This window comes from Antarctobacter aquimaris, assembly GCF_900184945.1.
Taxonomy (GTDB): domain Bacteria; phylum Pseudomonadota; class Alphaproteobacteria; order Rhodobacterales; family Rhodobacteraceae; genus Maliponia; species Maliponia aquimaris.
The window spans coordinates 223,829-280,318 of the sequence record NZ_FXYF01000002.1; the positions used below are offsets into that span (position 1 = coordinate 223,829).

Annotated in this window: 49 protein-coding genes, 2 tRNA genes and 1 pseudogene (2 of these 52 only partly in view); 18 read left to right on the top strand and 34 right to left on the bottom strand. The window is 67.9% G+C overall.

The annotated features are described in order from the left end of the window. Nucleotides 1-1,107, bottom strand: the 5' portion of a protein-coding gene (locus MAA8898_RS03830) for a hypothetical protein (RefSeq protein WP_094019662.1). Its footprint begins 135 nt before the window's first position; the window shows 1,107 of its 1,242 coding nt (coding positions 1-1,107); its start codon is at nucleotides 1,105-1,107; the stop codon falls past the left edge of the window. A 164-nt stretch (nucleotides 1,108-1,271) separates the two neighbouring features. After that, the gene (locus MAA8898_RS03835; protein ID WP_094019663.1) at nucleotides 1,272-2,015 is read right to left on the bottom strand and encodes a cytochrome c biogenesis CcdA family protein; all 744 of its coding nucleotides are present in this window, start codon (nucleotides 2,013-2,015) and stop codon (nucleotides 1,272-1,274) included. A 110-nt stretch (nucleotides 2,016-2,125) separates the two neighbouring features. Here MAA8898_RS03835 and MAA8898_RS03840 point away from each other — a divergent pair, with 110 nt between their 5' ends. Further along, nucleotides 2,126-2,347, top strand: coding sequence for a sulfurtransferase TusA family protein (locus tag MAA8898_RS03840; RefSeq protein ID WP_094019994.1), 222 nt, complete (start codon nucleotides 2,126-2,128; stop codon nucleotides 2,345-2,347). A gap of 602 nt (nucleotides 2,348-2,949) precedes the next feature. Here the strand turns inward: MAA8898_RS03840 and MAA8898_RS03845 are convergent. The 3 genes from MAA8898_RS03845 to MAA8898_RS03855 all read right to left on the bottom strand — a co-directional run bounded on the left by MAA8898_RS03845 (nucleotide 2,950) and on the right by MAA8898_RS03855 (nucleotide 9,090). After that, nucleotides 2,950-4,029 (bottom strand): hypothetical protein, encoded by a 1,080-nt coding sequence (locus MAA8898_RS03845; RefSeq protein ID WP_141194785.1) that lies wholly within the window; start codon nucleotides 4,027-4,029, stop codon nucleotides 2,950-2,952. Between the two features lie 528 nt (nucleotides 4,030-4,557). Beyond that, the gene (locus tag MAA8898_RS03850; protein ID WP_094019995.1) at nucleotides 4,558-7,578 is read right to left on the bottom strand and encodes an Rne/Rng family ribonuclease; all 3,021 of its coding nucleotides are present in this window, start codon (nucleotides 7,576-7,578) and stop codon (nucleotides 4,558-4,560) included. A 573-nt stretch (nucleotides 7,579-8,151) separates the two neighbouring features. After that, nucleotides 8,152-9,090, bottom strand: a complete 939-nt coding sequence (locus MAA8898_RS03855) for an NAD(P)-dependent oxidoreductase (RefSeq protein ID WP_281252846.1) — start codon at nucleotides 9,088-9,090, stop codon at nucleotides 8,152-8,154. A gap of 35 nt (nucleotides 9,091-9,125) precedes the next feature. Here MAA8898_RS03855 and MAA8898_RS03860 point away from each other — a divergent pair, with 35 nt between their 5' ends. Together MAA8898_RS03860 and MAA8898_RS03865 are read left to right on the top strand one after the other, a co-directional pair. Then, nucleotides 9,126-11,591: a penicillin acylase family protein gene (locus MAA8898_RS03860; RefSeq protein WP_094019666.1), complete on the top strand. Its 2,466-nt coding sequence runs from the start codon at nucleotides 9,126-9,128 to the stop codon at nucleotides 11,589-11,591. Then, complete coding sequence (locus MAA8898_RS03865; protein WP_094019667.1) at nucleotides 11,588-12,496, top strand: phosphotransferase family protein; 909 nt, start codon at nucleotides 11,588-11,590, stop codon at nucleotides 12,494-12,496. The genes MAA8898_RS03860 and MAA8898_RS03865 overlap by 4 nt, the downstream gene beginning before the upstream one ends. Nucleotides 12,497-12,630: 134 nt before the next feature. Here MAA8898_RS03865 and hflX read toward each other — a convergent pair whose 3' ends face one another. The 12 genes from hflX to dusB form a co-directional block, all read right to left on the bottom strand. Beyond that, entirely contained in the window at nucleotides 12,631-13,866 is a 1,236-nt protein-coding gene (gene hflX, locus MAA8898_RS03870) for a GTPase HflX (RefSeq protein WP_094019996.1), read from the bottom strand. Between the two features lie 47 nt (nucleotides 13,867-13,913). Beyond that, nucleotides 13,914-14,153, bottom strand: a complete 240-nt coding sequence (gene hfq, locus MAA8898_RS03875; protein WP_094019668.1) for an RNA chaperone Hfq — start codon at nucleotides 14,151-14,153, stop codon at nucleotides 13,914-13,916. Between the two features lie 137 nt (nucleotides 14,154-14,290). Further along, nucleotides 14,291-15,799: a TrkH family potassium uptake protein gene (locus MAA8898_RS03880; RefSeq protein WP_094019669.1), complete on the bottom strand. Its 1,509-nt coding sequence runs from the start codon at nucleotides 15,797-15,799 to the stop codon at nucleotides 14,291-14,293. 66 nt (nucleotides 15,800-15,865) lie between these two features. Further along, complete coding sequence (trkA, locus tag MAA8898_RS03885; RefSeq protein ID WP_094019670.1) at nucleotides 15,866-17,242, bottom strand: Trk system potassium transporter TrkA; 1,377 nt, start codon at nucleotides 17,240-17,242, stop codon at nucleotides 15,866-15,868. A 102-nt stretch (nucleotides 17,243-17,344) separates the two neighbouring features. Then, on the bottom strand, nucleotides 17,345-18,010 hold the full coding sequence (locus MAA8898_RS03890; protein WP_245853233.1) for a hypothetical protein: 666 nt from the start codon (nucleotides 18,008-18,010) through the stop codon (nucleotides 17,345-17,347). Then, entirely contained in the window at nucleotides 18,007-18,489 is a 483-nt protein-coding gene (locus MAA8898_RS03895) for a hypothetical protein (protein WP_094019672.1), read from the bottom strand. Before MAA8898_RS03895 ends, MAA8898_RS03890 begins: the two co-directional genes overlap by 4 nt. 122 nt (nucleotides 18,490-18,611) lie before the next feature. Beyond that, entirely contained in the window at nucleotides 18,612-19,232 is a 621-nt protein-coding gene (locus MAA8898_RS03900; RefSeq protein ID WP_094019673.1) for a hypothetical protein, read from the bottom strand. A gap of 9 nt (nucleotides 19,233-19,241) precedes the next feature. Then, nucleotides 19,242-20,657, bottom strand: a complete 1,416-nt coding sequence (ntrX, locus tag MAA8898_RS03905; protein WP_094019674.1) for a nitrogen assimilation response regulator NtrX — start codon at nucleotides 20,655-20,657, stop codon at nucleotides 19,242-19,244. A 30-nt stretch (nucleotides 20,658-20,687) separates the two neighbouring features. Then, nucleotides 20,688-22,955 carry a sensor histidine kinase NtrY-like gene (locus tag MAA8898_RS03910; protein WP_094019675.1) on the bottom strand — a complete coding sequence of 756 codons (2,268 nt, stop codon included), beginning with the start codon at nucleotides 22,953-22,955 and terminating at the stop codon, nucleotides 20,688-20,690. Between the two features lie 131 nt (nucleotides 22,956-23,086). Next, nucleotides 23,087-24,457 carry a response regulator gene (locus MAA8898_RS03915; RefSeq protein ID WP_094019676.1) on the bottom strand — a complete coding sequence of 457 codons (1,371 nt, stop codon included), beginning with the start codon at nucleotides 24,455-24,457 and terminating at the stop codon, nucleotides 23,087-23,089. Continuing rightward, complete coding sequence (locus MAA8898_RS03920; RefSeq protein ID WP_094019677.1) at nucleotides 24,458-25,546, bottom strand: two-component system sensor histidine kinase NtrB; 1,089 nt, start codon at nucleotides 25,544-25,546, stop codon at nucleotides 24,458-24,460. Continuing rightward, complete coding sequence (gene dusB, locus MAA8898_RS03925) at nucleotides 25,543-26,523, bottom strand: tRNA dihydrouridine synthase DusB (protein WP_094019678.1); 981 nt, start codon at nucleotides 26,521-26,523, stop codon at nucleotides 25,543-25,545. Before dusB ends, MAA8898_RS03920 begins: the two co-directional genes overlap by 4 nt. 197 nt (nucleotides 26,524-26,720) lie before the next feature. Between dusB and MAA8898_RS03930 the strand changes: the two genes are divergently transcribed. The 4 genes from MAA8898_RS03930 (at nucleotide 26,721) to MAA8898_RS03945 (ending at nucleotide 30,198) form a co-directional block, all read left to right on the top strand. Beyond that, entirely contained in the window at nucleotides 26,721-27,851 is a 1,131-nt protein-coding gene (locus tag MAA8898_RS03930; RefSeq protein ID WP_094019679.1) for a bifunctional 2-C-methyl-D-erythritol 4-phosphate cytidylyltransferase/2-C-methyl-D-erythritol 2,4-cyclodiphosphate synthase, read from the top strand. Then, nucleotides 27,848-28,333, top strand: coding sequence for a phosphatidylglycerophosphatase A family protein (locus MAA8898_RS03935; protein ID WP_094019680.1), 486 nt, complete (start codon nucleotides 27,848-27,850; stop codon nucleotides 28,331-28,333). The genes MAA8898_RS03930 and MAA8898_RS03935 overlap by 4 nt, the downstream gene beginning before the upstream one ends. After that, nucleotides 28,330-28,797 (top strand): CinA family protein, encoded by a 468-nt coding sequence (locus tag MAA8898_RS03940; protein ID WP_094019681.1) that lies wholly within the window; start codon nucleotides 28,330-28,332, stop codon nucleotides 28,795-28,797. Before MAA8898_RS03935 ends, MAA8898_RS03940 begins: the two co-directional genes overlap by 4 nt. A 222-nt stretch (nucleotides 28,798-29,019) precedes the next feature. Next, nucleotides 29,020-30,198, top strand: coding sequence for an ammonium transporter (locus MAA8898_RS03945; protein ID WP_094019682.1), 1,179 nt, complete (start codon nucleotides 29,020-29,022; stop codon nucleotides 30,196-30,198). Between the two features lie 220 nt (nucleotides 30,199-30,418). Here MAA8898_RS03945 and MAA8898_RS03950 read toward each other — a convergent pair whose 3' ends face one another. From MAA8898_RS03950 to MAA8898_RS03960, 3 genes are all read right to left on the bottom strand, one after another. Further along, the gene (locus tag MAA8898_RS03950) at nucleotides 30,419-31,669 is read right to left on the bottom strand and encodes an MmgE/PrpD family protein (protein ID WP_094019683.1); all 1,251 of its coding nucleotides are present in this window, start codon (nucleotides 31,667-31,669) and stop codon (nucleotides 30,419-30,421) included. 59 nt (nucleotides 31,670-31,728) lie between these two features. Beyond that, on the bottom strand, nucleotides 31,729-32,163 hold the full coding sequence (locus MAA8898_RS03955; protein WP_094019684.1) for a hypothetical protein: 435 nt from the start codon (nucleotides 32,161-32,163) through the stop codon (nucleotides 31,729-31,731). Nucleotides 32,164-32,265: 102 nt separating this feature from the next. Beyond that, nucleotides 32,266-32,664, bottom strand: coding sequence for a PaaI family thioesterase (locus MAA8898_RS03960; RefSeq protein WP_094019997.1), 399 nt, complete (start codon nucleotides 32,662-32,664; stop codon nucleotides 32,266-32,268). 72 nt (nucleotides 32,665-32,736) lie between these two features. On the opposite strand from MAA8898_RS03960, the pseudogene MAA8898_RS03965 reads away from it, so the two are divergent. After that, nucleotides 32,737-33,543, top strand: a pseudogene (locus tag MAA8898_RS03965) (enoyl-CoA hydratase); the annotation flags it as partial. 66 nt (nucleotides 33,544-33,609) lie between these two features. Here the strand turns inward: MAA8898_RS03965 and MAA8898_RS03970 are convergent. Next, the gene (locus MAA8898_RS03970) at nucleotides 33,610-34,050 is read right to left on the bottom strand and encodes a GFA family protein (RefSeq protein WP_094019686.1); all 441 of its coding nucleotides are present in this window, start codon (nucleotides 34,048-34,050) and stop codon (nucleotides 33,610-33,612) included. 248 nt (nucleotides 34,051-34,298) lie between these two features. Between MAA8898_RS03970 and trmFO the strand changes: the two genes are divergently transcribed. From trmFO to gluQRS, 3 genes are read left to right on the top strand one after another with little or no spacing between them, the layout of a single operon-like run. Beyond that, nucleotides 34,299-35,663, top strand: a complete 1,365-nt coding sequence (gene trmFO, locus MAA8898_RS03975) for a methylenetetrahydrofolate--tRNA-(uracil(54)-C(5))-methyltransferase (FADH(2)-oxidizing) TrmFO (protein WP_094019998.1) — start codon at nucleotides 34,299-34,301, stop codon at nucleotides 35,661-35,663. 12 nt (nucleotides 35,664-35,675) lie between these two features. Beyond that, nucleotides 35,676-36,281, top strand: a complete 606-nt coding sequence (locus MAA8898_RS03980; protein WP_094019687.1) for a class I SAM-dependent DNA methyltransferase — start codon at nucleotides 35,676-35,678, stop codon at nucleotides 36,279-36,281. Beyond that, the gene (gluQRS, locus tag MAA8898_RS03985) at nucleotides 36,278-37,156 is read left to right on the top strand and encodes a tRNA glutamyl-Q(34) synthetase GluQRS (RefSeq protein ID WP_094019688.1); all 879 of its coding nucleotides are present in this window, start codon (nucleotides 36,278-36,280) and stop codon (nucleotides 37,154-37,156) included. Before MAA8898_RS03980 ends, gluQRS begins: the two co-directional genes overlap by 4 nt. 26 nt (nucleotides 37,157-37,182) lie before the next feature. Here the strand turns inward: gluQRS and hisI are convergent, their stop codons facing one another. Beyond that, complete coding sequence (gene hisI, locus MAA8898_RS03990; RefSeq protein WP_094019999.1) at nucleotides 37,183-37,560, bottom strand: phosphoribosyl-AMP cyclohydrolase; 378 nt, start codon at nucleotides 37,558-37,560, stop codon at nucleotides 37,183-37,185. Nucleotides 37,561-37,608: 48 nt separating this feature from the next. Between hisI and MAA8898_RS03995 the strand changes: the two genes are divergently transcribed. Both MAA8898_RS03995 and MAA8898_RS04000 read left to right on the top strand, forming a co-directional pair. Next, entirely contained in the window at nucleotides 37,609-38,061 is a 453-nt protein-coding gene (locus tag MAA8898_RS03995) for an iron-sulfur cluster assembly scaffold protein (RefSeq protein WP_094020000.1), read from the top strand. Between the two features lie 189 nt (nucleotides 38,062-38,250). Further along, on the top strand, nucleotides 38,251-39,153 hold the full coding sequence (locus MAA8898_RS04000; protein WP_245853234.1) for a methyl-accepting chemotaxis protein: 903 nt from the start codon (nucleotides 38,251-38,253) through the stop codon (nucleotides 39,151-39,153). 186 nt (nucleotides 39,154-39,339) lie between these two features. Here the strand turns inward: MAA8898_RS04000 and MAA8898_RS27045 are convergent, their stop codons facing one another. From MAA8898_RS27045 to sciP, 5 genes are all read right to left on the bottom strand, one after another. Further along, nucleotides 39,340-39,462: a hypothetical protein gene (locus tag MAA8898_RS27045; RefSeq protein ID WP_281252830.1), complete on the bottom strand. Its 123-nt coding sequence runs from the start codon at nucleotides 39,460-39,462 to the stop codon at nucleotides 39,340-39,342. Between the two features lie 171 nt (nucleotides 39,463-39,633). Next, entirely contained in the window at nucleotides 39,634-41,724 is a 2,091-nt protein-coding gene (gene recG, locus MAA8898_RS04005) for an ATP-dependent DNA helicase RecG (protein WP_094019690.1), read from the bottom strand. After that, complete coding sequence (gene ligA / locus MAA8898_RS04010) at nucleotides 41,721-44,000, bottom strand: NAD-dependent DNA ligase LigA (RefSeq protein ID WP_094019691.1); 2,280 nt, start codon at nucleotides 43,998-44,000, stop codon at nucleotides 41,721-41,723. Before ligA ends, recG begins: the two co-directional genes overlap by 4 nt. A gap of 84 nt (nucleotides 44,001-44,084) precedes the next feature. After that, a complete protein-coding gene (gene ctrA / locus MAA8898_RS04015) occupies nucleotides 44,085-44,801 on the bottom strand; it encodes a response regulator transcription factor CtrA (protein WP_094019692.1) in 717 nt (238 codons plus the stop codon). Between the two features lie 93 nt (nucleotides 44,802-44,894). Then, nucleotides 44,895-45,173 (bottom strand): CtrA inhibitor SciP, encoded by a 279-nt coding sequence (sciP, locus tag MAA8898_RS04020; RefSeq protein WP_094019693.1) that lies wholly within the window; start codon nucleotides 45,171-45,173, stop codon nucleotides 44,895-44,897. A gap of 123 nt (nucleotides 45,174-45,296) precedes the next feature. Here sciP and mnmA point away from each other — a divergent pair, with 123 nt between their 5' ends. Further along, nucleotides 45,297-46,439: a tRNA 2-thiouridine(34) synthase MnmA gene (mnmA, locus tag MAA8898_RS04025; protein WP_094019694.1), complete on the top strand. Its 1,143-nt coding sequence runs from the start codon at nucleotides 45,297-45,299 to the stop codon at nucleotides 46,437-46,439. 164 nt (nucleotides 46,440-46,603) lie between these two features. Here mnmA and MAA8898_RS04030 read toward each other — a convergent pair whose 3' ends face one another. From MAA8898_RS04030 to MAA8898_RS04045, 4 genes are read right to left on the bottom strand one after another with little or no spacing between them, the layout of a single operon-like run. Further along, entirely contained in the window at nucleotides 46,604-47,812 is a 1,209-nt protein-coding gene (locus MAA8898_RS04030) for a beta-ketoacyl-[acyl-carrier-protein] synthase family protein (protein ID WP_094019695.1), read from the bottom strand. Continuing rightward, on the bottom strand, nucleotides 47,809-48,069 hold the full coding sequence (locus tag MAA8898_RS04035) for an acyl carrier protein (protein WP_094019696.1): 261 nt from the start codon (nucleotides 48,067-48,069) through the stop codon (nucleotides 47,809-47,811). Before MAA8898_RS04035 ends, MAA8898_RS04030 begins: the two co-directional genes overlap by 4 nt. A gap of 35 nt (nucleotides 48,070-48,104) precedes the next feature. Next, nucleotides 48,105-49,196 (bottom strand): UDP-3-O-(3-hydroxymyristoyl)glucosamine N-acyltransferase, encoded by a 1,092-nt coding sequence (lpxD, locus tag MAA8898_RS04040; RefSeq protein WP_094019697.1) that lies wholly within the window; start codon nucleotides 49,194-49,196, stop codon nucleotides 48,105-48,107. Between the two features lie 42 nt (nucleotides 49,197-49,238). Then, nucleotides 49,239-50,882: a L,D-transpeptidase family protein gene (locus MAA8898_RS04045; protein ID WP_245853235.1), complete on the bottom strand. Its 1,644-nt coding sequence runs from the start codon at nucleotides 50,880-50,882 to the stop codon at nucleotides 49,239-49,241. Between the two features lie 301 nt (nucleotides 50,883-51,183). On the opposite strand from MAA8898_RS04045, the gene mepK reads away from it, so the two are divergent. Next, nucleotides 51,184-51,753: a peptidoglycan L,D-endopeptidase MepK gene (gene mepK, locus MAA8898_RS04050; RefSeq protein WP_094019699.1), complete on the top strand. Its 570-nt coding sequence runs from the start codon at nucleotides 51,184-51,186 to the stop codon at nucleotides 51,751-51,753. A gap of 201 nt (nucleotides 51,754-51,954) precedes the next feature. Here the strand turns inward: mepK and MAA8898_RS04055 are convergent. Next, nucleotides 51,955-52,031: transfer RNA gene (locus MAA8898_RS04055), tRNA-Asp, on the bottom strand. A gap of 36 nt (nucleotides 52,032-52,067) precedes the next feature. After that, nucleotides 52,068-52,144 (bottom strand) — tRNA-Asp (locus tag MAA8898_RS04060). Nucleotides 52,145-52,485: 341 nt separating this feature from the next. Between MAA8898_RS04060 and MAA8898_RS04065 the strand changes: the two genes are divergently transcribed. Next, nucleotides 52,486-53,154: a polysaccharide deacetylase family protein gene (locus tag MAA8898_RS04065; protein ID WP_245853236.1), complete on the top strand. Its 669-nt coding sequence runs from the start codon at nucleotides 52,486-52,488 to the stop codon at nucleotides 53,152-53,154. 68 nt (nucleotides 53,155-53,222) lie between these two features. On the opposite strand, the gene MAA8898_RS04070 is transcribed toward MAA8898_RS04065, so the two are convergent. After that, entirely contained in the window at nucleotides 53,223-54,161 is a 939-nt protein-coding gene (locus MAA8898_RS04070) for a pirin family protein (RefSeq protein WP_094019701.1), read from the bottom strand. A gap of 229 nt (nucleotides 54,162-54,390) precedes the next feature. On the opposite strand from MAA8898_RS04070, the gene MAA8898_RS04075 reads away from it, so the two are divergent. After that, on the top strand, nucleotides 54,391-55,218 hold the full coding sequence (locus MAA8898_RS04075) for a LytTR family DNA-binding domain-containing protein (RefSeq protein WP_094019702.1): 828 nt from the start codon (nucleotides 54,391-54,393) through the stop codon (nucleotides 55,216-55,218). 103 nt (nucleotides 55,219-55,321) lie between these two features. Further along, nucleotides 55,322-56,490, top strand: partial view of a 30S ribosomal protein S6--L-glutamate ligase gene (rimK, locus tag MAA8898_RS04080; RefSeq protein WP_094020001.1) — the 5' portion only. 217 nt of this gene lie beyond the right edge of the window; the window shows 1,169 of its 1,386 coding nt (coding positions 1-1,169); it begins with the start codon at nucleotides 55,322-55,324; the stop codon falls past the right edge of the window.

Below are 56,490 nucleotides of genomic sequence, written 5' to 3' on the forward strand. Positions count from 1 at the left end.
GAAGGCGCAGAGGTACTGAAAATGCAGGCGGAAGAACTTCCACCGCAGTTCCTTCCAGCGCTCCGGCGACAGCGATTTCGTGAACTGCGCCGAAAACACCAGCGGCCAGCGCTTGTCCTTCGGGGCGACCCCCGACACCGCGACCGGATCACACAGCGCAAAGGCGCAGCCGTCCCCCGGCGCGGTCACGTCGACCCAGGTCAGCTCGGGCCGCGCGCTGAGATAGCGCAGGTCGGCCCGCAGCCGGTGCGCATCGCGCAGGAAAGAGACCATGGGCACCACCTGCCCAAGGCTGAGAAAGGCCAGTTTCGGCCCCCGCACCGGCGCCTCGCCCGCGCGGATCAGGTCGGCCAGGATCGACACCGCCAGGTGCGCGCCCGAGGAATGGCCAACCACCAGCACCTCGTCCACGTCCTCGCGCAGCGCCCTCGCGATGATCGCCCGGAACTGCGCCAGCCGCTTTTCCAGTTCGGGCGGGTTGGCGCCGCGGTAGCGCGCCGAATAGGCGTAGTCGTGCATCAGGTAGTAGGCGAAAAACTTGCCGTCCTTCTGTCGGAACCAGCGCAGCACGGCCCAGGCGATGCCGCCCCAGGCGATCAGGCCCAGACCCGTGGCCACGCCGCCCAGCCAGGGGGCCAACCGCCCGGCCAGGGCAAAGCCCGCCCAGCCCAGCAGCAGGGCGACCGCCAGCTGCACCAGCAGCATCCCGATGGGATAGAGCGCCGCGATCACCGGCCCCTTGCGCAGAAGCATCAGCCGGAACAGCGCCCCGGTGGCGATGTATTCCCAGGCGGTGCGGACCAGCTGGGCATAGGTCGCCGGGATGGTGTTGGACATGCTGTCGCGCACGATGTCGGACCAGACCAGCACCTCGACATCGGCCTGTGTCTGCTGCCCGGCGATGGTGCTTTCGACGTGCCAGCCATAGAGCCCGCCGGTGCGCTTGGGCTTCAACCCAAGGTCATAGCCGGAGATCGCCGCCTGCGCCGCGCCTTCCTTGCGGTAAAGCTCGCGGTAGCGGCGCGGATGAATCGGGTCATAGCCGGGAATGTAGAAGACCCGGCGCCTGCGGACGTCCTGCGATGCCTCGGCCTGATCAATCGCCATCTTGCGCGCCTCATCGTTTCGCCCAGCGTAACGCGGGTTTCCGGCAAGAGTAAGGCGGTTCGGGCGGTGGCGGCGTAGTCAGGGGGCGCTGCCCCCTCTGTCCCCGGACCTTGTCCGGGGCCATTCACCCCCGGGATATTTCCAGCCAGAAGAAACCTTGGGGTTCAGCCCAGGGTGGCCAGCGCCGGAAAGGTCTCGAGCAGCCAGAACGAGAAGTCGGCAAAGCCGCCCGTGAGCATCAACAGGCCGATGGTCCAGAGCAGCAGCCCCATGGCGCGCTCGATCTGTTCCATGTGGCGCTTCATCCAGGCCATGGTGCCGGTGAGGCGCGGCAGGAAGGCCGCGACCAGCAGGAAGGGAATGCCCAGCCCCATGGCATAGACCCCCAGCAGCAGCGTGCCGCGCGGCAGCGAGGCCTCGGCGGCCGCCAGCGACAGGATCGCGCCCAGCTGCGGGCCGATGCAGGGCGTCCAGCCGAAGGCAAAGGCGAGGCCCAGCACGTAGGCGCCAAAGGCGCTGCCGCCCCGGTCGCCCGCGTCCAGCCGCGCCTCGCGGTCGAGAAAGCCGATCCGGTAGAGGCCGACGAAATGCGCGCCGAAGATCATCACGATGAGGCCGGCGCCGGTGTTGAACCAGCCTTGCCAGGCCAGCAGCGCCCGCCCCGCCGCCGAGGCCGCCATGCCCAGCAGCAGGAACACCGTGGACAGCCCCAGCACGAAGAACAGCGCCGCCAGCACCGCCTTGCGGCTGGACTGGCCGAGGTCGGTCATCGACACACCGCTCATGTAGGCGAGATAGGGCGGCACCACCGGCAGCACGCAGGGGCTGAGAAAGGATATGAAACCGGCCAGCAGCGCCACGAACATGGCGGGCAGCAGCGACGCGTCGATGATCTCGATTCCGAACATGAGCTGGACATAGGCGAAAGCGCGGCCAAGGTCACGCGGCCTGACTGTCACATCCTCGTATGGCAGGTCCCTTTTCAAGCGCCCCGCGCGGCGCTAGATCAGGGCGCATGATGACCCATGAACTCGACGCCATCGGGCTCTTGTGCCCGCTTCCCGTCCTGAAGGCCCGCAAGCGGCTGCACGCGCTGGCGCCGGGCGAGGTGCTGACCCTGATGACCGACGATCCGGCGGCGGTGATCGACGTACCGCATTTCTGCGCCGAGGCGGGGCACGTGCTGGTGGGCCATAGCGCGGAGGGCAAGGTCATCACCTGGACGATCCGCAAGGGGTGAGCGGTGCGGTCATGCCCGCGCGGTCAGCGAGTTGAGGATGCGTCTTCAATGGCTTGCAGAGGCGAATTTTCCATTGGACAGGAAACGCCCCGCCAGCAGAGACCGGAAAAACCCGCATGGGTCCGGCCCGTCGTCGTCAATGAACGGCCCCGGATCGGCATCTTGGCAACGCCGGTGGTCACGTGACATGACGGCGCCGCGAAGACCTCTGCGGAGGTTTGGCGCCCGGACTGCCGACTGTGCAAGCCTTTGGTGCCCCTTTCGCGGCAATGGCCCCATCCGCGTCCGGTGAGACACCGGCATGGAGCATATCGGCCGGGCTGGTCACAGCAGACCTCCGCACAGCGTCAGTCGAGCGGCGGACATGCGGACGAAGATGACCGCCCCCGCAGCTTTCGATGAACACTGTCAGACCAGAGCCGACCTACATTTGCCGAGCCGCATGCCAAGGGTGCGCATGCAGGTCGGGCGGGAAGCGTGCCGATGCAAGTGCGGCACCTCCGCTGAGGCATGCGGCCGGAGCGACGCACTCCATGTGCCGATATTCGTCGCGCGCCGGCTTTCAAGGCAAGGCGCGCTTCCGGCAAGGTCAGTGTTTCAGTTCACGGGGAGCGTTTGGCTTTCCAGGTCTCAAGACTTTCGACCGGTCGATTGTCGATAAAGACATACTCGGAATGATGTGGCCGCGTTGGGGTCTGGTCCAGATCCATCTGCGGGAGCGCCCATGCGCATGCTCTTTCGGGCTCGAACAAGATCTCTGCAAATTGTCTGCCCAACGGCGGGATCGCCAACTGCATCGGGGCATAAAACCCATTCCTAAGACCATCGTGCGCGGCCTTCATCCAGACCCGGTTGCGCGCGCAGTCGTGCACCTCGTAGGATTCGGTGTCGATCGCATCGCCGACCGCTTGCGCCAACAGCACTAGAACCGACCCTCGGTCGACGTCGGGCCGGGCGATCAGCCATTCGACAAAGGGCACAAGCTCGGCTGCTGCACTCCCCGGCCAATCAATACTGATGCATAGCTCGTGCCACACGTCCGGGCTCTGCGCGCATAACCAGTCGGTCAGATTCTGGCCCAGGGCAGGGTTTGCACGTTCTTGCCGCCACAGATCGGCTTGGCGACTTTGTTCCTCGAGGGCCACTTTTGTCTGCGCAACCCCCTTCATGCGGGCGGAAATGCGGCCGTGCCAGCTTGACCGGATTTTGTCTGCCGAGTTCCGCTGACGACGCGACATCTGGCGGCGCACTTCTTGATATTCCGCCTCAGGCAATTCGGCAGACGCCACGAAAAGCTGGATCGCGCGAAGCTGCAGGACCGAGACCGGTTCGAGACGCTGGCGCACGAAAAAATCCGGTTTCAAATCGCTCAGCCCCTCCGAACCAGCTTGGTTCACAAAGAAGAAAAGGGCGGCGAGGGGCTCTTGTGACATGTCGCCTTCGGTCTTGCCTGGTTTCCCGCCCGACACGGCAGTCCTCCAGGCACCCGAGTGGCTTTCCAGCACTTTGAGGCTTTCGTTGTAGACCTCACGTGGGTTGAAACCGATATCCGAAAGCGCGCGCTCGACCGCTGCGGCCGCGCGCATTTCGTGCAGGACGCGGAAAACGATCACCAGGATACCGATCCAGACCGTCAGGCCCAGAGCATAGAAAACGAATAACAAATTCCCACCATCCTTCATCAAGACACCACTGGCATTTGATAATAGGCGGAGGTCTCGACGAAACTGAGGCTGAACGAAGGATCGCGTCCGTCAGGCGCGACAGGTTTTCGGAAAGCCAAAGGATGGCGCAGTGGTCTACCGTTTGCCGCAGCCATTTGAACCAAGCCTGTGCCGCGTGGCAGCGCCCCATTTATGCGCGCGTCGGTTTCGGGGCGCCTGCGTTCGGGGGCGACGACAGATCATGGCGCAAGGGTCGCCATCCACACGTTGCTGCCGTTCATCTTCGGCGCGGCATCGGTCGATTTGGGCTCGGAGCACCAGTTCGCCGCACCAGTCATGGATGTTCGCTGTCGGGGGCTTGCCAGAGCATGCAAATCCCGCGCCCTGCGGTTGCCCGCCATCCATGCTGGCCGCAGCATTCGTTTTGTACCCTCCGCCCGCCCCTGGCGGCCCGGGCTGTTGTGTCGTTATCGCCACCCCGCGCCACGAAAAGAAAAAGCCCCGCGTGCGTGCGGGGCTTTTCATTGGTCTGACCATGTGCGCGGATCAGCCGCCCAGCGACCACCAGCCGCGACGCTTGGGCTTGTCGTCGGCGGTGTCGGCCGGTTCCGCCTGTTGCACGGGTGCGGCGGGTTCCGGCTCGGGCGCGGGCGCCGGGCGCTCCTCGGCCGGTTCCGGTACGGGCGCCTCGGCGACGACGGCTTCCTCCGGTTCGGCAGGCTCGGCGGCGGCCTCGGGTTCGGTCGTTTCGGCCTCTTCCGGTTCCGGCGCGCTGGCCGCGACCGGGGTGCCGACCACCGCGGCGATCACGTCCGACGCCTTGCGGCGGGTACGGGCGCGTTTGGGCCTGTCGGCGGCGGGCGCTTCGTCGGCCTCTGCCGCGACCGGCTCGGCGCTGACCGGCTCCGGGGCCGGGGTCTCGACCGCTGCGGCCGCAGCGGCCTCGGCCACCTCCGGCTGCTCGGCCGGGGTCTCGGCGGCATCTGCCTCGTCCGAGGTCTTGCTGCGCGAGCGCGACCGGGACCGCGACCGGGAGCGTGTCTTGGGCTTGCTCTCGGGCTTCTCGGCGTCCTCGTCGGCCGGGGCTTCGGCGGCCTCGGTCACCTCGTCGGGGGCCAGGTCGTCCTCGCTGTCGTCGCCGTTGTCCTGGTCGTCGTCAGCCGCGCCGTTGTCGCTGTCGCTGTCGCCGTTCTCGGCGGCATCGCTGCCGTCCTTCGACTTGGGCTTGCGCCGCCGCCGGCGACGGCGCTTCTTGGGCTTGCCGTCGTCGCCGGTCTCGGAGGTGGTGGCGGGACGTGCTTCGGCCTGGGTCTCTTCGGCCTCGGCTTCGACCTCGATCTCGTCCTCGTCTTCGTCGGTCTCGGCGTCCTCGTCGACCTGGTCCATCAGCAGCGCGCTGGCCGAGACCACCGGGGCCGTGACCTCGGGGACGTTGCGCGTGGCGGTCTTGAACTTCTCCATGGTGAAGTCCGGCGCCACCAGGTGCGCGTCGCCCTCGATGCGCACGGACATGCCGTAGCGTCCCTCGATCATGGCGACGTGTTCGCGCTTCTGGTTCATCAGGTAGTTGGCGATGCCGATCGGGCATTTCACCAGCACCTCGCGCGACCGGCGGCGGGTGCCCTCTTCCTCGATCTGGCGCAGGATCGCCAGCGCCATGTTGTCGTCCGAACGGATCAGCCCGGTGCCGTGGCAGGCGCTGCAGGGCTGCGTCGTCGCCTCGATCATGCCGGGGCGCAGGCGCTGGCGCGACATCTCGAGCAGGCCAAAGCCCGAGATCCGGCCCACCTGGATGCGGGCGCGGTCGGTCTTGAGCTTGTCCTTCAGGCGCTTTTCCACGGCGGCGTTGTTCTTGCGCTCGTCCATGTCGATGAAGTCGATCACGATCAGGCCCGCAAGGTCGCGCAGGCGCAACTGGCGGGCCACCTCCTCGGCGGCCTCCAGGTTGGTCTTGAGCGCGGTCTCCTCGATCGAGCCTTCCTTGGTGGCGCGGCCCGAGTTGACGTCGATCGCCACCAGCGCCTCGGTCACGCCGATCACGATGTAGCCGCCGGATTTCAGCTGCACGGTCGGGTTGAACATGCCCGACAGGTAGCTTTCCACCTGGTGCCGCGCGAACAGCGGCATCTGGTCATGGTAGTGTTTCACGTTCTTGGCGTGGGACGGCATGATCATCTTCATGAAGTCCTTGGCCACGCGGTAGCCGCGTTCGCCCTCGACCAGAACCTCGTCGATCTCGCGGCTGTAGAGGTCGCGGATCGACCGCTTGATGAGGTCGCCTTCCTCGTAGATCTTGGCCGGCGCGATGCTCTTCAGCGTCAATTCGCGGATCTGCTCCCAGAGGCGCTGGAGGTACTCGTAGTCGCGCTTGATCTCGGTCTTGGTGCGCTTGGCGCCGGCGGTGCGGATGATCAGCCCGGCGCCCTTGGGCACGTCGATCGACTGGGCGATCTCCTTGAGCTTGGAACGGTCGGCGGCCTGGGTGATCTTGCGGCTGATGCCGCCGCCACGCGCGGTGTTGGGCATGAGCACGCAGTAGCGGCCGGCAAGGCTGAGGTAGGTGGTCAGCGCCGCGCCCTTGTTGCCGCGCTCTTCCTTGACGACCTGGACCAGCATGATCTGCCGGACCTTGATCACTTCCTGGATCTTGTAGCGCCGCGCACGCGACGGCTTGCGCACCGGGCGGATGTCTTCCTGGGTGTCGTCGTCGGCCACGGATTCGATCGAGGAGTCGCCGGTGTCGGCCTCGTCTTCCTCGTCCTCGTCGTCGTCCTCGTCGAGGTCCTGCGTGACGACCATGTCGTCGTCACCGGCGTCCTGCGCGATCGGGCGCGGCGGGGTCGTCTCGTCCTCGGGGGCGGCGTCGTCCTGCGCGGCCTCGGCGACGGGGGTCTCCTCGGCATCCGCCTCGGGGGTGTTTTCGACCGGGCCGGCTTCGGCGGGTGCCGCTTCGGGGGCCGCCGCTTCGGCCAATTCGACCGCTTCGGGCGCGGTGTCCACGGGGGTCGCTTCTGCCGGAACGTCAGCCACGGTCTCGGCCGGGGCGTCCTGCGGTTCCTCGACCGGGGTCTCGTGCACCGTCTCCATCGGCGACAGCCCCTCGCCGGGATCGCCGGCCTCGAGGTCGTCGTCCAGGTCGATGGTCTCCATCCCGCTGGGTTCGCGCGGTGCGCGGTCCTGCGGGGCGGGCGCCGCCGAAGACGACCGCGACGAGGATTTCTTGCGCGAGCGCGAGCGCGATTTCTTGGGCTTGTCCTCTTCCTCGGCCGCGGCGCGGGCGAGTTCGGCCTCTTCCTCCATCAGCGCCTTCCGGTCGGCGATGGGGATCTGGTAGTAATCGGGATGAATCTCCGAGAACGCCAGAAAGCCGTGGCGGTTGCCGCCGTAATCGACGAATGCCGCCTGCAACGAGGGTTCGACCCTCGTGACCTTGGCTAGATAGATGTTGCCTGCAAGCTGACGCTTGTTTTCGGATTCAAAGTCGAATTCCTCGACCTTGTTTCCGTCCACCACCACGACGCGGGTTTCTTCCGCGTGGGTGGCGTCGATGAGCATTTTCTTTGCCATGTTGTCCGTATGCATGCGCGAAACGCCGGCCTCCCTGGCGGGAGACCGGCGGTTGGGGCATGTCTTGTCTGGGCGAGATGGTGCGCTGTGGCATGGCGGGAGCGTTTGCCCCCTGCCGCATGCCTCATGTCGTTCGCGCGCGTCATCGCGGTTCTTCTCCGACGCACAAGCCGGGCCTGAACCCGTATCGGCGCCAATGTGTTGAGCCCGTCGCCTGTCGCGGTCCGGGCGGTGTATTTGGCCATGTGGCCCGATCGGTCTGCCCGGGACCCCGTGTCTCGGGAATCCAAGGTCAGCGAAACTGTACGGCGCGGGTCAATATCGAGTGAGCGCGGCCTGACCGGCACCATAACGGCAGCGGGAGGGGAATGACAATAGGCCATGTCCGCCCCGCCGGGAGGTCCGTCCCGCGTCGGTTGTGCGCTGCCGCCCCCGACGACGCGCCAAACGCCCTTCGAAGGGCGTTTTTCCCCCGGCCGGATCCGGTCCGCCCGGGGATCAGGGGCGCCAAAGCGGTTTCGAAACCGCTTTGAAACGCCTTTCGAAAGGCGTTTCCCCGCCCCTCGACCAGGGTCAGTCCAGCGCCCGCAGCCGCTTGAGCAGCGACGAGGTGTCCCAGCGCCCGCCGCCCATCTTCTGCACGTCCTTGTAGAACTGGTCGACCAGCGCCGTGACCGGCAGCGAGGCGCCGTTCTCGTCGGCGGTGCGCAGGCAGATGTTCAGGTCCTTGCGCATCCAGTCCACCGCAAAGCCATGCTCGAACTCGTCGGCGATCATCGTCTTGTAGCGGTTGACCATCTGCCACGACCCGGCCGCGCCGCCACCGATCACCTCGACCACCGCCGCGCCGTCCAGCCCCGCCTTCTCGGCGAAATGCAGCCCTTCGGACAGGCCCTGCACCAGCCCGGCGATGCAGATCTGGTTGACCATCTTGCACAGCTGGCCCGACCCGCTCTCGCCCAGCCGCTTGCACAGCTTTGCATAGCCCATCATCACCGGCTCGGCCGCATCATAGCGCGCCGCGTCGCCGCCGCACATGATCACCAGCTGGCCGTTCTCGGCCCCCGCCTGCCCGCCCGACACCGGCGCATCGACAAAGCTCAGCCCCGCCTCTGCCGCCGCCGCGTACATCTCGCGCGTGACCTGCGCCGACACCGTGGTGTGGTCGACGAATGTCGCCCCCGCCGCCATCCCGGCAAAGGCGCCGTCCGCGCCGATGCAGACGCCGCGCAGGTCGTCGTCGTTGCCGACGCAGGCCATGACTAACTCGGCGCCCGCCGCCGCCTCGCGCGGGGTGCGCGCGGCGGTCCCGCCATGCGCGGCCACCCATTTCTCCGCCTTGGCAAAGGTGCGGTTGTAGACGGTGACCTCGTGCCCCGCCTTGGCCAGGTGGCCCGCCATCGGATAGCCCATCACCCCGAGACCCAGAAATGCGACTTTTGCCATGTGAAACCTCCCCGTTCCGTGTCCGGCCCGCCCCTTGGCTTTGCAGGCCCGGCAAGTTAATGCGATGCGATCCGACCTAGCCCAAGTTGACGGAGAGGGAAATGGCGGTTCTGTTCAAGTGGCTCCTGCGTCTTGCCAGCGCCGCGATCTTCGTGATCGTGGTCGGCGGCACGCTGGTCTACTACCTCGCCTCGCGCTCCCTGCCCGAGTATGACGCGACGCGCCCCGTCGCCGGGATCACCGCCGACATCGAGATCGTGCGCGACAACTCGGCCGTGCCGCACATCATGGCGCTGTCGGACCGCGACGCCTTTTTCGGGCTGGGCTACGTCCACGCGCAGGACCGCCTCTGGCAGATGATGGTGATGCGGCGCACCGTGCAGGGCCGCCTGTCCGAGATATTCGGCCGCCGCACCCTGCGCACCGACACGCTGCTGCGCCGGCTGGACCTCTACAGTGCCGCCCAGGCCTCGGTCGCGCACCAGGACGCCCGCACGCTCGACGCGCTCGAGGCCTATGCCGCCGGCGTCAACGCCCGCATCGCCGAGATCAACGCCGAAAGCCAGGGCCGCGGCGCGCCGGAATACTTCCTGTTCGACGCCGACATCGCGCCCTGGCAGCCGGCGGATTCGCTGGCGGTGCTCAAGCTGATGGCGCTGGAACTCTCCGGCCAGGTCGGCACCGAGGTGCTGCGCGCCCGCACCTCGCTGCTGCTGGGCGACGAGGCGCGGCTGCGCGACCTGCTGCCCGACATGCCCGGCGACCCCGTCGCCGCCCTGCCCGCCTTTGCCGACCTCGCCCCCGGCCCGCTGCCGCGCTATGCCGAAAGCACGCCGCGCGGCGGCGAATTCCTGATGCCGGTCAACCCGGTGGGCCTGGCCGGCGCGTCCAACGCCTGGGCCGCCGCGCCGGACCGCTCGGCCTCCAAGGGCACGCTGCTGGCCAACGATCCGCACCTCGGCTTCACCGCGCCGACGATGTGGTATCTCGCCCGGCTCCAGCTGTCCTCGGGCGGGGTGATCGGCGCCACGATCCCCGGATCGCCGAACATCGTCATCGGCCGGTCCGAACACCTCGCCTGGGGTGTGACCTCCTCCTACCTCGACGACCAGGACCTCTACTTCGAAGAGATCGACCCTGCCACGCCCGAGCAGTACCGCACCCCCGACGGCTTCAAACCCTTCGAGACGCGGCAGTCGATCATCCGCATCAAGGACGAGACCCCCGTCACCCTGACCCTGCGCTGGACCGACAACGGCCCGGTGCTGCCCGGCTCGCAGTTCAACCTCGACACCATCACCCCGGCCGGGCACGTCGTCTCGCTGGCCTGGACCGCGCTGTCGCAGCAGGACACCACGGCCACGGCGGCGATCGGGCTGATGATGGCCACTTCGGTCGAAGAGGCGCTGGCGCTCGCGCCGCTCTACGTGACCCCGGCGCAGAACCTGACGCTGATCGACAGGACCACCGTGGCGATGAAGCTGGTCGGCGCCATGCCCCGCCGCGACCCGGCGCATGAAAGCCTGGGCCGCCTGCCCTCGCGCGGCTGGATCGCGACGAACCGCTGGCAGGGCATCCTGCCGGCATCCGCCAACCCGGAATTCCTCGCCCCCGAGGGCGGCATCGTCGGCAACACCAACAACAAGACCGTGGACCGCCCCTTTCCGATGCACGTCAGCTATGACTGGGGCGACAGCCAGCGCGTGCAGCGCTGGCAGACACTGATGCAGGGCCGCAAGGTGCACACCCGCGACAGCTTCATCGAGGCGCAGCTGGACACCGTGTCGCCCGCCGCGCGCACCCTGCTGCCGCTGATCGGCCGCGACCTGTGGTTCACGGGGTCGGCCGCCCCGCTGGGCACGCCGGAGCGCCAGCGCCAGCGCGCGCTGGACCTGCTGGCCAACTGGAACGGCGAGATGAACGAGCACATGCCCGAGCCGCTGATCTATGCAGCCTGGCTGCGCGCCCTGCAAACCCGGCTGATCCAGGACGATCTCGGCCCGCTGGCCGAGGAATTCGACCACGTCGAGCCGCTGTTCATCGAACGGGTGTTCCGCGACGTGGACGGCGCCAGCGCCTGGTGCGACGTGATCCGCTCGGCCGTGGTCGAGACCTGCACCGACATTTCCCGCCTGGCGCTGGACGATGCGCTGGTCTGGATCGGCGAGACCTACGGCGACGCGCTGGAATCGCTGCGCTGGGGCGATGCGCACATGGTCACACACGAACACCCGGTGCTGGGCGAAATCCCCCTGCTGAAGTACTTCGTCAACATCCGCCAGACCACCTCGGGCGGCGACCACACGCTGCAACGCGGGGTGACGGCGGGCGACGGGCCAGAGCCCTTCGCCAACGTGCACGGCGCGGGCTACCGCGGCGTGTATGACTTCGCCGACCCGGACAGCTCGGTCTTCATCACGGCGACCGGCCAGTCCGGTCACCCGCTGTCGCGCCATTACGACGACCTCGGCCAGCTCTGGCGGCGCGGCGAATACATCCCCATGTCGCTGGACGTGGACCTGGCGCGCGCCGCCTCGGTCGGGATCACGCGGCTGGTCAAGCCGTGAGGCTGACGCCGGACGCGGCACTCCGGATCGCGGGTGACGCGCTGGCCCGGCACGGCGGCGGCACCGGGCTGCGACTGCTAAGGGCGGGCGAAGGTCCGGCACAGGCGCATCTCTTCACTGCCCAGACCGCTGCGGGACCTGTTCTGCTGAAACTCTGGCCCGAGAGCGCCGCCGAGCGCGCCGCCCGCCAAGCCCGGCGCCAGCGGCAGGTGGCGCGCAGCTTGCGCGACGGACCGTATCGCGTGCCGGGGGTGACGTTTTTCGATGCCGAGGCGCGAGTCCTGGCGATGCCGCTGGTCACGGGGCAGGACCTCGCCGCGCTCTGGTCTGACAGCGACACGCGCGCGCCGCAGGCCGCCGGCGGCTGGCTCGCCGCCTATCACGGGCTGACGCGCCGCACCTGCGCCTTTGACCCGACGGGGCAGGTGAACTGGCTGGCGCGGCTGGTCGCGGCAGGGGAAAGCGGCGCGCGGACCATCCCCGACCTGCCCGGCTTCACCGCCGCCGCGCGGCGGGTGACGGCGCTGGCCCAGGCCGCGACGGGCCACGCGACGGTCCGCGCGGTCACCCACCGCGACATGACCCTGTCGAACCTGATCCTGGACACCGACGGCACGGTCTGGGGCATCGACCTCGAGAACAGCCGCGAGGACGAACCGCTGCGCGATCTCTTCACCCTGGCGCTGGACCTTCGGACGCAGGGACCGGGTGACGGCGAACAGGCCGCGACGCAGCTCAGCCAAGCCTACGGCGACACCGGCACCGATCCGCAGGTGCGCCTGGCCCTGCAAGGCTGCTTCTGCCTCTGGGTCTGGGCCAACACGCCCCTCACCCCCTCCATCCGGCAAACGCGCCGGCTGGAGGTCGCCGAGGCGCTGCTGCGCCGCGACACACCCGCGATCTGACCTGCGGACACTGCGCCGAAAGCCGCTTCGAAGCGGCTTTCCCAAGCGGTTTGCAAACCGCTTCCAAGCGTTTTCGAAAACGCTTCAGAACGCCTTTTTCAAAGGCGTTCCCCAAGGCCCTTCGAAGGGCCTTGTCAGCGCCCCTGCCCCAGCGCCTCGAACCTGGCCCGGTCCTGCGCCGTCCAGCGCACCGACAGATGATAGCCGTCCTCGTCCTGCCGTTCGGACTCCACCAGGCCCTTCTCGAACAGCCAGGCCCGCTTGCGCCCGTCGGAATACCCCAGCACCAGGTCCTCGAGGCGCCGCTCGTCCCCCAGCGCCTGCGTCACCGCCTCTAGGAAGCCGTCCAGCCCGTCGCCGGTCAGCGCCGAAACCGGGTACACCCGCTCCAGCCGCGTGGCGCGCAGGCGCATCGCCTCCATCTCGTCGGGTTCCAGCCGGTCGATCTTGTTCCAAAGCTCGATCTGCGGCGTCTGCTCATCCACCCCCAGGCTGTCGAGGATCGTCCGCACGTCCTCGGCCTGCGCCTCGCTCTCGGGGTGCGAGATGTCGCGCACATGCACCACCACGTCCGCCGCCAGCACCTCTTCCAGCGTGGCGCGGAAGGCGGCGACCAGCTCGGTCGGCAGGTTGGAGATGAACCCCACCGTGTCCGACAGGATCACGTCCGCGCCGGTCGGCAGGTGCACCGCCCGCATGGTCGGGTCCAGCGTGGCGAACAGCATGTCCTTGGCCATGACCTCGGCCCCGGTCAGCCGGTTGAACAGCGTCGACTTGCCGGCGTTGGTGTAGCCCACCAGCGCCACGATCGGATAGGGCACCTTGGCCCGCGCCTTGCGGTGCAGCTCGCGCGTCTTGACGACCTTTTCCAGCTGCCGCTTCAGCCGCACCAGCTGTTCGTCGATCGCCCGGCGGTCCGCCTCGATCTGCGTCTCGCCCGGGCCGCCAACAAAGCCCAGCCCGCCGCGCTGCCGCTCCAGGTGGGTCCAGGCCCGCACCAGGCGCGAGCGCTGGTAGGACAGCGCCGCCATCTCGACCTGCAACACGCCCTCGCGCGTCGCCGCGCGGTCCGAGAAGATCTCGAGAATCAGCCCGGTGCGGTCCAGCAGCTTGAGCTTCCACTCCTTCTCGAGGTTGCGCTGCTGCACCGGCGAGACATGGCCGTCCACCAGCACCAGCTCGACCTCGGCCTCGCCCAGCCGCTCCTTCAGCTCGGCCACCTTGCCCGAGCCGAACAGCATGCCCGGCTGCGGATCGCGCAGCGGCACCACCTCGGCGCCGACCACGTCAAGCCCGGGCAGCGCATGTGCCAGCGACACCGCCTCTTCCAGCGCGAGCCTGGCGTCGCGCCGGTCGGGCTGGTTCTTCATGTCGGGATGCAGGACCCAGGCGCGGGTCACCGGCGGGGCATGTTCCTTCAATTGCCCTCTTCACCGTCATACAGGTTGATCGGCTGGCTGGGCATGATGGTGGAAATCGCGTGCTTGTAGACCAACTGCGACTGCCCGTCGCGGCGCAACAACACGCAGAAATTGTCGAACCAGGTGATGACACCCTGCAACTTGACCCCGTTGATCAGGAAGACGGTGACCGGGACCTTGGTCTTGCGGACATGGTTGAGAAAAGCGTCCTGCAAGTTCTGTCTATCGGAAGCCATTGAATTGCCTTTGTTCTTTCCGAGCCCGCGCGCCGGGCTGCCCTCGTTTTGCCGAGTATGTCGCGCCCCCGCCGGAGTTTCCAGCCGAAAGTTGGATCCCGGACCGGGCCCGGGGCCCCGGTCTGGTCCTTCCGCCCCTACTCGCGCCATACGTCAGGGCTGATCATGACGATGATCGCCAGAAGTTCAAGCCGTCCCAGCACCATCGCCGCGCAGAGGATCAGCTTGAGATCCCAGGCATAGCCCAGCAGGTCGATCCGCCTGGCCGGCCCCATCTCGATCAGCGGCCCGGTGTTGGACAGCGTGGCGATGGTCAGCGTCGTCGCGCGTTCGAAATCGATGTTGTAGAGGCCCAGGATCAGCGTCATCGCCGCCAGCGTCAGCGCGAAGAACATGAAAAAGACCCAGGCGATGAACGCCCCCTCGCGCCGCACCCGCCGGCCCAGCGGCCCGGCGCGGCCGACCGAGTTGGGATGCACCAGCCGCTCGATCTCGCGCGCGCCGTTCAGGTACAGCGCGTAGACCCGCAGCAGCTTGACCCCGCCCGCCGTCGTCGCCACCCCGCCGCCGACCAGCGCCAGCCCCATCAGGATGATCCCCGGCGTCGACAGCCCCGACCAGTCCTGCGCGGTGTCCCAGTCGCCGCTGACGAACCCGGTGGTGCTGAGAAACGACAGCGCGGTGAACAACCCGCCCCAGAGCGCGCGCAGCCCGGCGGTCCAGTCCTGTTCCTCGCCGATGTCAAAGGCCGCCGCCCAGTGCCGCACGAACAGCAACAGCGGCACCGCCACCACGATGATCACGCCCAGCCGGAACTCCGGATCGTTCAGCAGCCCGCGCACCTGCCGGGTGTCGGCGGAAAAGGTCAGCCGCGACAGCGCGAAGAACATGAAGATGAACAGGATCATCTCGCCCGCCAGCCCGCTGGGCGCGGTGCCCTGCTCCGCCAGCGGCGAGATGCCCGAGGTCGACATCACCGACATCGCGTGGCTCAGCGCCACCAGCGGCGGATCGCCCGCCACCAGCAGCATCACCGTCAGCGCCAGCGTCAGCCCGAGGTAGACCGGAAACAGCATTTCCGTGCTGCGCGCCAGCCGGTGCATCGGGTCCGACGGCCCGGTGTTGGACGCGCCCACCGCCACCGCCTGCCCCGGCTCGCCGCTGGCCGTCACCTCGAAGCCCCCCAGCGCCAGCGGCGCCAGGATGGCCGAAGCGGCAATCCACATCAGCAGCCCGCCCATCCAGCCGACCTGCGCCCGCCACAGGTGCTCCGGCCCCGACAGCCGGCCCGCGTCGAACAGCGTGGCGCCGGTGGTGGTAAAGCTCGACACCATCTCGAAATAGGCGCTGACAAAGCTGGTGGTGCGCACCGCCTCGTGGAACGGCACGGTGAACAGCAGCGGCAGCAGGACAAAACCCGCCGCCAGCGCCACCAGCTGGCGCAGCGCGCTGCGGTTGTGCGCGCGGTTGTCCAGCGCGAGGCCCACCAGCAGGGTAAACACCACGCCCAGCACCGCGCTGTAGAAAAAGCTGCGCGCGTCGTGGAATTCCTCGATCGCCAGCGCATAGGCCGCCGGCAGCAGCATCGCCAGCGACCCCAGCCCGGTCATCATCAGGAACAGCGGCAGGCGGGACAGCATCTTCATCGGCCCGTGCCCCCTGCGGCGTGCCCCGTGTCGGCTGTCGCTGTGTGCGCGGCGCGGGACATGGCCTCAGAAAAAGTCGATCGAGACCTGGAGCAGGCGCTCGACCTCCGGCACGTCGCCCGCCAGCGCAAACAGCACGATCTTGTCGCCCTCCTCGATGCGCAGGCTGCCGGTGGGCTTCATCACCTTGCCGGCCTTGCGCACCGCGCCCACCAGCACGCCTTCGGGAAAGTCGATCTCGCGGATCAGGCTGCCGGAGATCGGCGAGGTCGACAGCACCTCGGCCTCGATCACCTCGGCCTCGGCGTCGCCGATCGAGTAGACCTGGCTCACGCGGCCATGGCGGATGTGGCGCAGGATCGAGCTGACGGTGGTCGAACGCGGGTTGATGTAGGCGTCGATGCCCAGCGGCTCCATCAGCGGCACCAGCGTCGGGTCGTTGATCAGCGCGATCACCATGGGGCAGCCGGCCGCCTTGGCGCGCACCGCGGCCAGCATGTTGACCTTGTCGTCGTCGGTGACGCAGAGCGCCGCATCGGCCCGCGCCACCCCGGCCTCGGCCAGCAGTGCTGCATCCAGCCCGTCGCCGTGCAGCACGATGGTGCGCTCCAGCTCCTCGGCGGCGCGCTCGGCGTTCTTGCGGTTGCGCTCGATCATCTTGGCGCGCACGCGGATCTTGCCGGTCTCCAGCGCGCGGGCGACCGCCAGCCCGACGTTGCCGCCGCCGACGATGACCACGCGCTCCTGCTTGCGGTGCGCCTTGCCAAAGATTTCCATGGTGCGCTGCACGTCCTCGGCATGGACCATGACGTAACAGCTGTCGCCCTCGAACAGCTGGTCGTTGGCTTCCGGGGCAAACAGCTGCCCCTCGCGCCGCACCCCCACCACGACCGACCGCAGGGTCGAGAACAGGTCGGTCAGCTGCTTGAGCGGGGTGTTCACGATCGGGCAGTCCTCGTCGATCGTCAGCCCCAGCAGCTGCGCCTGCCCCTCGAGAAAGGACTCGGTGTCAAAGGCCGAAGGTGCGGCCAGCCGCTGCAAGGCCGCCTCGGCGACCTCGCGCTCGGGCGAGATCACCACGTCGATCGGCATGTGATCGCGGCGGTAGAGGTCCGAGTAGATCGCCGTCAGGTAGCTTTGCGCGCGCAGCCGGGCGATCTTGCGCGGCACGGAAAACACCGAATGCGCCACCTGGCAGATCACCATGTTGACTTCGTCGGAATGGGTCGCCGCGATCACCATGTCGGCATCGCGCGCGCCCGCCCGATCCAGCACGTCGGGGTAGGAGGCAAAGCCCGCGATCCCCTGCACATCCAGCGTGTCGGTGGCACGGCGCACCAGGTCGGGGTTGTTGTCCACGACCGTGACGTCGTTGCGCTCTCCGGCAAGATGGCGGGCGATCTGCCAGCCGACCTGCCCTGCCCCGCAAATGATGACCTTCATGCGCCTCTTGGCCCGTGCCTGCGCCGTCCCCGGCGGTTTCGCCTACGGCTTCGCATGGCCGGAGGGCGGCGTCAACGGCCGCAGGGCGGCGCGCGCGCGCCGTCACATCCCCGTCAGGGCGATGACCAGCGGAACCGGCGACACCGCCACCAGCACCGCCAGCAGGGTCGGCAGCGGGGCGAATATCCCGCTGATCCCCGCCAGCATCATGATCCCGCCGCCGCCGCCGATCACCACGTTGCCGGGGATGTTCAGCGCCAGCGCCAGCGCCAGGTAGCGGTGCCGCAGCGCCAGCGCCACAACGCCCGGCGGCGCCCCCTCCAGCAGCAGCGCGGCGCGCTCGGCACGCGGCAGCGGCGCGGCGCGTTCGATCAGCGCGGCGGCGCGGCGCAGGTACAGCAGCGCCAGCAGCCGGGCCAGCAGGGTGACGGGCAGGAAACGCCCGACGCAATAGGCCAGCAGCATGGCCAGCACCGTGGCGCCGTAGACCAGCGGCGCGATGGCCGCGCCAAAGGCCGTCAGCAGGGCGATGCCGATCTCGGCCCCCGGCACGAAGGGCAGCGCCAGGAGCACCACGTAGACCGAGACGCCCAGCATGATCGCGCGGTGCACGCCCTGTTCGTTTTCGGGCATCAGCGTCATGTCCAGCGCGTCGCGCACCAGGTGCGCGCCCCAGGTCGCCAGCAGCACCAGCACGATCAGCGCCGCGACCCGCAGCCCGATCGCCACGCCCCACGGCCGGCCCGCGCGGTGGGGCGGCGGTGTCACCCCTCGGAGGCCCCCACAGCCGGCGGCACCTCGGTCCCCTGCCCGGTGGCGGCGATATGGCGCGTCCAGTACCAGCGCCGGGTGGTCCAGGTCGCCTCGTGACGCAGCGTGCCGCCCTGCACGGTGCCATGCCAGACCACGCTGTGCGGCGCCTCCGGGCAGGTCGTGGTGACGGTGAAATGGATCGTGTCGCCCTCGTACCAGGTGAGATAGGTGGACCAGCCGAAATCGCAGTACTCCTGGCACCGCTCGGACTGGAACCTCCCGTCGGCAAAGCGCAGCGTGTCGGTCATCACCTTGCCCGGATCGCCCACCGTGTCGACCGTCTCGAACACCCGCCCGTCCAGCGCGTGACCGGCGGCCCAGGGCGCGGCCGGGATGGCCACGGCGGGCGCGTCTGGGCGCATCACCGACACCGTGGCCGCCCCCGCGCCCAGGGCGAGGATCGCGGCGGCGCCTGCCTGCGCAATCGGTGTCATGGCGGCCTCCTTCCGGGTGCGGTGGTTGGGTGCGGGTGCTGTCAGAGTGACGCCCGACGCGCGGTCACGCAACGGAAATCCGCCCCGACACGGCCACGCGCACCTCTGCCCGGCCGTTCGGCTCAGACCCCGTCGCGCAGCGCGCGGCGGCGTTTCTGCCGGCGCTTCATGGCAAAGACCTCGGCCCGCGGCACCCAGCGATATTTCGGATCCTCGGTCACCCGGCCATACCACAGCCGCCCCTGACCCAGCCGCCAGGGATCCAGCACCAGCCCCTCGGTCATCGCCGCGCCGGCGGGCGACACGATCACCGTGGAATGTTCGATCAGCAGGGTGTCGGCATTGGCGATGGCGCGGTGCAGGTCCAGCGTGGCCAGCCCCTCCTGCCGCAACCGCGCCTCCAGGTCGTCGGCCCAGTCCTTGCACAGCCCGCGCGGCTTGCGCCCGGAGTTCACCTGGATGTTGTGGATCAGCGGCACATCCACCGCGCCCCAGAGCCGCGCCCAGACCAGCGGCTCTTCAACCGCGATCCGCGCGACCGTGGCCGCCTCCTGCGGCGACACCCCGGGCCCCAGCGCCAGGATTTCGCGCTCAAGGGCGGCGATCTTGTCGGCCTGCCCGGCCGCGCCCTGCCCCGCGACAAAGCTGTTGCCCGGCTGGCGCGCTGGCGCCCCGCAGCCCGCCACCGCCGCCGCAAACCCCAGCAGCGCCGCCCTGCGTGTCAGTGTGCCCGCCCCCTGCATCGGCCGGCCTCAGGACGCGTCGATGTACTGGTCGTCCAGGTGCGCGATGCGCGCGCCCGACTTGGCCGAGGTCACGACCCCCAGCGACTTCAGCTTGCGGTGCAGCGCCGACCGCTCCATCCCGACAAACGACGCGGTGCGCGAGATGTTGCCGCCAAAGCGGTTGATCTGCGTCAGCAGGTACTCGCGCTCGAAGGCTTCGCGCGCCTCGCGCAGCGGCAGCGTCGCCAGCGTGCCCGACAGCACCACGCGGCCCTCCTCGCCCTCGCCCGGGCCGGTGTCCTGCGGCAGTTCGCGCGCCTCGATCGGGCCGGTGCCGTCGCCCAAGATCAGCACCCGTTCCACCAGGTTCTTGAGCTGGCGCACGTTGCCCGGCCAGGTCATGGTCTGCATCAGCGCCACCGCTTCCTCGGTCAGCTTGCGCACCGGCAGCCCCTGCGAGCGGTGGCAGAGGTCGATGAAATGCCCCGCCAGCACCGGGATGTCCTCGCGCCGCTCGGCCAGCGACGGCACGGCGATCGGCACCACGTTCAGCCGGTGATACAGTTCCTCGCGGAACCGCCCGGCGGCAATCTCGGTCTGCAAATCGCGGTTGGTGGACGAGATCACCCGCAGGTCGACCCGCACCTTGTCGTTGCCGCCGACCCGGGTGAACTGCTGGTCGACCAGCACGCGCAGGATCTTGGACTGGGTCCCCACCGGCATGTCGGCGACCTCGTCGAAATAGATCACCCCGCCGTGCGCCTGTTCCAGCAGCCCCGGCTCGACCCCGCGTTTCGACGTCTCGCGGCCGAACAGCATGGCCTCCATCATCTCGGGTTCGACCCCGGCGCAGTTGACGGTGACAAAGGGAGCGCGGGCGCGGTTCGACTGGGCGTGGATATAGCGCGCGGCGACCTCCTTGCCGCTGCCCGCGGGGCCGGTCAGCATCACCCGTCCGTTGGATTTGGTGACCTTGTCCAGCTGGCCCAGCAGCGCCCGGAACGACGCGCTTTCGCCGATCATCTCGGCCGCCTTGACCTCGCCGCGTTTCAGCTGCTGGTTCTCGCGCCGCAGGATCGAGGTCTCCATCGCCCGGCGGATCACCACCAGCAGCTGGTCGATGTTGAACGGCTTCTCGATGAAATCGTAGGCGCCCTGCTTGATCGCCGCCACGGCGATCTCGATGTTGCCGTGGCCGGAGATGATGACCACCGGGATATCGGGGTTGTCGCGCTTGACCGCCTTGAGGATGTCGATCCCGTCCATCTTGCTGTCCTTCAGCCAGATATCCAGGATCAGCAGCGCGGGCGGCTCGGCGTTGATCTCGGCCATGGCCTCCTGGCTGTTGCCCGCCAGCCGCGTGCCATAGCCCTCGTCCTCGAGGATGTCGCCGATCAGTTCGCGGATGTCACGCTCGTCGTCTACGATCAGGATGTCGCTCATCTCTGCTGCCTCTCTGTCATGTCTTCGTTCTCAAACGTCTTCCAGTGCGGCCGCCTGCGGCGGCGGGTCTTCGGGCGGCGCCGCGCGGGTCAGCGGCAGCCGCACGACGGCCATGGCGCCCGGGTGGGCGCCCTCGGCAAAGGCCGGCGCGTCTTCCAGCGCCAGCGTTCCGCCATGTTCCTCGATGATCTTCTTGACGATCGGCAGGCCCAGGCCGGTGCCCTTGTCCCGCGTCGTCACGTAGGGTTCGAACAGCCGCGCGCGGTCCTCGGGCAGGCCGATGCCGTTGTCCATGATGCGGATCACCGCGCGGCCGTCCTCGATCCCGGCGGTGATGCGGATCTCGGGGGCATAGCCCTCGGGCGCGCCGGTCTCGCGCAGCGTCTCGGTCGCCTCGCCGGCGTTCTTGATCAGGTTCAGGAACGCCTGCCCGCCGATCATGTCGGCATCCAGGTCGGCCCACATCGGCGTCTCGGGGATCTCGGTGACAAAGCGCACGCCGGGCTGGCCACTTTCCTGAAGGCTGACGGCATGACGCAGCAGCTGGCCGATGTCCTCGGGCTTGCGGTCCGGCTCGGGCATCCGGGCAAAGCGCGAAAACTCGTCGACGATGCGTTTCAGCGTCTCGGTCTGGCGCACGATGCGGTCGGTCAGGTCGATCACCTTCTCGGCCTGCTTGTCGTCCAGCTTGCCGGCGAATGTGCGCTGGATGCGCTCGGCCGACAGCTTGATCGGCGTCAGCGGGTTCTTGATCTCGTGCGCGATGCGCCGGGCGACATCGCCCCAGGCCGCCATGCGCTGCGCGCTGACCAGGTTGGTCACGTCGTCAAAGGCCACCACGTAGCCTTCCAGCGACCGGTCCTCGCGCCGCCGCGTGGCGACCCGCACCAGCAGGTGTTCCAGCCGGCCTTCGCGGCTGACCTTCACCTCTTCCTGCGCGGTCTCCACCATCTCGGCCCGCAGCCGGTCGAACAGCGCGCCGAACTCCGGCACCGCCACGCCCAGCGGCACCGCGCGGTGCGTCTCGTGCCAGCCCAGCAGCCGCTCGGCCGAGCGGTTGACAAAGGTCACGCGCCCTTCGGCGTCCAGCCCCACCACCCCCGAAGTGACCGAGGACAGCACCGAATCGAACAGCCGCTGGCGGCGCTCGATCTGGCGGGTGTTCTCCAGCAGCGTTTCGCGCTGCGCCTTCAGCTGCCGGGTCATCTGGTTGAAGTAGCGCCCCAGCATGGAAATCTCGTCGTCGCCCTCTTCCTCCTGCACCTGCACGTCGAGGTCGCCGCCGCCGACGCGCTGCGCCGCCCCGGTCAGCCGGCCCACCGGGCGGCTCAGCCGCTCGGCAAACCACAGCCCCGCCCAGGTCGCCGCCAGGATCAGCAGCATGGCAAAGCCCAGGTACAGCAGCGCAAAGTCGAACAGCCGCCGGCCGCGCTCGGTCTCCTGCTGCTGGTAGAACCGCGCGGTTTCCTGCGTCTCGTCCAGCAGGTTGAGGATCTGCCCGTCCACGTCGCGGCTGACGTACAGGTAACGGTCGGCAAAGGCGTCCAGCGGCAGCAGGGCGCGGAATTCGTTGTTGTCCCAGTCGGGGATGACGGTCACGCCCTCGGCGTCGGCGCGCAGGAAATCGGTCCGCGAGGGGCGCTCGAAATCGAACAGGTAGGACCGTTCGCCGCGCGCCCGGATCTCGCCCGCGCCGTCGATGACAAAGGCCTCGCGCAACCCGCGCTGGATCTGGCTCTGGCCCTGGCTCAGGATCTGGCGCAGCTCGCCGTCGTCCATCACCGTGTTGGCGCGGCGGTTGGCGTCCAGAAAGGCGCCAAGTGCCACCGCGTCCTGGATCAGCCCGGCGCGACTTTCCTCCTCGTAGGCCTCGGCGGCGGCCAGCGACGCGCCCACCACGTTCTGCACCCGGCTGGAAAACCAGGTCTCGAGACCGATGTTGATGGTCAGCACGGCAAAGACGGCGACCGTCACCGTCGGCAGCAGCGCCATCATGGCAAAGGCCGCGGTCAGCCGCAGGTGCAGGCGTGACCCCGCCGATTGCGCCCGCCGGTCGGCCACCATGCGCGCCACCCGCGCCAGCACCAGCGCCGCCAGCAGCAGCACGTAGACCAGGTCCGCCAGCAGCACCAGCCGCAGGCTCAGCGCCGCCGCGCCCTGGTCCAGCGGGCCCAGCACCATGAAGGTGGCAAAGGCCAGCACCGGCCCCAGCGCCACCAGCAGCAACGCCACGACATTCTGGAACAACCGCGTGCGCCGCAGTCGGGTAATCTGCGCCCAGGTCAGGGACCCAAACATAAAGCGTGCCCGCGTGGCCACAGCCAACCCTCGTCAATGCGCTGGGATTCGGGGGTCCGATCCCGGCAACCGCCAGATATTGTGGCCTTCTCACAACGCCGAGGCGTCGGGGCCACAGTTCTGTGGCCCTTTTACATCAACTTGCGGCGGCGTGTCACGCGAATATCAAGGTCGGTGATTTTCTTGCGCAGGGTATTGCGGTTGATGCCCAGAAGGTCGGCGCATTTGGCCTGGTTTCCGCCCGTCGCCTCCAGCGCGATCTCGATCAGCGGGCCTTCGACCTCTTTCAGGATTCGCGTATACAGCCCCGCCGGCGGCAGCATCGCGCCGTGCAGGTCAAAGTAGCGCCGCAGGTGGCGGCTCACGCTCTCGCCCAGCTTGTCGCCGTCGCCGCCGCGCAGCATGGGGCCGGTCTCGGGCTGGCTGCCCAGCACCGCCTCGACCTCGGCGCGGGTGATCTCCTCGGCGCGGCTGGTCAGCGACAGGCGGCGGATGGCGTTTTCCAGCTGCCGCACGTTGCCCGGCCAGGAATAGACCCGGAACAGGTCCGCCGCGCCACTCGACAGCCAGCGTTTCGGCGCGCCCTCGCGCTCGGCCCGGTTGAGGAAATGCTCCGCCAGCAGCGGGATGTCCTCCACCCGCTCGCGCAAGCTGGGCACCGCGATCGCCGCGCCGTCCAGCCGGTAGAACAGGTCCTGCCGCACGCGGCGGTCCTCGATCAGCGTTTGCGGGTCGCGCTGCGACGACGCCAGGAACCGCGGCGCATGGTCCCCCGGCACGTCCATCATCCGCACGAGGCGCGCCTGCATCTCGTCCGGGATGTCGGCGATCTCGTCGATCATCAGCGTACCGCCCTTGACCCGCGCCAGCACCCGCGCCGGTCCGTCCAGGTCCGCGAGGTCCGCCGCCGTCACGGTGACAAAGGGCAGCGTGCGCCGGTCGCTGAAATCATGCAGCGCGCGGGCGATCAGCGATTTTCCGGTGCCGCTCTCGCCGGTGATCAGCACCGGCAGGTCGGTGTTCATCACCTTGGCCACCAGCCGGTACAGCCCCTGCATCACCGGCGTCTTGCCGACCAGCGGCAGCTCGTCCGGCTCGTCCGCACCCACCACCTTCTCGTCGCGTCGCGGCTGCTTGTTGCGGTTCTCCAGCGCCCGCGCGGTGCGCTTCATCAGGTCGGGCAGGTCGAACGGCTTGGGCAGGTAATCGTAGGCCGCCGCCTCGGCGGCCTGGATCGCCGTCATGATGGTGTTCTGCGCCGAAATCACGATCACCGGCAGGCCGGGCCGGTCGGCGGCGATTTTCGGCAGCATTTCCAATCCGTTGCCATCCGGCATGACGACATCGGAAATGACCACGTCACCCTTGCCCTCGGCCACCCAGCGCATCAGCGTCGTCAGGCTCGAGGTGGCATGCACCTTGCATCCCGCGCGGGTCAGCGCCTGCGTCAGAACGGTGCGGATCGTGCGGTCGTCGTCAGCGACCAGGACTGTGCCATCCATTTAACTGCTCTCCTTTTGCGCCACGGGGGCCCGTGGCAGGGAAATCCGAAAGACCGTGCGCCCCGGCACGCTGTCGACCGAGATCCAGCCGCCATGGTCCGAGATGATCTTGCTCACCAGCGCCAGCCCCAGCCCGGTGCCGTTCTCCTTGCCCGACACGAAGGGGTCGAATATGTCGCCCTTGATGTCCGGCGGCAGGCCCGGGCCGTCGTCGATGATCTCGATCTGCAAGGGCAGTGTCTGGCCGCTGCCATCGGCACGGCGCAGGCGGAAACTGTGCTCGTAGAAGGTGTGCAGCCGGATCGTGCCGCCCTCCTGCGGGCTGGCCGCCTCCGAGGCGTTCTTGATCAGGTTCAGCACCACCTGCAACAGCTGGTCGGGATCGCCATGGGCCATCGGCAGCGAGGGGTCGTAATCCTCGATGATCTTCATGTGCGCGCCGAATCCCAGCAGCGAAGAGCGCCGCGCGCGGTCCAGCACGTCGTGCAGGTTGACCTCGCGCAGTTCCGGCGGCGACAGGTTGCCGAACTGCTCGACCTGCTCCAGCAGCTTCACGATGCGCCGGGTCTCGGCCACGATAAGTTCCGTCAGTTCAAGGTCTTCGGGGCCAAGGCTCATGCTGACCAGCTGCGCCGCCCCGGCGATGCCGGCGAGCGGGTTCTTGATCTCGTGCGCCAGCATCTCGGCCATGCCGATGGCCGACTTGGCCGAGGATTTCGCCGAATGGCTCTGCGTCATCCGCCCGGCCAGCTCGCGCGGGGAAATCAGCATGACCATCCAGCCCGGCCTGCCCGCCAGCGGCGCAATCTGCAGGTTGCACACCAGCGGCGCGCGCGCTCCCGTGCCCACGTCCACGTCGTTGACGAACAGCGGCGTGCCGAACTCGCGGGCGCGGGCAAAGCTTTCTTCCAGCGGCGCATCCACCGCCAGCCGGTCCCACAGCGGCTGATCCTTCAGCCACTTGGCCGAGTTGTTCATGAAGCCTTCGGCGGCGGGGTTCAGGTCGCCGATGCGGTCCTGGTCGTCGATCAGGATCGCCGGCACCGGCAGCGACGACCAGATGTCCCTGTCCAGCTCGCCCCGGCTCATGCCGCCACCGTCTGTGCCGTCATCGCCTCGGGGATCAGGCGCAGCACCTGGCCGGTGTCGCGCTCGGTCAGCAGGCGCTGGCGCAGGCCGGGGGCGGTGCCCGCCGCGTCCATGTACCAGCCCAGGTGCTTGCGCGCGACGCGGTTGCCCAGCGTCTGGCCGTAGAACCCCAGCATCGCCTCGTAGTGGCCCGCCACCATGTCGGCCAGCGCGCGGCCCGTCGGCACCTGCGGCGCGGGCGTGCCATAGAGCGCATGCGCCACCTCGGCCAGCCGCCAGGGCGCGCCCTGCGCGCCACGCCCGATCATCACGCCAGCCGCGCCCGACTGCGCCAGCGCGCGGCGGGCGCTTGTGGCGTCAACCACATCTCCATTCGCAATCACAGGCACTTGCACGGCGTCCCTCACCTTGCGAATGGCGGCCCAGTCGGCCGCTCCCTTGTAGAACTGGCAGCGCGTGCGGCCGTGGATCACCACCATCCGCACCCCCGCGCCCTCGGCCCGCCGCGCCAGATCGGGCGCGTTCAGACAGTCGTCGTCCCAGCCCAGCCGCGTCTTCAGCGTCACCGGCAGGTCGACCGCCGCCACCACCGCCTCGATCAGCCGCAGCGCGTGGTCCGGCGCCCGCATCAGGGCCGAGCCGGACCAGCCGCCCGTCACCTTCTTGGCCGGGCAGCCCATGTTGATGTCGATCACCCGCGCGCCCATGTCGGCCACCATCCGCGCCGCCTCGGCCATCGGCCCCGGCTCGCGCCCGGCGATCTGCACCGAGGTGTTCTCGATCTGCGCGCCCAGCTCGGCCTTTTCCCGCGTGCCGGGACGCGCGGTCAGGAACTCGCCGCTGGCGATCATCTCGGACACGACGAGACCCGCGCCGAAACGCGACACCAGTGAACGAAAGGGCAGATCGGTGATTCCCGCCAGCGGCGCCAGCAAAACGGGTACGGTGATCCGCCGATCTCCAAGATCAAAGCCCAAATGCCCGGTCCTTGTGCGATGGCGACAGGTTATCCCTTGCCCGCCAGAAGTAGTCCGAACCCCGGTGGTCCACAATGTTTCGCGCCGGTTTTGCAAGCGCCACGTCGGCGAATGCCCAAAAATCGGGCACCACCCCCGCCAGATTGCGCCGCGCCGCGCCAGCGCCTATGAACAGCCCTGTCAGGGACAGGGGACCGATGCGCACAGCCTTTCTATTCGTTGCGGCCGGACGCGGGACGCGCGCCGGGGGCGGCACGCCGAAACAGTGGCGCGACCTCGCCGGCCGCCCCGTGGCGCGCTGGACGCTCGAGGCCTTTGCCGGGCGCGGCCCCTTGGCGCTGGTGATTCACCCCGACGACCGCGCCATCGCGCAGGACGCCTGCGCCGGGCTGGAGGTCACGCTGGTCCACGGCGGCGCCGACCGCGCCGCCTCGGTCCGCGCGGGGCTCGAGGCGCTGGCGCCGCAGGCCCCCGACCGCGTGCTGATCCACGACGTCGCCCGCCCCTGCGTGCCGCCCCACGTCATCGACGCCGTCATCGCCGCGCTCGACAGCCACCCCGGTGCGGCCCCCGCGCTGCCGGTCAGCGATGCGCTCTGGCGCGGCGAGGCCGGGCTTGTCTCCGGCACCCAGGACCGCGACCGGCTGTATCGCGCGCAGACCCCGCAAGGCTTTGACTTTGCCCGCATCCTGGCCGCCCACCGCGCCAACACCGGCGCCGCGGCCGATGACGTGGCCGTGGCCCGCGCCGCCGGTCTGGACGTGGCCATCGTTGCCGGCGACGAACGCAATCTCAAGATCACCACGCCGGGCGACTTCGCCCGCGCCGAACAGCTTCTGCGAGGACAGATGGACATACGCCTTGGCAACGGCTTTGACGTGCACGCCTTCGAAGAGGGCGACGCCGTCATCCTCTGCGGTGTGCACGTGCCGCACGATCGCAGGCTCACGGGCCATTCCGACGCCGATGTCGGCATGCACGCCGTCACCGACGCGATCTACGGCGCGCTGGCCGAGGGCGACATTGGCCGCCACTTCCCGCCCTCCGACCCGCAGTGGAAGGGGGCCGCCAGCGAGATCTTCCTGCGCCACGCCGTCGACCTCGCCCGTACACGCGGCTACGCCATCTCCAACGTCGACCTCACGCTGATCTGCGAACGCCCCAAGATCGGCCCCCATGCCAGCGCGATGCAGGCCGAGATGGCGCGCATCATGGGGCTGGAGCCGGGCCGCGTCTCGGTCAAGGCGACCACGTCCGAACGGCTCGGTTTCACCGGGCGCGAAGAGGGGATCGCGGCGCTGGCCACCGCGACGCTGGTGGCGTCATGAGGTGGGTCGCGTCATTGGGCGGCGTCGGCTACCTGCGCCCCGCGCCGGGCACCTGGGGGTCGCTCGCCGCCCTGCCGCTGGCCTATGGCATCCACCAGCTGGGCGGCTTCTGGCTGCTGCTGAACCTAACCTTCTTCGCCTTCATCACCGGCCTGATGGCGGTGCAGAAACTCACCGCCCAAGGCGCGGGCGACGATCCCTCCTGGGTCGTGATCGACGAACTGGTCGGCCAGTGGATCGCCCTGTTTCCCGTCAGTTACGGCGCGATGCTCATGTCGGTCGAGGTCTGGAGGCTGTGGCCCGGCTGGGTCGCGGGGTTCGTGCTGTTCCGCCTGTTCGACATCTGGAAACCCTGGATCATCGGCCGCGTCGACCGCTGGCACACGCCGCTGTCGGTGATGCTGGACGACGTGCTGGCCGGGGTCTTTGCCGCCCTCGTGGCCATCGTCCTCGCCGGCCTCGCGCATGGGGTGCTGATGTGAGCCTCGCCGCGCAACTCCTTGACCTCGCCCGGCAAAAACGCGCCACCGTCACCACGGCCGAAAGCTGCACCGGCGGCAAGGTTGCCGCCGCGATCACCGATATCGCCGGGTCCTCCGACATCTTCCAGCGCGGCTTCGTGACCTATTCGAACCTGGCCAAGACCGAGATGCTGGGCGTCACCCCCGCCACGCTGGAGGCGCACGGCGCGGTATCCGAACAGGTCGCCGCCGAAATGGCGACAGGGGCCCGCCGCGCGGCGGGCGCGACCGTCGCCGTCGCCATCACCGGCATCGCCGGTCCCGGCGGATCGGAGTTCAAGCCCGAAGGCCGCGTCTGCTATGGCCTCGCCACCGCCGACAAAGTGACCACTGAAACCATCGAACACGGCGCATTGGGCCGCGCCCAGGTCCGCGCAGCGGCGACCGAGCACGCCTTGACCCTGCTGCTGTCGGCGCTGCGCTGAACGCCATGGCACACGCCCAACGCCCAGACCGGCCTCCCCACCCGATGCCGCGCCAGAGTCGTTCGCGCAACGCCGCCCATTTGCGCATTCCGGAGATTACCCGCCCAATTTGAGGGCAGTTCGCGAAATGCCCGCCTTCTGTCCGGCCCCGACGCCTCTTGCCGCTTTTTTCCGCAGCAATTTCCGGCTCTCTGCCCTGCTATCAACGGAGGGAGATCGGAAATGAACGGAGCGGATACCGCCTGGATCATCGTGGCAACGGCGCTTGTGCTGTTCATGACGTTGCCGGGGCTGGCGCTGTTTTACGGCGGCCTCGTGCGGGCGCGCAACGTGCTCAGCGTCTTCATGCATTGCTACGCCATCGCCTGCCTGATGAGCGTGCTGTGGCTGGTGGCGGGCTATTCCATCGCCTTCGGCGACGGGGGCGCGCTCTGGGGCGGGCTGGGCAAGGCCTTTCTCAACGGCATCGACGCCGACACCCTGTTCGGCACCCTGCCCGAGGTGCTGTTCTTTGCCTTCCAGATGACCTTTGCCATCATCACCCCGGCGCTGATCGTCGGCGCCTATGTCGAACGGGTCGGCTTTGGCTTTGTGCTGATCTTTTCCTCGCTCTGGATGCTGCTGTGCTACGCGCCGGTGGCGCATTGGGTCTGGGGCGGCGGGTTGCTGGCCGGAGACGCGCCGCTTTTCGGCGCGGCGGTCAGGGACTTCGCCGGCGGCATCGTGGTGCATGAAACCGCCGGTCTCGCGGCGCTGATCCTGGCCATCTTCCTCGGCCCGCGCCGCCACCGCACCACGCCGCCGCACAACCCCGGCTACGTGATGATCGGCGCGGCGATGTTGTGGGTCGGCTGGTTCGGCTTCAACGGCGGCTCGCAGCTGGCGGCCGATGGCGGGGCGGCCATGGCGATCACGGTGACGCATCTGTCGGCCGCCGCCGCCTCGCTGACCTGGGCGCTGTGGGAACGCATCAAGTTCGGCCGCGCCTCGCTGGTGGGCCTGGTGACCGGCACCATCGCCGGCCTCGCCTCGATCACCCCGGCCTCCGGTTTTGTCGGCCCGGTGCAGGCGCTGATCATCGGTGCCGTGGCCGGCATCCTGTGCCAGGAGGCGGTCAACCTGATCCGCAACACCTTCAAGATCGACGACACGCTGGACGTCTTTGCCGTGCACGGCGTCGGCGGCATCTTCGGCACGCTGATGATCGCGGTCTTTGGCCTGGGGTCCTGGGCGGCGCAGCTGGGTTCGCTGGTGGTGGTGGGGGTCTTCACCACGGTGGTGACCATCGCGCTGATCTTCGTGGTCAAGGCGATCGTGCCGCTGCGCGTCGACCAGGAGACCGAGGTCAACGGCCTCGACATCTCGGTCCACGGCGAACGCGCCTACGACCACGCGAGCTGATCCATCCTTGACCGGCACGAAAACGGGCCCCCTTGCGGGCCCGTTATTCATGACCCGCCCGATGGCACGGGCGTCAGCCCGGGCCGCGCCCGACCCTCCCCCCGGGAGGGCGCATTGGCGATGTCGTAGACAGCACGCCCGTCACAGGGCGTGAAAAGCACACCACCCAATCCAACGCGTCCAAAGCGCCCACCCAGGCTCGGGCGCGCCCCTCCGCTCCCTATCCCATGACACCGACAAACCCCGCCCGGTCCCCGCCCGTGATCGCCTGCCAGACCGCCTCGGCCCGCGCCGCGCCGATCAGCGCCGCCGCCTTGGCGCGCAGCCGCACCGTCCGCGCCTCCAGCGTCATCGGCGCCTCCAGGTCGAACACCGCGCGTTGCCCGTCCACCGTGACCACGGCCTCGGTCTCCTTCAGGTCGTCGCGCGGCTCTACCGTCACCCGCTCGCGCAGCGCCACGACTGCCGGATCGACGCACAGAGCGTCCGAATAGGTCTCCAGCGCCGCCGTGTCGTGGCCCAGCAGCGCCAGCGCCACCACCATGCGATAGCTGAACTTCGCCTCCAGCCCCGAGGCGGGCGCGGGAATGTTGCACACCGTCAGCCAGCGCGGATGCGTCTGCACCGTCACCGCCTGCACCGTCTCGGGCGCCGTCATCGTCGCCAGCGCCTCCAGCGTCGCGTGCAGCCCGTGGCAGCAGGCGTGGAACTTGTGGCTGAGGCTCTCCAACAGCGCGCCTTCGGGCTGCGCCACCGCCCCGTCGCACATATGCGTCTGGACAAATCCGTTGACCCCGTCCAGCGCCAGCGGGTTCGACACGAATCCGCGCGCCGCCAGCAGCGCCGCCTCGACCCCGTTGGCCGCCGCGATCCCGGCGTTATACGGCTTGCCCATGGTGCCGAACTGCGACTTCAGCCCCGAGGCGCGCGTCGACACCAGCCCCAGTGCGTGCCCCGTCTGACCTTCGTCCAGACTCAGCAGCCGCGCCGCCGCGACGCAGGCGCCGAAGGCCCCCGCCGTGGCCGTCTGGTGATAGCCCGCCTGGTAATGCCCCCGGCCAAAGCGCAGCCCGAACCGGACCGAAGCTTCGGCCCCCAGCCGCGCTGCCGCGAGGATCTCGGGCAAGGGCAGGTCCAGGTGCTCCCCCAACGCCAGTGCTGCGGGCAACACCGCCACCGACGGGTGGCCGATATGGGCGAAATGCGTGTCGTCGTAGTCCAGCGCGTGCGAGGCCGCGCCGTTGACCAGCGCCGCCGCCCGCATCGGCACCCGCCCGCCGCCAAACACCTGCGCCTGCGCCGCGCCGCCCTCGTCCTCGACCAGCGCGCGGGTCAGCCGCGCCACCGGCTCGTCCCGCCCGGCGATGCCGCAGGCCATCCAGTCCAGCGCCGACAGCGCCAGCATGGCGCGCGCGGCCTCGGTGTCGGCCGCCTCGGCGGCGGCAAGGATGGGGTCAAAGGGGGTGGTCATCTGCGGCGCTCCCGTCTGGCTGCGGGCCGCACCTTAGGCGAAAGCCGGGCAAGGTAAAGTCACCGCAGGGCGCGATAGCCCCTTGCCGCCTCTCCCGCCGTTCCACCCCGCGCCGCAGGCGCGGGCCCGCCCGGCAATCCGCGCGGCACCGGCACGTCGCCCCGCGCGCCCAGCGAGGGGCGCACAGGCACCACCGGCGCCTCACGCTCGCGCGGCATCGGCTCGCGGTTCAGCCCGTTCAGCGCGGAGGCCACTAGCGCCCCGGTCTGGCTGGTGGAGACGACCGGCGGCGGCGCCGGGATCGGCAGCTGCCCCGTGGGCCGCAGCACCGCGCCTGTCGCCAGGGGCGCCCCGGCGCCAAACGGGGCTGCGCCGCTGGACGTGGTCCCGCCCATCTGCGCCTGCCCGGGCGGCACCGGCCGCACCGGTTTGACCTCGCCTTGCGACGACACGGGCAGGGACATCAGGGCGACATGGTTGAACACGGCAGGCATGGGTCGGATCCGGTCTCAGGTAACGGTCCGTCAAGACATAGGCCGGGAATCGGGCAACTCCGGGGCATCCCCCCGCTTTCGCCGTGCGTGGTTAACGCGCCCCTACCCCCGGCGCGGCGGAATCGCGTAGGTCAGCGAGGCATGCGCCAGCGGCTTGGCCTCGCCCTCGCTGAACAGCAGCACGTCCGTCACCGACAGCGACCGGCCCAGCTTCAGCACCCGCGCCTCCGCCAGCACGTCGACCCCGGCCGCCGGCTTGCGCATGAAGTCGATCGAGCAATGCGTCGTCACCGTCAGCGGCTCGCGCCCGATGCGGGCCAGCGTCGCGACATAGGCCGACACGTCCGCCAGGCTGAACATCGCCGGGCCGGACACCGTGCCGCCGGGGCGCAGGTGCGCGTCCTGACTCAGCAGCCGCATCACCAGCAGCTCCTCGTCCAGCCGGTCGATCCCGAACATGCCCCGCACCTGCGGAAAGATCTCGTCCAGGTAGGGCATCATCTCGTCGGCCCGGATCTTCAACGTCAACGGCTTTCCTCCTCTGCTGCGCGCAGGTAATCTGCGCAAAACCCGGAGGACAAGATGGAACTCTTGCAACGTTGCGACAGCGGGCACATCGCCCACCTGCACATGAACGCGCCCGAGCGGCTGAATGCCCTCTCGGACGAGATGCTGGCCGCCCTCCAGGCCCAGATCGATGCGCTGGCGCAGGACCGCACGATCCGCGTGGTGGTGATCTCGGGCGCGGGCAAGGCGTTCTGCGCCGGCCACGACCTGAAACAGATGCAGGCCGGGCGGCAGGCCGAGGACGGCGGCAAGGCCTATTTCGCCGATCTCTTCACCCGCTGCGCCCGCGTCATGACCGGGCTGACCCGCCTGCCCCAGCCGGTGATCGCGCAGGTCCACGGCATCGCCACGGCGGCGGGCTGCCAGATGGTCGCCTCCTGCGACATGGCCGTGGCGGCCGAGGGCACGCGCTTTGGCGTGAACGGCGTCAACATCGGCCTGTTCTGCTCCACCCCCATGGTGGCGCTCACCCGCAACATCCCGCGCAAGAAGGCCTTCGAGATGCTGACCACCGGGCGTTTCCTGAGCGCCGAGGAGGCCGAGCGCGCCGGGCTGGTCAACAAGGTCGTGCCCGCCGACGAGCTGGCGCAGGCCACGCAGGAGCTGGCCGAAACGGTTGCGGGCAAGCTGACGGCGGCGGTCAAGATCGGCAAATCCGCCTTTTACGAGCAGATGACCATGGATCTCGACGCCGCCTACGCCTTTACCGGCGCCAACATGGTCGACAACATGCTGTGGCGCGACACCAACGAAGGCATCGCCGCCTTCCTGGAAAAACGCGCGCCCGACTGGCAGGACCGCCAGGGCGACTGACACGCCCCATCAGGCGGCACACGCTCCCCGTATGCCGCCCCTCGATCTTATCCGGTTCGCGCGAGCTCAGGCCCCGGTGGGCCAGACGAAATCGGGCCGCAGCGCGTCGTAGACCGGACGGCCGTCCGACGGCTTGGCATAGCCTTTGCTCTCGTCCCAGAACGCATGGTAGGTCGCGGCCGGGAATGCGGCATCGTCGTAGCCCATGACATTCGGCACGGCGACGCGGATCCGCTTCACCTTGTCGTCCAGCATCAGCGCCGCGCCGCAGTCCGAGCAGGTGCACAGCTCCAGCGGCCCGTTCGGGTTGTCCTTGTTGAACGGCTGCCGGGCGATCTTCTCGGGGTGATCCACCTTGAGGTCGCCGTAGTTGAAAAACGCCACATGCGTATGCTGCTGGCCGGTGACGGCCTTGCAGACGTTGCAGTGGCATTCGTGGTTGTCGATGGGTTCGGCATTCGACGTCACGTGAACGTGGTCGCATCCACCCTGATACTTGCTGGCCATCGTGTCCTCCCTGTTTTGACAACGCCAGGTCTGGCGTCGGCGGTCGTCACTCCGGCAATGTCGAGTGGCCGCACACCGAGTCTGGCGCAACGACGATTTTGGCGCAACATCGACTCATGTCTGTCTCGGGCGGGATCCGGGCGTCGTGAGTTTTGTACAAAACGACATTTTTCGCGTACAAGACGTACAAAACGTACAAACTCCGGCGCCGCCTTGGCAGGCGTGCCCGGATGCTCTAGATGCGCGGCATGACACAGGAATTGCATATCGTCGGCGGCGGCATGGCCGGCTCCGAAGCCGCCTGGCAGGCGGCCAACATGGGCGTGCGCGTGGTGATCCACGAGATGCGCCCCAAGGTAAAGACCTTTGCGCATCAGACTGGAAACTTTGGGGAAATGGTCTGTTCAAACTCGTTCCGCTCGGACGATTCCGAACAGAACGCCGTGGGCCTGCTGCACTGGGAGATGAGGCAGGCCGGCGGCCTGATCATGCAGACCGCCCAGACCCACCGCCTGCCCGCCGGCGGCGCCTTGGCCGTGGACCGCGAAGCCTTTGCCCAAAGCGTCACAGACGCCCTGACCGCCCACCCCAACATCTTGATTTCAAACGAAGAAATCACGGAACTACCGTCCGAAGGCCAATGGATATTCGCCACCGGCCCGCTGACCTCCGCCGCCCTGGGCGAGGCGATCCAGCACGAAACCGGGGCGGACCGGTTGGCCTTCTTCGACGCTATCGCGCCCATCGTCTACGCCGAAAGCATAGATATGTCAGTGGCTTGGCGGCAATCCCGCTATGACAAGGGCGAAACGGACGCCGAACAGAAGGCCTATCTCAACTGCCCGATGACCAAGGACCAGTACGAAGCCTTCATCGACGCGCTTCTCGCAGCCGAGAAAACCGAATTTCATGAAGGAGAAACAGCAGGTTACTTCGACGGCTGCCTGCCGATCGAGGTCATGGCCGAACGCGGCCGCGAAACCCTGCGCCACGGCCCGATGAAGCCGGTCGGCCTGACCAACGCGCACAAGCCCGAGCAGAAGCCTTACGCCGTGGTCCAGCTGCGCCGCGACAACGCGCTCGGCACGCTCTACAACATCGTCGGCTTCCAGACCAAGATGAAGTATGGCGCGCAAGCCTCTGTTTTCAAGATGATCCCCGGACTTGAGAATGCCAGTTTCGCGCGCCTCGGCGGGATCCACCGCAACACCTTTCTCAACAGCCCGACGCTGCTGGACGCGCAGATGCGCCTGCGCTCCCGGCCCAACATCCGCTTTGCCGGCCAGGTGACGGGCGTCGAAGGCTACGTCGAATCCGCCGCCATGGGCCTGCTCGCCGGCCGCATGGCCGCGTCCGAGATCCTCGGCCGACCCTTGCCCGAAGTGCCGCAGGACAGCGCCCACGGCGCCCTGATCCACCACATCACCGGCGGCGCCGAGGCCAAGACCTTCCAGCCGATGAACGTCAACTTCGGCCTGTTCCGCCCGCTCGAAGGCCTGCGGGGCGGCCGCAGGGGCCGGCGCGACCGCTACAAGGGCTACACCGACCGCGCCAAGGCAGTCTGGGAGGTCTGGCTGGCGCAACAGGGGGTTGACGGACAGGCGGCAGAGTAGAACCCTGTCGCCATGAGCGATCCGTATTTCGACAAGGTCTACAAGGCCCGCAGCGAGGAAGAGACCCGCGCGCTCTACGACGGCTGGGCCGCGACCTATGAACAGGCCATGGCCGACGAAGGCTATGCGACCCCCGGCCGCTGCGCCCAGGCGCTGCGTGCCCTGATGCCCGACAGCGCGGCGCCGATCCTGGATTTCGGTTGTGGATCAGGGCTTTCCGGGCTGGCGTTAAGGCTCGCGGGGTTCAGCGTGATCGACGGCGTCGACCTCTCGCCGGGCATGTTGGACCGCGCGCGGGACAAGGGCGTCTACCGCAGCCTCGCGCCGATCGGTCCCGGCGATCCGGTGCCCGAGGGCTATGCCGCCATCGCCGCCATCGGCGTGATCGGCGCGGGTGCGGCCCCGCTGGCGGCGCTCGACCGGATCTTCGACGCGCTGGCGCCGGGCGCGAAATGTGTCTTTTCCTTCAATGACCACACGTTGGAAGACCCCGCCTTCGAGGGCCGCATCGATGCGCTGATCGCCGATGGCACCCTGCGCCAGCTGTTCCGCGAACACGGGCCCCACCTGCCCGGCAAGAACATCGGCTCCACCGTCTACGTGCTTGAAAAAGCGTGACCTTCATCACCCGCTTTGCCCCGTCGCCCACCGGTCCGCTGCATCTGGGCCATGCCTATTCGGCGCTGCTGGCGCACGACTTGGCGCGCGCCGCGCAGGGGCGTTTCCTGCTGCGGATCGAGGACATCGACACCACCCGCTCGCGCCCCGAGTGGGAGCGGCAGATCTACGACGACCTCGCCTGGCTGGGCATCACCTGGGACGCGCCGCCGGTGCGGCAGTCCGACCGCGCCGACACCTACCGCGACGCCTTGCAGACCCTCTGGTCGCGTGGGCTGCTCTATCCCTGCACCTGCACCCGGCGCGACATTGCCGCCGCCGTCTCGGCCCCGCAGGAGGGCGCCGAGCCGCCGCAGGGACCGGACGGGCTGATCTACCCCGGCACCTGTCGCCACCGCTTTGCCCGCGACACCGCCGCGCCACCCGAGGGCATGGCGCTGCGCCTCGACATGCAGGCGGCGCTGGACACCATCGGCCCCCGCGCCATGGCCTTCACCGAGACCGGTCCCACCGGCTCCACGCCCCGCCCCGTCCCGCTGGGGGACCTGACATCAACCGTGGGAGATATCGTCCTGTCCCGAAAGGACTTTCTGGGGTCATACCATCTCTCTGTGGTGCTTGACGACGCCACCCAACAGATCACCCACGTGATCCGCGGCAAAGACCTGTTCGAGGCGACCCGCATCCACGTCCTGTTGCAGGTCGTGATGGACCTGCCGACCCCCACCTACCTGCACCACCGCCTGATCCGCGATGACCAGGGTCGCCGCCTTGCCAAGCGCGACGATGCCCGCGCCATCGCCCTCTACCGCGCCGAAGGGCTCAGACCGCAGGATATCCGCGCGAAAGTCGGCCTGCAAGCCGCTGTTTCTTAGAAATATAAATGGGCTCGCAGAGCACCTCAGCCAACCAAAGGCGCCATCAGTTCCACTTCCTTGCCGTCCCGCCCCGCCGTGTAGAAACACGACCGCCGGTTGGTGTGGCACGCGGGCCCGGTCTGCCGCACCACCGCCAGCAGGCAATCGCGGTCACAATCGACGCGCAGGTCGACCAGTTCCTGCACATGCCCCGACGACTCGCCCTTGATCCAGAAGGCCTGCCGCGAGCGCGACCAATAGGTCACGCGCCGCGTCTCCAGCGTGCGCGCCACCGCCTCGGCGTTCATCCAGGCCATCATCAGCACCGCGCCGCCCTCATCCTGCGCGATGCAGGGAACGAGGCCGCGGTCATCATACTTTAGGCTAGAGGGATCGAAGGGCATGGGAAAAACCTTTTGCATCGGCAGGACCACCGCCTATGTATGGGGAACGCGACGCAGGAGAAAGCCATGTCCGGCGAAACCGACCTGATCAAGCTCTATTCCGGGCGAATCCTCGCGCTGGCCGCGGACATCCCGCACAACAGCCGGCTGGACCATCCGCAGGCAACGGTTAAAAAGCGCTCTCCGCTGTGCGGATCGACCGTCACCGTGGACCTGACCATGAAGGACGGCAAGGTCGCCGCGTTCGGGCAGGACGTGAAGGCCTGCGCGCTGGGACAGGCGGCGGCCTCGGTCGTGGGCGGGGCCATCATCGGCTGCACGCCCGAGCAGATCCTGGAGGCCCGCGACGCGCTGCGCGCCATGCTCAAGGAAGATGGGCCGACACCGCCCGCCCCCTTTGACGACCTCGAGGTCTTGCGCCCCGCCGCCGCGTTCAAGAATCGCCACGCCTCGATCCTGCTGGCGCTCGAAGCGGCCAGCGAGGCGGTTCAGGAAGCCCGTCAATCGCATTCGGCTTGATCGCCTGTTGGGGCTTTCTCCGCTAAAGAGGAGCCGCAACAGGGACAGGCCGCGAAACACGGTCCAGAGCTTTCCGGTCCGGACGAGACGTCCGGGCAGCTGTCACAGCTGACGCGTGCCGCGACGGGTCTGTGTCGGGAAACCGTCGATATCGGCGGGTTTCTTCAGGATCTTGACGCGCGCTCTTCCGTGCAGCTGCGGGAATTGTCACAGGTCGGCCAGCAGACACTGGACCTGTCCGTGGTCGGCGTGCGCATGCAGGCTTCTCTCCACGCCATGGTCGACATGGCAGAGGCCATCCTGGCGCAGGTGCAGGGATCGGTTCGGATGATCCGTGAGGCCGGTCACAACTCGCAGGCCCTGGCGGAATGGGTGCGCGCGGTCCACGCCGGCGGCACCGAGGTCGAGGACATGCTGCGCACCGTGCCGACCTCCAACACGCTGATTTCCGACATCGCCTGGCAGATGCACATCCTTGCCGTCAACGCCAAGATCGAGGCAGCGCGCCGGTGTTTCACGCTGACCGACACCTCGGAGCCGATCCTGCAACACGCCGTCGCCCTGGGCGGCAATGGCGAGGACGGGGTCATGATCACCCGTGTCCAGGACCTTTCCGGACAGGTGGCGCTGGTCATGGAGCAGGCGCTGGCCGACGGTCGGATCACCGAAGACGCCCTGTTCGCGCGGATCTACGCCCCCATTCCCCACAGCGATTTGAAACAGGTCCTGGCGCCGTTTACCCGCCTGACGGACGATATCCTGCCACCGATCCAGGAGCCTGCGCTGATGCTGGATGACCGGATCGTGTTCTGCGCGGCGGTCGACCAGAACGGCTACCTGCCGACCCACAACCGCAATTTCTCGCATCCGCAGGGCGAGGATCCGGTCTGGAGGGCCGCCCATTGCCGCAACCGGCGGATCTTTGACGATCGGGTGGGGCTGAAAGCCGGGCGGAACACCAGGCCTTTCCTGCTTCAGGTCTACCGGCGCGACATGGGCGGCGGCACCTTCGTCATGATGAAGGATCTCTGGGCACCGATCCTGCTGCGCGGGCGGCACCGGGGCGGAGTGCGGCTGGCCTACCGGAGCTGAGGGCGGCCCGCACCTCTGACAAAAAAACCGCCGCGCTCCGGGACAGGAGGCGGCGGCAAGGGGCGTGTCAATCCGTGGGTTCCGGGCCGGGTTCGGTTGCAGGCAGGCAAACCGGCTTGGGGACAGGCGGCACATCGGGACAGGGATGCGCCAGACCGGCCCGGTCACGGACACGCAGGCAGAAACTCAGACGACGGACGGCAGGTGCAGCGCACCGAACAGGATCACGGCAAGGGACAGGGCCCCCAGCACGTCCTGCCAGAGGGTCGCGTGCTGGCGGTGAAGGGCGGTTTTGACAGTGTCGATCATGGCGCGTCTCCAATTGTCCGTTTGTTGCACCTTTGTTCTCACATTCTTAACCATATGTAAAGAACTAAGTGAGAACATTTGAGAACAAACTGTGAGAATCGGCGGAACACAGTCCCGTTGAGATCACAGCCATGCAGGCCCCGGCCCGGTGCCCCCTCACCGGGTCGGGTGTCAGCCCACCCCGATCAGCCGGATCGCTTCGTCCTGCCGCATCAGCCACAGCAGCTGCCGCGCCGCCTGGCCGCGCGGGCCGGTCAGCTCCGGGTCCTCGGCCAACAGCCGCCGCGCGTCGCTTTGCGCCACGGCCATCAGCCCGGACTGCCGTTCCAGATCGGCCACCCGGAACCTTGGCAGGCCGGATTGCGCCAGGCCGATCACGTCCCCCGCACCACGCATCTCCAGGTCCACCTCGGCAATGCGAAAGCCGTCCTCGGTCTCGCGCAGCGTGGTCAGCCGCCGCATCCCGCTTTCGGACAGGGGCGGCTGGTACATCAGCAGGCAGGTCGAAGCCGCCTCACCCCTCCCGACGCGTCCGCGCAACTGGTGCAACTGCGCGAGGCCAAAGCTTTCGGCCCGTTCGACCACCATGATCGTCGCGTTGGGCACGTTGACGCCGACCTCGATTACCGTGGTCGCCACCAGCACCGCGGTCTCGCCCGAGACAAAGCGCGCCATGGCCGCGTCCTTTTCGGCCGGGGGCATCTGGCCGTGCACCAGCCCCACGACGCCCTCACCGAGTGCCGCGCGCAGGACCTTGAAGCGCGCCTCGGCCGCAACCAGGTCCGAGCTTTCGCTTTCCTCGACCAGCGGGCAGACCCAGTAGGCCTGCCGCCCCTCGGCGACGGCGCGGCGCAGGTGGTCCACCACCTCCTCCATGCGCTCGTTCGACACCAGCGCGGTCTTGATCGGCTTGCGGCCGGGCGGCTTCTCGTCCAGCACCGAAACCTCCATGTCGCCGTATTGCGCCAGCGCCAGGCTGCGCGGGATCGGCGTGGCCGTCATGACCAATACGTCCGCTGCCGCGCCCTTTTTTCCCAGCTCCATCCGCTGGCGCACGCCAAAGCGGTGCTGTTCGTCGACGATCGCCAGCCGCAGGTCGGAAAACTCCACGTCCGCCTGGAACACCGCGTGGGTGCCCACCAGGATCTGGATGTCGCCACGCGCCAGCGCCGCCAGTTTCGCCGCGCGCTCCGCCCCCTTGTCCCGCCCGGTCAGCAGCTCCAGCACCACGCCCGCGCTTTCCGCCAGCGGCTGCAACCCCTCGAGATGCTGGCGCGCGAGGATCTCGGTCGGGGCCATCATGACCCCCTGCCCGCCCGCCTCGACCGCGATCAGCAGCGCGAGAAAGGCAACCAGCGTCTTGCCCGAACCGACATCCCCTTGCAGCAGGCGATTCATTCGCATCGGCCGCGCCATGTCCTCGGCGATCTCCTCGACCGCGAGGTGCTGCGCCCCGGTCGGCCGGTAGGGCAGCGCGGCCAGCACCTTCTGACGCAGCCGCCCGTCGCCGCGCGTCTCGAACCCCTTGGCGCGCCGCCGCCGCGCCCGGGCCAGCGCAAGTGTGAGCTGGTGCGCCATCAGCTCGTCATAGGCCAGCCGCGCGCGCGCCGGGGCGGTCGGGGCCAGGTCCGGCGCCCCGGTCGGTGCATGCGCAATACGCAGCGCCTCGTTCCAGTCAGGCCAGGCCTCCGCCGCCTTTTGCGGCCCGTCGATCCATTCCGGCAGGTCCGGCACCCGGGTCAACGCGTCGGCCACCGCCCGCGCCATCAGCTTCTGCGTCACGTTGCCGGTCAGCGGATAGACCGGCTCGAACCCCGGCAGGGCTTCGGCCTCATCGGGACGCAGCATGTGGTCGGGGTGGACCATCTGCGGCACACCGTCGAACAGCTCGACCCGCCCAGACAGGATGCGCCGCTGGCCGGCGGGCAGCATCTTGGCGATGTAGTCGCCGCCGCCGTGGAAAAAGACCACCTGGAACCGCGTACGCGCATCGTCCGCCTCGACCCGGTAGGCGCCGCCCTTGCGTGCGGGCGGGCGGTGACGGCCGATCACCGCCTCGACCGTGGCCACCCCAGGCAATTCCGCCTCCAGCACGCTGGCCCGCAGGTGCCGGTCGATCCCCGAATAGGGCAGCGTGAACAGCAGGTCGCGCGGCGTCTCGATCCCGGCGGCCTCCAGCGCCTGCGCCGTCTTGGGGCCGATCCCGTCCAGCCCGGTCAGGTCCGCAAACAGCGGCCAGAGCGCTTCGGGCCGTCCGCTCATCCGCCGATCAGCTCCAGCCAGCCGTCCTCGTCGAGGACCATCAGGCCCAGTTCGCGCGCCTTGGTTTCCTTGCTGCCGGCCCCCGGCCCGGCGACGACGATGTCGGTTTTCTTCGACACAGACCCGGCAACCTTGGCGCCCATCGCCTCGGCCCGCGCCTTGGCCTCGGCCCGGGTCATGCGTTCGAGCGCGCCGGTAAAGACAACGGTCTTGCCGGCGATGGGCGAGCCTTCGGTCGCGGGACGTTCGGCGGCCTGCACGTTCAGATGCGCGGTCAGCCGGTCGATCGAGGCGCGTTCGGCCTCCTGCGCAAAGCTGGTCACCAGGGCGACCGCGACCGTGGCGCCGATGCCGTCGATGCCGGTGATCTCGTCCCAGGCGGCGCGCGCCTCGGGCGGGATCTCTGCCCAGGCAGCCTCGCGGCTTTCCTTGATGCGGGCGCGGCGGCTTTCGCTGGCGGCGGCGCGGCGTTCGGCCTCTTCGGCGGCGTCGGCCTCGCGGTGCGCCCGTGCAGCCGGGCGGGCCGAATCGATGGCGGCAACCAGCGCCTCCAAGGTGCCGAAGTGGCGGGCGAGGTCATTGGCGGCCACCTCGCCGACGTGGCGGATGCCAAGGCCGAAAAGCAGCCGTCCAAGGCCGATGTTGCGGCGTTCGGCGATCGCGGCAAAGAGGTTGGTGGCGGATTTCTCGCCCCAGCCTTCGCGGTTCTTCAACTGCTGGATGCCCGAGCCGTAGCGCGCCTCCAGCGTGAAGATATCCGCCGGTTCGCGGATCCAGCCGTCGGCATAGAACTGTTCGATCTGTTTCGCGCCCAGCCCCTCGATGTCGAAGGCGGCGCGCGAGACGAAATGTTTCAGCTTTTCAACCGCCTGAGCGGGGCAGATCAGGCCACCCGTACAGCGGCGTACGGCATCGCCCTCCTCACGGATCGCATCGCTGCCGCATTGCGGGCAGGTCGTCGGAAAGGCGTAAGGCCGTGTATCCTCGGGGCGTTTCGACAGGTCCACCTCGGCGACCTTGGGGATCACGTCGCCGGCCCGGTAGACCTGCACCCAGTCGCCGACGCGGATGTCCTTGCCGCCGCGGATCGGATTGCCAAGGTTGTCGCGCCCGGCGATGTAATCCTCGTTGTGCAGGGTGGCGTTGGACACCACGACCCCGCCGACCGTCACGGGCGCGAGCCGCGCCACCGGGCTGAGCGCCCCGGTGCGGCCGACCTGGATGTCGATCGCCTCAAGCCGGGTCCAGGCCAGTTCGGCCGGGAACTTGTGCGCGATGGCCCAGCGGGGTGTGGTCGACCGAAAGCCCAGCCGTTCCTGCAACCCGAGGTCATCGACCTTGTAGACCACGCCGTCGATGTCGTAGCCCAGCGTCGCACGCTGCTCTTCGATCCGCGCATAATGCGCCAGCATTTCCTCCGGCCCTTTGCAAAGCTCGGTGAGCGGGTTGGTCCGGAAGCCGAGCGCGCCCAGCCGTTCTATCGCCTGCATTTGCGTTTCGGCCAATGGTTCCGACAGCGCGCCCCAGGAATAGGCAAAGAACCGCAGCGGGCGGGCGCGGGTGATTGCCGGGTCCAATTGGCGCAGCGAACCGGCGGCGGCATTGCGCGGGTTGGCAAAGGTCTTGGCCCCCTGCTCGGTCTGCCGGGTGTTCAGCGCGGCAAAGTCGGCATGGCTCATGTAGACCTCGCCGCGCACTTCGAGGATCTCCGGTGCTCCGTCCAGCCGTTCCGGAATGTCGTCGATCGTGCGGGAATTGGCGGTCACGTTCTCGCCCTCCGTCCCGTCCCCCCGAGTGGCGGCCTGCACCAGCACACCGCTCTCGTAGCGCAGCGACAGCGACAGGCCGTCGATCTTCGGCTCGGCGGTGTAGGCCAGCGGGGCTTCCGCGCCCAACCCCAGGTAGCGCCGGATGGACCTGTCAAAATCGGCAATGTCCTCGTCGGCGAAGGCATTGGCCAGCGACAGCATCCGCACGCTGTGCCGCACCTTTGAAAAGCCCTCCGCCGGGGCCGCGCCAACCTGCTCGGTCGGGCTGTCTTCGCGTTTCAGGGATGGAAACCGCGCCTCGATCTCGGCATTGCGCCGTTTCAGGCGGTCGTACTCCGCGTCGGAAATCTCGGGGGCGTCCTCGGCGTGATAGGCCCGGTCGGCCTCTGCCAGCACAAGCGAAAGAGACGCGAGTTCCTCCCGCGCCTCTTGTTCGGTCAGATCCCCGACCTCCTTGCTCCTCGGATCCCCGGTTCTTTCGGGATCGTCCTGCGGTCTGTCAGCCATCGCCGCCCCTCGCTATCGACACCTGTCAGAGTGATAGGCGCGTGCCCGGGCGAGGTCCAGCGGCTCCGCCGACCGAGGGCAGGGTCAGCCGGTGGCGGCGATGGCCTTCTGTTCCTTCTGCGAAGGTTCGGGATCGCGCAACACGTAGCCACGGCCCCAGACGGTCTCGATGTAGTTGTCGTCGCCGGTCGCTTCCGACAGCTTCTTGCGCAGCTTGCAGATGAAAACGTCGATGATCTTCAGTTCCGGTTCGTCCATGCCGCCGTAGAGATGGTTGAGGAACATCTCCTTGGTCAGCGTGGTGCCCTTGCGCAGGCTCAGAAGCTCCAGCATCTGGTATTCCTTGCCGGTCAGGTGCACCGGCTTGCCGGACACCTCGACCGTCTTCGCGTCCAGGTTGACCGAGACCTTGCCCGTCCGGATCACGGATTGCGAATGCCCTTTGGAGCGGCGGATGATCGCGTGGATGCGCGCCACCAGCTCGTCGCGGTGGAACGGCTTGGTCATGTAATCGTCGGCACCGAAACCGAAGCCCTTGATCTTGGACTGGGTGTCGTCCTCGCCGGTCAGGATCAGGATCGGCGTGTCGATCCGTGCCACCCGCAACTGGCGCAGAACCTCGTGCCCGTTCATGTCCGGCAGGTTCAGGTCCAGCAGGATCAGGTCGTAGTCGTAGAGCTTGGCCAGATCGATCCCCTCCTCGCCCATGTCGGTCGAGTAGACGTTCAGGTTGGCGTGACTCAGCATCAATTCGATGCTTTTCGAGGTGGTCGGATCGTCTTCAACCAGCAAGATACGCATGTCTGTCTCCGGGCACTGTCATTCGGTTGAAGGTAACGTGGTCGAAAAAGGTTAACGCCCCCTTACCATACCCTGAGACGAAAGAATTTCAACTCATGGTTGCCGAAACTTTTGCACGCGGGTGACTTTCAGAGCCTCTTCGCCATGCTGCGTGGCCGCCTTGACCCATTCCAGCAGCTCCTCGTCGCTCAAGGCATAGCGGTCCTTGGCCTGCTCATGGGTGATCAGACCAAAGGTCACCGCCTTGACCACCGCGGCCTTGCGCGAGGCGACCCAGCGTCGGGTTTCGCTCGGCGGCAGGTCGGCCCGGGTCATGGTGCTGCCATCCGGAAGCCTGACCGCGCGCGGACCATCGACCTTCTTGAGATACATGCTGCGCCCTCCTTCACTAAAGGTCAGGGCATAAAGCCACGCACGGTTTAACGACGGCTGAAACAGCCCCTTGAGAGTATTTCGGATTTTCCTATATTATCCGCCATTCCAAGGAGAGACCCGATGCCCCTCGACACGCGCCCGCTGAACTCGCTGGGCCTGCCCAAGCCGCCGTCCGAAACCCGCGTCGTCGTCGCCATGTCCGGCGGCGTCGACAGTTCGGTCGTGGCCGCGATGCTCAAGGACGAAGGCTACGACGTGGTCGGCGTGACGCTGCAACTCTATGACCACGGCGCGGCGCTCGCCAAGAAAGGCGCCTGCTGCGCCGGGATCGACATCCACGATGCGCGCCGGGTGGCCGAATCGATGGGCTTTCCGCACTACGTCCTCGACTACGAGAACATCTTCCGCGAGGCGGTGATCGACGAATTCGCCGACAGCTACCTCGGCGGCGCCACGCCCGTGCCCTGCATCCGCTGCAACGAACGGGTCAAGTTCAAGGACCTGCTGGAAACCGCCAAGGACCTCGAGGCCGACTGCATGGCCACCGGGCATTACATCCAGCGTCTCATGGGCAAGAACGGCCCGGAACTGCACTGCGCCGAGGACGCCGCGCGCGACCAGAGCTATTTCCTGTTCTCAACCACCCCGGAGCAGCTGGCTTTCCTGCGCTTCCCTCTGGGCCATCTGCCGTCCAAGGACGCGACCCGCGCGCTGGCCGCGAAATACGGCCTCAGCGTGGCGAAGAAGCCCGACAGCCAGGACATCTGCTTTGTCCCCGACGGCAACTATGCCGCGGTGATCGAGAAACTGCGCCCCGGCTCCGCCGAACCGGGCGAGATCGTGCACGCCGACGGCCGTGTCCTCGGGCAGCACCACGGGGTGATCCACTACACCATCGGTCAGCGCCGCGGGCTCGGCATCGGCGGACTGACCGAACCGCTCTACGTGGTCCGGCTCGACGTGGACAACCGCCGCGTCATCGTCGGCCCAAAGGAGATGCTCGCCACACGCACCATCCCGGTGCGCGAGATCAACTGGCTGGGTGACGTCCCCTTCACCTCGCGCGCGGAATGGCCGCTCAGCGTCAAGGTCCGCTCCACCCGCCCCCCGCGCGAGGCGATCGTCCGGCCGGTCTCGGACACCGAAGCCGAGGTCGAGTTGCTCGCCGCCGAGGAAGGCGTCAGCCCCGGCCAGGCCTGCGTCTTCTACGCGCCGGAAGGCTCGCGCATCCACGGCGGCGGCTGGATCTGGCGCGGCCGCTGATCCTCCAGCACATCACGGTTTCTTCTGGCAGGAAATATCCCGGGGGAGTCCCGGACCCGGTCCGGGACGGGGGCAGCGCCCCCACTCCGAGGCGACCGCCAAAGGCGGACGACGAGATGACCTGCGCGCCGCAGGCGCTCAATCGGATCACGAGAAAAAGGGTCTCAGACCTTCCCCAGCGCCAGCACCGCGTTCAGCCCGCCAAAGGCGAAGGCATTCGACAACACCACGTCGACCTGCGCCTCGCGCGCCACGTTCGGCACCACGTCCAGCGCGCATTCCGGGTCCGGCTCCTCGTAGCCGATGGTCGGGGCGATGATGCCGTCCTTCAGCGCCATCAGGCAGGCCAGCAGTTCCACCGCGCCGGTGCCGCCGATCAGGTGGCCGTGCATCGACTTGGTCGAGGAAATCATCAGGTCATCCGCATGGGTGCCGAAGACATCCGCCACCGCCGCGCATTCCGTCTTGTCGTTGGCCGCGGTCCCGGTGCCATGCGCGTTGATGTAGCCGACGCGCGTCTTGGCGATGCGGCCATCCTTCAGCGCGCCGGCAATCGCCCGCGCCGCGCCCTGCTTGGAGGGCATCACGATGTCGGCTGCGTCCGAGGTCATGGCAAAGCCCAGAACCTCGCCCAGGATCTCGGCGCCGCGCGCCCGCGCGTGCTCGTAGTCCTCGAAGACAAAAACGCCGGCGCCCTCGCCCTGCACCATGCCGTTGCGCGTGGCGCTGAACGGGCGGCAAGCGTCCTTGGACATGACACGCAGCCCTTCCCAGGCCTTCACCCCGCCAAAGCACAGCATGGATTCCGAGCCGCCGGTGATCACCGCGGTACACATCCCCGTACGGATCATCTGAAAGGCCTGCCCCATGGCATGGTTCGAGCTGGCGCAGGCGGTCGCCACCGTGAAACACGGTCCCTTGACGTTGAACTCCATGCTGACGTGGCTGGTGGCCGCGTTGTTCATCAGCTTGGGCACGACAAAAGGATGCACCCGGTTCTTGCCCTCTTCGTAGACCGCCCGGTAATTGTCGTCCTGGGTGATCAGCCCACCGCCCGAGGTGCCCAGCACCACGCCGGAGGTGTTGGCCAGCTCACCGGAGAAATCCAGCCCCGACTGCGCCATCGCCTGCCGCGCCGCGATCAGGGTGAACTGGGTGAAACGGTCGTACAGCACCAGCTGTTGACGGTTGAACACCGTCTCGGGGTCGAAATCCTTGACCTGCCCGCCGATGCGGATGGCCAGCCGTTCGACATCGCGGAACTGCAACTCGGAGATGCCGCAGCGCCCCTCGCGCATCGCCTCCAGCGTGCTGGGCACGTCCTGCCCCAGCGCGTTGATCGTTCCCGCGCCGGTGATGACGACTCGGTTCACGTCTTCTGCTCGGCCAGCAGCTTTTCGATCCCCTCGACGATCTTCGCCACCGAGGAGATGTCGAAGTCAGAGCCTTTGGGGTCATTGGCGTTGAAGGGGACGGAGATGTCGAACCGCTCCTCGATGGCAAAGATCGACTCCACCAGCCCCAGCGAGTCGATCCCCAGTTCTTCGGGCGTGCTTTCCATCGTCACGTCCGAGACATCGAGCATCGCCTGTTCGGCGATGATCTCGAACACCTGTTGCCTGACGTCCATCGCTTGCGCCTCTTTCTTGCCGAATTGCCGGGTATCTAGTCGTTTCCCCTGTCCTTTGAAACCGCTTTCTTGAGCTCTGTGACCTCACGGAACAGGCGAGGAAGACGCCGCAGCGCCTTGTAGGCCTCGACGTGAGTTTCCATCTTCATCGCCGGGTAACCCAGCATCACCCGGCCCGCCGGCACGTTGGCCAGGGCGATGGTTGCCCCGCCGAGGATCGCCCGGTCGCCGACACGGATGTTGTCCGACAGGCCCACCTTGCCGCCCAGCACCACGCCGTCGCCCACCACCGTCGACCCGGCGACCCCAACCTGCGAACAGAGCAGGCAGTCGCGGCCGATCACCACGTTGTGGCCCAGCTGCACGAGGTTGTCGATCTTGGTGCCCGATCCGACCCGCGTGTCGCGGATCGTGCCCTTGTCGATGGTGCTGCCCGCGCCGACCTCGACATCGTCGCCGATGGTCACGCCGCCCAGGCTGGCGATCCGCGCCCAGGCCTGCGTCTCGGCCGTGCCTTCGCCGCCCAGCGAGGCGCGCGCCTTCTCGACGCCCGACACCTCGGGGGTGACAAAGGAAAACCCGTCACCGCCGATCACCACGCCCGGCTGCGCGATGAACCGGTCGCCGATCACCGCCCGCGCCATGATCCGCACGCCCGCGTGCAGCAGCGCCCCCGCGCCGACCCGGGTGTCCGCGCCCACGTAGCACTGCGGCCCGATGACTGATCCGGGGCCGATCTCGGCCCCCGCCTCGATCACGGTGAAGGGCCCGACCGACACGCCGTCACCCAGCCGCGCGCCGGGATCGACCAGGGCCGCAGGGTGGATGCCCGACGGATAGCCCGGCCCCGGGTCCATCTTGCCGGTGAGGCCGGACATGGCATAGCGCGGCCGCGCCGGCAGCAGCGCCGCCGCCAGGCCCATCGCCCGCCAGTCCGCGCCCTGCCACAACAGCGCAGCGCGCGCCTGCCCCTCCGGCAACCGCGCGGCATACTCTGGCTTTGTCGCCATGGCGATCTGGTCGGGCCGCGCGTCCTGCGGCTCGGCCAGGCCGGTCACGGCCAGAGACAGATCACCCTCGGCCATCAGGCCGAGGGCGTTGGCGATGTCTTCGAGGGTGAACGTCATGCAATCTCCGGGACGCGGCGGCATCAGGTGTCCCGGCGGTGTTTAGCTGCGCCCGGTGCGCAGGGCCACCCCTTCGTTCTCGAGCGCGCGCCACAGGATCGCGTCGCGGCCATAGACGTCGTCGCGGTAGTTCACCTGGCCTTTCGCCGTGGTATAGGCGGTGCGGTAGATCAGGTGCACCGGCACCGGCGTCTCGAGCATGACCTTGGTGTTCACGCCCGATTTCCAGGTGGTCTGGAAGAAGTCCACCGGGTTGTCCATCTGCCTCGACAGCAGCGCATAGGCAAACTCGTGCGGATCATCGAGACGGATGCAGCCATGACTGAAGGTCCGCACCTCGCGCGAGAACAGGTTCTGCGAGGGCGTGTCGTGCAGGTAGATGTTGTACTGGTTCGGGAACATGAACTTGACCGATCCCAGCGCATTGCCCGGCCCCGGCGGCTGCCGCATGGTGAACGGGAAGTTGCCCGAGGCGGCGTAGGAAAAAGCCGTGTCGCGGCTGACCACGCGGCCGCGATAGTCGACGATCTCGAGGTGCCCGGCGGCATAGGGGTTCGACCGCAGCGCCGGCAGGTATTCCCCGTTGATGATCGACTGCGGCACGTACCAGTAGGGGTTGATCACCATGTGTTCCATGATGTCCGAGAACTCGGGCGTCTGGCGGTCGCGGTCCTGCGCGCCGATCACCGATTTGGTTTCAAAGGTGACCTTTTCATTGTCCATGATGCGGGCATGGAAATCGACCAGGTTGACCAGGATGTGCCGCTCGCCGCGTCCGCCGGGCAGGTTCAGCCAACGCTCGCGTTCCATCGCCACCATGATCGACTTCAGCCGCTCTTCCGGCGAGACATTGATCGCCCGGATGGTCGAGGTGCCGGCAACGCCGTCGGCGGGCAGCGCGTGATCCTCCTGGAATTCGCGCACCGCGGCCTCCAGCTCGGCATCGTAGGCCGAGGACAGCGACGGCGTCATGTATTCCATCGCAACGAGCCGGTTGCGCAGGGCGACGACGGCGGGGCTGCTCTGGCCCGGATCGAGCCGGCCGCTCTGGACCATGGGGCCCCATCCGCCCTGCCGGATCCGGTGTTCCAGCCGCAGCTTGGCCCGCATCAGGCGCGAATACTCCGGGCTGCTCGGCACCAGGCTGAGGAACACCGCCCTGGGGTCCTCGTCGACCAGGCGGGTCAGCAGGACCTGCGGGTCGGGGCGCGGCAGGTCGCGCTTGATCAGGTCGACCACCTCGCCCGGTTCCAGCACGCCGGAACTCAGGTCGTTGGCAAAGCGCAGGAAGGTGCGGGTCAGCTCGATCTCCAGCAGCCCGCGCGACCGCCCGTCGCCCGCCGTCTGGGCCATCCGGCGCAACAGGTCGCCGGCGCGGTAGCGGTTCGGCGGCAGGCCGTGGTCGTCGGCCATGTCGAAGGCCTCGATCAGGGCAAGGCGCCGCGCGCGGGCATCCTCGCCCTCACCGGTCCAGATCGGGGCGAAATCCCGCGCCCGGTAGAAGGCGGCCATGCCCTCGTTGTCGGCGATGTTCTCGGCGACCGCCTGCTTGAATGTCGTGACCTTCAGGTTCAGCCCGTCCTCTGCGGCAGCGGCGGGAAATGCCGCCAGCCAGACCGCGCCCGCCGTGGCCAGTGCCGTCACCACCCTCCGGACCTGCTTTCCATGCATACCAAAATCCTTCATCTGAACCGTTTTCCCGTATACCACCCTGGCGAACCCGCCGTCGCGCTGTCCACTCACAAGTATGACAGGAAGAGGCCCGGGGCAAAAGGATATCCGCGATGCGCATTCTCGCCACAGTCCCGGCTGCATGCGCAGGAATTCGCCAATTCCCCCTTGATCATTAGAAATCATCATAAATCGCTCTTTTTGGCCAAGTCGATTCGTGTAATACAACGGGAGACATCTGGGGATAGATGGCAGAGCGGGTGCACAACGATGCGCCCACAGGTAACTCACGGCGACTACGGGACAGGCGCTTATCATGGCAGAGACGACTTCAGGCGGCTTCACGCGCCGCGCACTTCTTGGCGCGTTTGCAGCATCGGCAATCACTGCAGCTCCGACCTACTCGCAGGCAGCAGGCTTTCTCCGCGGCGCAGGCGACGTTCGCCGCATCCGCATGTACGCGGGCCGCACGGGTGAACGCATCGACATGATCTACTGGATCGAAGGCGATTACCTCGCCGACGCGATCAAGGAGATCAATTTTTTCATGCGCGACTGGCGGTCGAACGAGGTCAAATCCATCGACACGCGGACCATCGACATCATGGCCGCGGCGCACAACCTGCTGGACGTGTCCGAGCCTTACATGCTGATCTCGGGCTATCGCAGCCCATCGACCAATGCGATGCTGCGCGCCCGGTCTTCGGGCGTCGCCAAGAATTCGCGCCACCTTCTGGGGCAGGCAGCGGATCTTCAGCTGTCGTCGCGTTCGGTTCACCAGATGTACAAGGCCGCCGCAGCGTGCAACGCCGGCGGTGTCGGCAGGTACTCCAAATCCAACTTTGTCCACATGGACTGCGGCCCCGTCCGTACCTGGGGCAGCTGATCAATCCCCCTCTTCCTGCATCATGTCCCACACAGCGTCCCTTTCGGGGCGCTTTTTCATTTGTGCAACAAAGCGCCGACTCGGGACAGTCAGGTTTTCCATACGTTTTGAACCAAACCGCTGCGGCCGGCTCAACCAGACAACTCAAAGCGGCGGAAATGGTTCCGCCACCTGCCCCAAGGTCATTCTGATGAGGAAAAGTGGCGCGGTTGACGGGGCTCGAACCCGCGACCCCCGGCGTGACAGGCCGGTACTCTAACCAACTGAGCTACAACCGCGCTATCGCGTCTGGCCGCTGGACCTCGGGGCAGTGATGGCGCGGTTGACGGGGCTCGAACCCGCGACCCCCGGCGTGACAGGCCGGTACTCTAACCAACTGAGCTACAACCGCATCGCTGCCGCCGAGACCGCTTGGCCTTGGCGTGAGTGGCCTTCTATGCGCAGCCCCCAGCCCCGTCAAGCGCTTTTCCTGCCTCGAAACCGCGCAATTTTCACACGTGCGCAAAGGTCCGCCGTGGCGCATTAGTCACGCATTGACTTCGGAAAATTTCCGAATCCGGGAATCGCCTTGCAAAACAGGCCTCGACCCGGCTTGACTTGACGGGTCTGCTTATCCCCTCCTGCCAAGGTCTTGCCATGTCAGTTCTTTCGCGTCGGGCGTTCCTGTCCGTCGGCACAGCCGCAATCGCCCTGTCGCGACCCGCCGAACTGATGGCCGCACCCGACATTGCCTTGCCTGACGACGCCCTCACGCCGGATCCGGTGACCGTCACGGCGGTCAGAACCTCGACCCCGGTTGTCGGCCTGACCTTCGACGACGGGCCGCACCCGACGCTGACCCCGATCCTGCTTGATCTGCTCCGGGCGCGCGGCCAGCGCGCCACGTTCTACCTGATCGGAAACAGGGTGGTAACCTGGCCGGATATTGTCAAGCGGATCGCCGACGAAGGTCACGAGATCGGCAACCACACGTGGTCGCACCCGAACCTGGCAGGTTATTCCGATTCTTACGTGCTGAACCAGATCGACCGCACCTCGGACGCGATCTACAGGATCACCGGCCGCCTGCCCGTCACCTTTCGTCCGCCCTACGGCGCCTTCACCCAGCGGCAGCGCGTCATGCTGCACAACGCCCGCGGGTTGCCGACGGTCCTGTGGTCGGTCGATCCGCAGGACTGGCGCCGTCCCGGGGCCAGCGTCGTCGCCAGCCGCATCCTGTCGCATTCGCGCCCCGGCTCGATCATCCTGACCCACGACATCCAGAGCGGCACCGTCCGCGCCATGCCCAGCACGCTCGACGGCCTGGCCGCGCGCGGCTACTGGTGTGGCACGATGAGCCAGATGATGGGCTGGCCGCTCTGGCAGAACCGCGACTTCGAACAACTGGTCGCCGGCGGCTGACCGCAGGCGCCGCGCGCCCGGACTGACAGGCCACCGCGGCGCCCCGTCCGGACCGGGGCAAAGTCCGTTCAACGGTCCGGCAGCGGGATGAACTCTGCATCATCGCCGGGCGGCAGCTGGAAACGGCCGTGTTCCCAATCGCCCCGCCGCCAGGCTTCCTTGGCCTCTTCGATGCGTTCGCGCGACGAGGCGACGAAATTCCACCAGATGTAGCGGCTGCCTTCCAGTGTCTCACCCCCCAGCAGCATCAGCCGCGCGCCCTGCGGCCCGGCCTTGACCGAGACCCGGTCGCCGGGGCGAAAGACCATCATCCGCCCCGACTCGAAGCGCTGTCCCGCCACCTCCACATCGCCCTCGACGACGTAGACGCCGCGGTCCTCATGCGTGTCCGGCAACGGGATCGCGGCCCCGGCCTGCAACACCGCGTCGGCATAGAACATCTCCGACGCCGTCTCGACCGGCGCCCGTTCACCCCAGGCCGTCCCAAGGATCAGCCGCACCGTCTTGCCTTCGCCGTCCAGTTCCGGAAGCGCCTCACGCGGGGCGTGTTGAAAGGCTGCCGCGCTGTCCTCGCGGACCTTGGGCAGCGCCACCCAGGTCTGGATGCCGAAGAAGGGCATGGGATCGGTCTGGGTGGCATCGTCGGTGCGCTCGGAATGGGTGATCCCCCGGCCTGCCACCATCCAGTTGACGGCGCCGGGTTCGATCCACTTGTCGGTGCCCAGGCTGTCGCGGTGGTGCATCCGCCCGCGATAGAGATAGCTGATCGTCGCCAGCCCGATGTGCGGATGCGGCCGCACGTCCAGCCCGCGTGTCGGCAACAGCTCGGCCGGACCCATCTGGTCGAAGAAGATGAACGGCCCGACCATCTGCCGCCGCGGCGCCGGCAAGGCGCGGCGCACTTCGAACCCGCCCAGGTCGCGGGCGCGCGGGACGATGACAGTCTCGATGCTGTCCACGTCGTCTCCTGTGGGGCAATGTGGCTCTAGGGCGGGATTCCAGCTCATGTCAGGTTCTCCGATTGGCTCTGCCGAAAGCATAGCCTAAAGGTATTCGCACACAATCGCACGTGGCGGACATATTCTGTTTCTTTTTGAACAGGCGGCGAAACGGCGATGCCTTCAAAAAAGTTGGCATGTCACCTATTCCGGTGTGAAACCGGGCTGCGGCCTGCTACCTGAATGTATAGTTTTCCGCCAAGCCGGGTTTCCTCAACGAAGGTCGAACAGAACCGCCGTGACCGCACCCTCACCACCGACCCTGACGTTCTTTGACATCCTTGGTGGCCGCTTCACGCTGGCGCCGGAGGAGTTCGTGGGCCTGCTGCGGTCGAAAACGACGCAGACTTACCTCGTTGCGGTCTACGTCCTGCTGTTGGCGACGGATTCGCCGGCGATCCTGGGCAGGATCCACATCCTGTTGGTTCTGGCGGTCTGGTGCGTGGTGATGGGAACCTTCCTGGCAGCGGTCTGGCTGACCGTTTCGGCCATGGCCCGGCTCCAGCGCCTGACGGGCGCCCGGATCTGGCCGGGGCCGTTGATCGTGCTGTCCGCGCTGACGCCTGCGATCATCGCCGGAGAAGGCCTGTTCTACCTCGCCGCGCAGGAACCGCTGGGGCTCCGGATCGTGCCGGACGTGCTGTTCTTCTGGTTGATCGCCGAAATGTTCGGCCTGATCTACTTTCGCTACGTGCGCGCCCATGTCGACCTCCGTGGCGCGGTCGCCGAAGCGATCCCGCTGCCGGCCGAGCGCAGCATCGTCATCGGCGCCGAACCTGTGCCGCTGTCCCGCCTGCGCCACATCGAGGCGCGCGAGCATCACATGCACGTCACTCTGGACGGCCAGACCCTGACCTTTCGCGCCCGTCTGGGCGACATCGTCGCGCAGACCGGCCCGCAGGACGGGTTTCAGCCGCACCGATCGTGGTGGGTGGCATCGCGGTCCGCGCGCGCCCTGCTCCACGACGGCAACCGGCACGTGCTGGAGCTCGAGGACGGCACCCGCGTTCCCGTGGCCCGCTCAAGGCTGGACGACGTGCGCCGCCACCTGGGCGCCGGGGCCTGACGTCACCGCCCCCTTGTTGCCGTCCGGGGAGGTTGTTAGGGGTGGCCCCGCGTCAGAGGAAGGCCCCGTGACCGTGACCGACAGGCAGGACCAGATACCCGACATGATACGATTTGGCTGGGAGGAGTGGGTTTCCCTGCCCGACCTCGGCCTGCCCGCGCTGCGCGCCAAGGTCGACACCGGGGCACGGACCTCGGCGCTGCATGCCTTCGACATCGAGACCTTTGGACCCGTGTCGGCGCCCAAGGTCCGCTTTACCGTGCATCCCGTCCCGGGGCGCGAAGACCTGGTGATCCCCTGTTCGGCGCGCATCGTCGACCGCCGCACCGTCACCTCGTCGAACGGCGAATCCGAACTGCGCTACGTGATCGCCTCGACCCTGCGCGTGGACGACGAAGCCTGGCGGATCGAGATGACCCTTTCGGATCGCTCGACCATGAATTCGCGCATGCTGCTGGGGCGCGAGGCGCTGAAAGATCACATCACCATCGTCGCCACCGACCGTTTCTTGCAGCCGAAACTCAGCTACGACGTCTACACCACCGCCCATGTCCGCACGAGCGCGCCGAACCGCGCGCTGCGCATCGCCGTCATGTCGCGCGAGGACAACTATTCGACCCGCCGCTTGGTGGAAGAGGGCGAAAAGCGCGGCCACACGGTCGAAGTCATCGACACCAACCGCTGCTACATGGCGATCAATGCCATGGCGCCCGAGGTGCATTACGATGGCAAGCGGTTGCCGCGCTACGACGCGGTGATTCCGCGTGTCGGCGCCTCGATCACCGCCTATGGCACCGCCGTCATCCGCCAGTTCGAAACCATCGGCACCTTTTGCGTGAACGGCTCCGAGGGCATCGCCGCCTCGCGGGACAAGCTGTTCGCTCATCAACTGATGGCCCGGCACAAGATCGGGATGCCCAACACCGCCTTTGCCGCCTCGCCCAAGGACACCCAGTCGCTGATGCGGCTGGTCGGCGCCGCGCCGCTGATCGTCAAGCTGCTGGAATCGACGCAGGGCAAGGGCGTGGTGCTGGCCGAAACCAAGAAGGCCGCCGAGTCGGTCATCGACGCCTTTCGCGGGCTCAAGGCGAACTTCCTCGTGCAGGACTTCGTCAAGGAGGCGGCGGGCGAGGACATCCGCTGCCTCGTGGTCGGCGGCAAGGTGGTCGCCTCGATGAAACGCACCGGGGCCGAGGGCGATTTCCGATCGAACCTGCATCGCGGCGGCTCGGCACAAATGGTGCGCATCACCAAGGAAGAGCGCGATGCCGC

Coding starts and splice junctions, on each gene's coding strand:
- MAA8898_RS03835 (WP_094019663.1), bottom strand. CDS start 2,015: ATGTTCGGAATCGAGATCATCGACGCGTCGCTGCTGCCCGCCATGTTC.
- MAA8898_RS03840 (WP_094019994.1), top strand. CDS start 2,126: ATGACCCATGAACTCGACGCCATCGGGCTCTTGTGCCCGCTTCCCGTC.
- MAA8898_RS03845 (WP_141194785.1), bottom strand. CDS start 4,029: ATGAAGGATGGTGGGAATTTGTTATTCGTTTTCTATGCTCTGGGCCTG.
- MAA8898_RS03850 (WP_094019995.1), bottom strand. CDS start 7,578: ATGGCAAAGAAAATGCTCATCGACGCCACCCACGCGGAAGAAACCCGC.
- MAA8898_RS03860 (WP_094019666.1), top strand. CDS start 9,126: ATGGCGGTTCTGTTCAAGTGGCTCCTGCGTCTTGCCAGCGCCGCGATC.
- hflX (WP_094019996.1), bottom strand. CDS start 13,866: ATGAAGAACCAGCCCGACCGGCGCGACGCCAGGCTCGCGCTGGAAGAG.
- hfq (WP_094019668.1), bottom strand. CDS start 14,153: ATGGCTTCCGATAGACAGAACTTGCAGGACGCTTTTCTCAACCATGTC.
- MAA8898_RS03880 (WP_094019669.1), bottom strand. CDS start 15,799: ATGAAGATGCTGTCCCGCCTGCCGCTGTTCCTGATGATGACCGGGCTG.
- trkA (WP_094019670.1), bottom strand. CDS start 17,242: ATGAAGGTCATCATTTGCGGGGCAGGGCAGGTCGGCTGGCAGATCGCC.
- MAA8898_RS03895 (WP_094019672.1), bottom strand. CDS start 18,489: ATGACACCGATTGCGCAGGCAGGCGCCGCCGCGATCCTCGCCCTGGGC.
- MAA8898_RS03900 (WP_094019673.1), bottom strand. CDS start 19,232: ATGCAGGGGGCGGGCACACTGACACGCAGGGCGGCGCTGCTGGGGTTT.
- ntrX (WP_094019674.1), bottom strand. CDS start 20,657: ATGAGCGACATCCTGATCGTAGACGACGAGCGTGACATCCGCGAACTG.
- MAA8898_RS03910 (WP_094019675.1), bottom strand. CDS start 22,955: ATGTTTGGGTCCCTGACCTGGGCGCAGATTACCCGACTGCGGCGCACG.
- MAA8898_RS03915 (WP_094019676.1), bottom strand. CDS start 24,457: ATGGATGGCACAGTCCTGGTCGCTGACGACGACCGCACGATCCGCACC.
- MAA8898_RS03920 (WP_094019677.1), bottom strand. CDS start 25,546: ATGAGCCGGGGCGAGCTGGACAGGGACATCTGGTCGTCGCTGCCGGTG.
- MAA8898_RS03930 (WP_094019679.1), top strand. CDS start 26,721: ATGCGCACAGCCTTTCTATTCGTTGCGGCCGGACGCGGGACGCGCGCC.
- MAA8898_RS03935 (WP_094019680.1), top strand. CDS start 27,848: ATGAGGTGGGTCGCGTCATTGGGCGGCGTCGGCTACCTGCGCCCCGCG.
- MAA8898_RS03945 (WP_094019682.1), top strand. CDS start 29,020: ATGAACGGAGCGGATACCGCCTGGATCATCGTGGCAACGGCGCTTGTG.
- MAA8898_RS03950 (WP_094019683.1), bottom strand. CDS start 31,669: ATGACCACCCCCTTTGACCCCATCCTTGCCGCCGCCGAGGCGGCCGAC.
- MAA8898_RS03955 (WP_094019684.1), bottom strand. CDS start 32,163: ATGCCTGCCGTGTTCAACCATGTCGCCCTGATGTCCCTGCCCGTGTCG.
- MAA8898_RS03960 (WP_094019997.1), bottom strand. CDS start 32,664: ATGATGCCCTACCTGGACGAGATCTTTCCGCAGGTGCGGGGCATGTTC.
- MAA8898_RS03970 (WP_094019686.1), bottom strand. CDS start 34,050: ATGGCCAGCAAGTATCAGGGTGGATGCGACCACGTTCACGTGACGTCG.
- trmFO (WP_094019998.1), top strand. CDS start 34,299: ATGACACAGGAATTGCATATCGTCGGCGGCGGCATGGCCGGCTCCGAA.
- MAA8898_RS03980 (WP_094019687.1), top strand. CDS start 35,676: ATGAGCGATCCGTATTTCGACAAGGTCTACAAGGCCCGCAGCGAGGAA.
- hisI (WP_094019999.1), bottom strand. CDS start 37,560: ATGCAAAAGGTTTTTCCCATGCCCTTCGATCCCTCTAGCCTAAAGTAT.
- MAA8898_RS03995 (WP_094020000.1), top strand. CDS start 37,609: ATGTCCGGCGAAACCGACCTGATCAAGCTCTATTCCGGGCGAATCCTC.
- MAA8898_RS27045 (WP_281252830.1), bottom strand. CDS start 39,462: ATGATCGACACTGTCAAAACCGCCCTTCACCGCCAGCACGCGACCCTC.
- recG (WP_094019690.1), bottom strand. CDS start 41,724: ATGAGCGGACGGCCCGAAGCGCTCTGGCCGCTGTTTGCGGACCTGACC.
- ligA (WP_094019691.1), bottom strand. CDS start 44,000: ATGGCTGACAGACCGCAGGACGATCCCGAAAGAACCGGGGATCCGAGG.
- ctrA (WP_094019692.1), bottom strand. CDS start 44,801: ATGCGTATCTTGCTGGTTGAAGACGATCCGACCACCTCGAAAAGCATC.
- sciP (WP_094019693.1), bottom strand. CDS start 45,173: ATGTATCTCAAGAAGGTCGATGGTCCGCGCGCGGTCAGGCTTCCGGAT.
- mnmA (WP_094019694.1), top strand. CDS start 45,297: ATGCCCCTCGACACGCGCCCGCTGAACTCGCTGGGCCTGCCCAAGCCG.
- MAA8898_RS04035 (WP_094019696.1), bottom strand. CDS start 48,069: ATGGACGTCAGGCAACAGGTGTTCGAGATCATCGCCGAACAGGCGATG.
- lpxD (WP_094019697.1), bottom strand. CDS start 49,196: ATGACGTTCACCCTCGAAGACATCGCCAACGCCCTCGGCCTGATGGCC.
- MAA8898_RS04045 (WP_245853235.1), bottom strand. CDS start 50,882: ATGAAGGATTTTGGTATGCATGGAAAGCAGGTCCGGAGGGTGGTGACG.
- mepK (WP_094019699.1), top strand. CDS start 51,184: ATGGCAGAGACGACTTCAGGCGGCTTCACGCGCCGCGCACTTCTTGGC.
- MAA8898_RS04070 (WP_094019701.1), bottom strand. CDS start 54,161: ATGAGCTGGAATCCCGCCCTAGAGCCACATTGCCCCACAGGAGACGAC.